The organism is Bradyrhizobium sp. HKCCYLS1011 (assembly GCF_051167795.1).
GTDB lineage: Bacteria > Pseudomonadota > Alphaproteobacteria > Rhizobiales > Xanthobacteraceae > Bradyrhizobium.
The window spans coordinates 687,759-743,525 of record NZ_JBNPTT010000002.1 but is presented as its reverse complement, the minus strand read 5'-3'; the positions used below and the strand labels follow the sequence as shown (position 1 = coordinate 743,525).

The window sequence follows — 55,767 nt, the reverse complement described above, 5'->3', positions numbered from 1 at the left end:
CCCATGATATCCGGGTTCGACACCACGACCTGACGGTCGAAGCGGCCCGGACGCATCAAGGCGGGATCGAGCACGTCGGGCCGGTTGGTGGCCGCGATCAGGATCACGCCCTCATTGGCCTCGAAGCCGTCCATCTCGACGAGCAGTTGGTTCAGCGTCTGCTCGCGCTCATCATTGCCGCCGCCCAGGCCGGCGCCGCGATGGCGGCCGACCGCGTCGATTTCGTCAATGAAGATGATGCAGGGCGCGTTCTTCTTGGCCTGCTCGAACATGTCGCGGACGCGGCTCGCGCCGACGCCGACGAACATCTCGACGAAGTCCGAACCCGAAATGGTGAAGAACGGCACGTTGGCTTCGCCTGCCACCGCACGCGCGATCAAGGTCTTGCCGGTGCCGGGAGGACCGACCAGGAGCACGCCGCGCGGAATGCGGCCGCCGAGCCGCTGGAATTTGCCGGGGTCGCGCAGGAATTCGACGATCTCCTGCAGGTCCTGCTTGGCCTCGTCGACGCCGGCAACGTCCTCGAAGGTGACGCGGCCATGCGCCTCGGTCAGCATCTTGGCGCGCGACTTGCCGAAGCCCATCGCCTTGCCGGCACCGCCCTGCATCTGCCGCGACAGGAAAATCCACACGCCGATCAGCGCGATGAACGGCAGCCACGAGACCAAGAGCGAGACGAACCACGGCACGTTGTCGCCCGGCGGCTTCGCGGTGATCTGGACCTTGGCGTCATACAGGCGCTTCACCAGGTTCGGATCGTTCGGCGCATAGGTCTGGAAAGACGTGCCATTGCTGAAGGTGCCGTGAATCTCCGGCCCCTGGATCACGACGTCGCGGACATGGCCCTGGTCGACTTCGGTCAGCAGCTGCGAGAACGAGATATCGGTCGAGGAAGTGCGTTGGCTTGGGTTCTGGAAAAGCGTGAACAGCGCCAACAGCAACAGAACAATTATGACCCAAAGGGCGAAATTACGCAGATTGGCGTTCATCGATTTTCCTTCGTGGTCGCGCGGATCGCGGCCGTCTGTCCCTGGATGGGTCCTGGACTTATCCCTAGGTAGCCACGAGGGAATCCCCCGGTCGACCGTCGTCTAATTTAGGTGCCACTCGCTACAATGCCAAGGGAACCACTCAGGACTATTTACCGCATCCGACATCGATTCCAGTGCGAAAAATGGCTCTGGAAAGCTGCGCCATTGCAGGTGGTTAAGGGGCCGCCAAGGGAGCCACCGAGGCGGCCGAATGGCAGGCTGGACCGTCAGCCGCTCCGAGCGCGACGGGCCGGCGCCGGTTCGATGCGGATCTGACCATTAGCCACGCTTACCAACGCACCGGCAAGGGTCGATTTTAACCTGTCTCGCGCGGCTTCGCCACCTCCTGCAAACTCCGCAAAAGCCCGGTCCAGCCTGGTCAACAGCGCCTCGGCCTTACCGAGTTCCACCGGCCCCTCAGTCCCGAAGCGATCGACCGTGCGGATCAGGAGACGCAGCCGAATTTCCTCCGGCAAGACCGCAAACGCGCGGAGGTCGAACACCTGCCCGCGCGCGGGCTGCTTGCGCAGGCCACGGGAGGCTCCCGAATTCATGCGGCTGGTCAGCGCCAGATAACGCTCGGCGCCATCGGCCAGCACCTCGATCGCCGCATTGGCCCGGGCGAGACGGGCCGCAAGCCGGGCCAGATTGCGCGCATCACCGCCTTCGGCGGCGAGCGCCGGCATCAGCGCCCGCAGCCGCGGCCGTGTGAAGGCGGGATCGACATTGGTCGGATCTTCGGTGAACTTGATCTCCGCCGCCTGCAATGTCGCGATGAGCTGCGCCTTGGAGATGCCGAGCAAGGGGCGCGCCAGCGCAAGCCCCTCCCGTTCGCTGATGGCCGACATTGCCGCGAGGCCAGCGATCCCGCTGCCGCGGAGCAGCCGCATCAGAAGCGTTTCGGCCTGGTCGTCCCTGGTATGTGCGGTGACGATGTGGCTTGCGCCGGCGCTCCGCGCGGCGTGCACCAGCAATCGGTAGCGCGCGGCTCTTGCGGCCTCAGGCACGCCGGAGGCGGGCTTATCGCCACGCCAGCGCAAGGTGCGATGCGGCAGATCCAGCGTGCGCGCCACCCGTTTGACCTCGCGCGCCTCGCGGGCGGCCTCCCTCCTCAGGCCGTGATCGACCGTGACGGCGATGAGGCGCGGACCTTGCGCGCGCTGATCTCGCCAGCGTGCCGCAAGCCACATCAGCGCCATCGAATCCGGGCCGCCGGAGACCGCAAGCACCAATGCGGGCGCATCGGACAGAGGCGAGAACAGGCGTTCGACCTCGGCGTCCGAGATCGGACGGTCGTCGTCTGTGGCTTTGTCCCGCTGCACCATGGCACAGGAGATTATGCGTTCACCGCTGGATCAACAAATCCGGTGTCGTCCCTGCGAACGCAGGGACCCATAACCACCAACGGAACTTGTTGAAATGTGCTGGAGCGACAGCTTGAGCCGATCACTCCAGGCTGTGTGGATGGTCCCGACTCAAGGCCGGGACGACGGCCATCATTGACGCGCCGCGCGCAACCCAATCAACGCCATCGCGCCTTACGGGTGGACAACCCTCAGCATTTCACCCGCTTCTGCTCGCGATCGACGGCGGCTTTCACGCCGGCCGAGGCGCGCGGGTATTTGCGCGTGATCTCGCCGAAGGCCGCGCAAGCGGCTTCCTTCTCCTTCAGGGCCGCCAGCGACTGGCCGAGCCGGAGCAGCGCATCCGGCGCCTTCGCCGACTTCTCGTGTTTGGTCGTCACCGCCAGGAAGACCTCGGCCGCCTCGCGATATTGCTGCCGCTGGAAGAAGCTCTCGCCGAGCCAATATTGCGAGTCGCCGACCATCGGATCGTTGGGATACTTTTGCGCGAAGTTGCGCATGGTCTGTTCGGCCAGCGCGTAGTCCTTGCGCTGCATATAGCCGATGCCGAGGTCATATTCGTCGCGCGGCGACTGCGTCGGTGGCGCCGTGTCGGTCCCGCCCGGGCCGGGAGCAGGGCTAGCTGCCGGCGCCCCGCTTTGCGGGTATCGGCCCGCCGGCGTATTGGCGAGGTTCATCGGCTGGCCGGCGGGTGCGCCGCCGCCGCTCTGCATCGGCAGCTGACCGCCACCGAGCGCCTGCGGCGCGCCCGGCGCGCTCGGATTCTGGTTCGGATCGAAGGCGTCGCCGCGCCGCCCTCCCCTGCCCGGACCAGCCGGATCCTGCGCGATCGGGGCAGGTGCGGCAACCTGCGGCTGGCCATATCCAGGCTGCTGCTGGGGATAGACCTGGGGCTGGCCGCCATATTGGGGTTGGGCAGGCTGTCCGTAGCCAGGCTGCGCCGGCTGGCCATAGGCCGGGGTCGGCTGCGGCGGTGCCGCGGCGGCATTCGGCTGTGCCGCGGGCGCTCCGGGCACCCCGCCGCCCTGGAGCTGGCGCAGCCGGTCCTCTAGCTGGCGATTGCGGTACTGCAATTCCTCGTTCTGGCCGGTGAGCTGCCGCAGCTGATTTTCCAGCCGCTCGATGCGCACCTCCGGATCCTCATCGGCCTGCGCCCAGGCCGGCGATGACAAGACCGGCAACGACAGCAGCACCAGCGCAGCTATCGTCGCAGCGGCGGTTCCTTGAAGGGTTTTGGATGACATGTTGCCCTGAACGACCGGATCGGAGCACTCGAACGCGCGCCTCTTTGCGCGAGGCACTTACTGCAAAAATCCGATTCAGACAAATGACGTTCGAGCGAAAGATGCAGGCCGCAAACGCGACAAAGCCGGCCCCCCTTCCGGACGCCGGCTTTGGATTGGTCAATCTTGTTCAGGCTTATGAACTGGCGTTCAGGACCGTGACCGCGCGGCGGTTCTGCGACCAGCAGGAGATGTCGTTGCAGACTGCGACCGGGCGCTCCTTGCCGTACGAAATCGTGCGCATGCGGCTCGGGTCGATGCCGCGCGAGGCGAGATAGTTGCGGACCGATTGGGCGCGGCGGGCGCCGAGCGCGATGTTGTATTCGCGGGTGCCGCGCTCGTCGGCATGGCCTTCGATGGTGAATTGATAGCGCGGATAGGTCTGCAGCCACTGCGCCTGCTTGTCCAAGGTCGCGGTCGCCTGCGGCGTGAGGTCGGTCTGGTCGCTTTCGAAGAACACGCGGTCACCGACATTCACCACGAAGTCCTGCTGGCTGCCCGGCGTCGCTGCGTTTGCATTGGCGTCCATACCGGTCAGATTCTTGTTGGCGCAGGCGCCCATCGACAGCGCGACCGCGAGCACGGCGGCCAGCTTCAATCCCTGGAGGATACGCATCTGATATTTCATTCCGGAGCCTCCACGCTCACGTTCTAGACTGTCATCCGGTCTACAGGGCGATGGTTAAGCGAACGTTCCGTCAACCTTGACGAGGTCTTGCTGGACTGGGTCAAAAGCTAACGAACCGCCAAAAGCGACCGCGGTGGTTAATGCGTTGTAAATGTGGCGCCAGGGTGAAGGCAAGAGTCCGGCCGGTGGAAATGCAGGACTTCCGGGCCGATTTTCCGGAACAAAAGATTTTGCGCAACAATTTCTGGCTTGACCGGTTTTGCAGCCAAAAAACAGTGCAAATGCCGCCGTTCAGCCGGCAATCACAGCCGGGCGAATCCTGAACGAACGGATGAAGCCCTGATCGCCGGGACGCTCGAACAGCATGCGCCGCTCGAATGCGCTCGAACGCATGAAGGGAAAGCGCTGGAACACCCGGTCACGGATCGAGGGATAATGCGCAGCGACCAACCCGACCGGCTTAATCAGGCCGGAATAGAGCCGCGGCTCGCCCCAAGGCTCCTGGAGAAACACTTTGCGATAGAACGCCCGATGCTCGGGCCGGACATTGGCGAGGCCGATGTCTGCGTTGAAATGCGCGCAGGCAACATAGCCGAGGCGCACCGTGACGTAGGGCGGAGCCGGAAAACGGCGCGCCTTTTCGGGATCAGCAACGAATCGCGTCGGATCGATGATCACCTTGCCCCGATCCAGCTCCGGAAGGATCAGATCCGGGAACATTCCGGCTGACAGCGATTCGCGCCACTCCGAGTTCAGGACGCTGACGCGGATCGAGCTGTAAAGGTCGCCGTCGACGAAGACGCCAAAGATGAAACTGTTCGGCAGATCATCATATTCGTCGGTGACGCGTTCGCTCTCGGACGGCAGGATTGCCCCCTCGCGCAGATAGGCGTTGTAGCGCAGGCGGTAGATCCGCTCTTTGTCTTCCGGGGTTACTGCCAGTCTGTAGTCGACATTCTCTAAAGGGTCGGCCTTCCGTTCCAGAGCAACAGCGGCGGATCCAGCCGCAGACTTCATAGGAAACCCCTTTGCACACAACTTTTACGCGAACAGTTAAAGCTTAACAGCTCGTTAACAGGGATGCAAAGATTTCAGCGGCATAGAGTTAATGACGTGTGGGACGCCCGTAATACAACGGATCGTATTGGTGTCTTTGACGGTTCAGCCGATGGAGCGGCCACGAACCGCGAACATGGGATCGTTGTCCGATTGGCGGCCATGCGAGGCATTGAGGAGCTGGCGGATGCGCACAGCCGGCACCGGCCGGCTGAACAGATAGCCCTGAGCCTCCGTCACCGTGCCATCGACGCTGATCAGTTCAAGTTGCTCGTTGGTTTCGATGCCCTCAACCACGACCGACATGCCGAGATCGGCCGAAAGACGTGCCACGCCACGCAGCAAGGTCAGCGGACGGTCGGTGTCGATGCCCTCAAGGAATGAGCGATCGATCTTCACCTTCTGCAGCGGGAAGTTATGCAGATAGCTCAGGCTGGAATAACCGGTGCCGAAATCATCGAGCGAAATCCGCACGCCGATCGCATGCAGTTGCGAGAGCACATCGTGGGTCAGCTGCGTGTTGCGCAACAGTGAGGATTCAGTGATCTCGATCTCAAGCCGATGCGGCGGCAGGCCCGAGACCTCCAGGGCATAACGCACCTCGCTCAAGACATCGCGCTGATGAAACTGCTGCGGCGAGAAGTTCACGGCAACGCTGACCGTCTCCGGCCATTTGACGCATTCCAGGCACGCCCTGCGCAGGATCCAGCGTCCGAGATCGACGATCAGCCCCATATCCTCGGCCACCGGAATGATGTCGACCGGCGACACGGTGCCCCGCACCGGATGATTCCAGCGCAACAGCGCCTCGCAGGTCGAGATCCTGCCGGATTTGAGATTGACGAGTGGCTGGTAGAACAGCTCGAATTCCTCGTTGGCCAGCGCCTTGCGCAGATCGAGCTCGAGCGTGCGTCGCGCTTCGACGGTCTGGGCCAGCTCGTCGCGGAAGAAGCAGAAGGTGCCGCGCCCGTCGGCCTTGGCGCGATAGAGCGCCATGTCGGCATTCTTCAAAAGGGTGTCGGCGCTGACGCCGGGCGCAGTCATCGCGATGCCGACGCTGGCACCGATCTCGACCAGATGATTGTCGATCTTGTAGCGCTCGCTCAAATGATCGACGATCCGCCGCGCCAAGATCGCGGCATCGTCGTTGGAACGGATGTTGCGCTGGAAGACCACGAATTCGTCGCCGCCGAAGCGGGCGACGAAATCCTCGGGCCGCAGCATGTCACGCAATCGCCGCGCCACCGCACAGAGCAGCTGATCGCCGCAAGGATGTCCGAGCGTGTCGTTGACCTGCTTGAACTGGTCGAGATCGACGAACAGCAGCGCCGAAAGCTGACCGTCCGGCTGGCGTATGTTCAGCAGACGCTCGATCTCGTCGCGGAAGCTGACGCGGTTCGGCAAGGTGGTGAGTTCGTCGTAGCGCGCCAGATGGGTGATTCTCGCTTCGGCCTGCCGGCGCTCGGTAATGTCCTCGAGCAACACCACCGCCCCGCCACCGGCCATCGGCTGGAATGTCCAGGACAGCGAGCGGTTGCGCCTCAGGTCCGGATCGGTGGTGACGATGTTGTGGGCCTTGGTATTCTCGATCTGGGCCAGGATGATGGTGCCGTTGACCGCCGAGATCGAGCCGGCGTTGACGCATGCGCCGACAATGTCGTGTGCGCTCGCACCGCTGTGAATAATGTCGTCCGGCAGACCGGCCATCTGGCAGAAGCGATAGTTCATGACGGCGAGTTTGCCGTCGGCGCCGAACATGCACAGACCATGCGGCATGTTGTTGAGCGCGGTATCGAACTGGCTGGCCAGCGCCGCCTCGCCCTCGCGCGCGACGAAAGCCGTGACGAACATCTTCTGCAGATTGGTCGAGATGTGCTTCAACGACAGGAAGAACAGGACGCAGAACGCGGCCATGCCCAAGTAATAGGGGCTGCCGTTCAGCATGAGCGCGATCGTCAGCGGTCCGCACGCCAGCACGATCTGAACGTGGAATATCCAGGGACGTCCATAGGTCCGGCCCGCCCCCGCGGACATGTAGCAAAGCGTGACGGCGATCGCGATCAGATGCACGACAGGGTCGGGGCTGTCAGCCACCGCGGCGAAGCACCACACGCCGAGGACCAGCGCGTAAACCATCGCGCCGACCTGGTAACGGAGCTCCCAGCGCGCGATCGCCGATTGCGACAGCTGATGGGTATCGCGCAGCCGTCGGTAACGGCGCATGTCGAGGGACCGAAACGCGCCGACAATGATCAGCAGAACGGCACACGGCCAAAGCTTGGGATCGCCGCTCTTGATCGCGGTCATCACGGCCGCGACGGCCGCGCAGAGCGCGCCGGCGAACATCGGACCGGGGTCCTGGAACAGAGAATCGATCAGCGCCGCGTGGATCGCGGGCGACATCCTCTGATCAGTATATCCCTTCTGACTTGCAAGCTGCATTCGACCGCGCGTGTCCCGTTCGCCGCGCAGTATTACCGATGGCAGATGAAGTCTTTCTGAGTGAATATCGTTAGCGGAAGCTTGCTGCAGCCGCGCAGGAGCGAAATCCATCCATCCATACAACGGACTAGGCAAGGCTTGCCCGGTCCCGGCATCATAACACCGGTGCGTGTATCTTATAAATGATACACGTGAGCATATTTTTGGGCCGGCGGCCCTGCCGCTCGCTTACGACAGCAGCGGCGACCAGGCCGGGTCCGACGCGTAGCCCGGGGTGGGGACCTTCAGCTCGTTGCGGCCGGAGATGTCGATCGAGTAGAGCGACGGCCCCGCGTTACCGCCGGGATCGCGGAAGAACATCAACACGCGCCCGTTCGGGGCGAAGGTCGGACCCTCATTATGGAAGCCGGCGGTGAGGATGCGCTCGCCCGAGCCGTCAGGCTTGATGACGCCGATCGAGAACTGACCGCCACCCTGCTTGGTGAAAGCGATGTAGTCGCCACGCGGCGACCACACGGGAGTCGAATAGGTGCCGTCGCCGAACGAGATGCGCTGCGCCTGCCCGCCGCCCGCCGGCATGACGTAGATCTGCGGCTTGCCGCCGCGATCGCTTTCGAAGCAGAGCTGGCTGCCGTCCGGCGAGTAGCAGGGCGAGGTATCGATCGCCGGCGTGTCGGTGAGCCGTGTGGTGGTGCGCGAGCGCAGGTCCATCACGAACAGGTTGGAATTGCCGCCCTGCTGCAGGCTCATGATGATGCGCTGGCCGTCGGGCGAGAAGCGCGGCGAGAACGACATGCCCGGGAAGTTGCCGACGATCTCGCGCTGGCCGTTCTCGATGTTGAACAGATAGACCTTCGGGTCGCCCTGCCCGAATTCCATATAAGTGATTTCCTGGCTCGACGGCGAGAAGCGTGGCGTCAGCACGAGATCGGCGCCGCGCGTGAGATAGCGCACATTGGCGCCGTCCTGGTCCATCAGCGCGAGCCGCTTGACGCGGCGCTCCGACGGACCGCTCTCATCGACGAACACGACGCGGCTGTCGAAATAGCCCTTCTCGCCGGTCATCTGCGCGTAGATCTGGTCGGAGATGATGTGGCCGATGCGGCGCCAATATTCCGGTGCGGTGACATATTGCGCCCCGGTGACCTGCTGCTGCGAGTCGATATTCCAGAGACGAAATTCGGCTTTGAGACGTCCGTCGGGCTGACGCGTTGCACGTCCGGTCACCAATCCCTGCAGATTGAGCGGCCGCCAGCTCACGAACTGCGGCGGAACGTCGAAATTCGTGATGCGCTCGGCGAACGCAGCCGGATCGATCGGAGCAAACAGCCCGCTGCGCTTCAGGTTGTTGTTGATGACCTGCGAGATGCCGTTGGCAACGTCGGCGTCGGCCGGGCCTCCCGGCACGAAGGGCGGGATCGCGATCGGAATCGGCTTGAAGTCATTGGGATCGATGCGAAGGCGTCCCTGCTGCGGCTGCTGTCCCTGCTGAGCCAATGCGGCAGACCACCCCAACGAGGCGGCCGCGACGCCGGCACCGGCAATAAAGCGGCGGCGTGACAGCCCATGACGCGAACGCATGACAAGCTTGGATTCGAAATTCGCACTCATCGCATGTCTTTCAGGGAAAACGTGGTCTCGATCTTCCTCCAGTTGTCGTACTGATTTTTCGGGAGGAAGGTGTAAGTCTGGCACTGGATGATGGCGCGCTTCGCGCTCTCGGCCATCGCCGCGGCAACCGATCGGGAGGGCCCGCGAAGGGCCACGACCACCGGCTCGGCCGCAAGCGTTCCATCGGGACGCATCGGAATGTCGATATCGGCCTCGAACAGATCGGCATCCTGTCCGTTATACGGGAAGCCGAAGCAGCGCCGCACCGCCGTCATGAACGCGCCGCGCCAGCTCGCGACATTGCTGTCCGCCGTTCCACGCGCGGTGCCAAGCGCGGCGTTGGCGTTCAGTTCGGCGCCGGTGGCCGCCTGCCGGGTCGGGTCTTTTTGATTGATCAGGCTTGAAATCTTCTCGTAGTCGAACTTGCGCTCGGTCTTGTGCTTCGGAGGCTCGGGCTGCGCGGCGTCGGCCAGTTGCTGCTTCGGCGGCTGCTTGGCCTTGTCCTTGTTCAGCATGCTCGCGATCTGGTCCGGGTTGAACGGATCGGGCTTCTTCTCTTCCGGCTTCGGCTTGTCGGCAGGCGCAGGCTGCGGCGGGTCCGGCTTCTTCTCGGCCACCGGCTTCGGCGGGTCAGGTTTCTTCTCGACCGGCTTCGGCGGATCGGGCTTCTTCTCCACCGGCTTGTCGGGCTTCGGCTGCGGCGTCGGCGCCGCATCCGTTTCGGTGACCGGCTTGGTATCGACCTTGCCGACGATGTCTTCGGCCGGCTTCTTGTCGCCGATCTTGTCGACGAGCGGCTTCGGATTGTCCTTCTTGCCGTCGAGGTGACCGGCCTTGGCCTTGGACGTATTGTCCTCCGAGATCACGTCGACCGGCACGAGGTCCTCAGGCGGCGCCACCATCGAGCGCGCGGAAAAGCTGAACAGCCCCCAGCCGAGCACGATCACGTGCAACAGCACGGAGAGCACCGTGCCTTTGCGCGTGCGCACGAACCGGGTGACATCGGACAGCGTCATGAGCCCTGTTCCGGTAGCACGACGATGCTGGCGCGGTAGCCGGCGTCGCGCGCCATGCCCAGCACCTTCATCATGTCGGCATAGCAGGCGTCGCGATCGCCGCGGATCTTGACCACGTTCTCGCCGCCCGCGCCATTGGCTTCCTTCATCGCCTTGATCTTGGGCCCGAGCTCGTTCAGCGCGATCTGCGTCTCGCCGAGATAGACGTCGACCTTGGATGCGCAGCCGCCGCCGGTTTTCTTGACGGTGACCTCGAGCGGAGGCTTAGCGTCGGCGGTCGAGGCCGAGCCACCTTGCGCCTGCGGCAGATCGACCTGGATGTTCACGGTCAGCAACGGCGCGGCGACCATGAAGATGATCAGGAGCACCAGCATCACGTCGACCATGGGCGTGACGTTGATCTCCGCCATGACAGCCTTGTTGCGCCGGCCCCGACGGCCACCGCCGCCGGACGCGCTTCCCATGCTCATGCCCATGTTCTGGTGCTCGCCATAGCCGCTACAGTATACCCGCCCTCATCCCCGCTCGTCGATCTGACGCGACAGGATTGCGGAAAATTCATCCGCAAAACCTTCGAGACGCTGGGCCTGCCGGTTCACCTCCGAGGTGAATTTATTGTAGAAAATGGTCGCAGGAATGGCCGCGATCAGGCCGATCGCGGTGGCAAACAGCGCCTCCGCGATACCGGGCGCGACCACGGCCAGCGAGGTATTCTTCGACGCCGCGATCGACTGAAAGCTCGACATAATGCCCCATACGGTGCCGAACAGGCCGACGAAAGGGCCTGCAGAGCCGACCGTGGCGAGCACCAGCAGCCGGCGTTCCAACCGTTCCACCTCGCGCGTGATCGAGACGTTCATCACTTTGTCGATGCGCATCTGCAGACCGGCGAAGGAGCGCGCGTGGCCCTCGAAGGAGCGCTTCCATTCGCGCATCGCCGCCACGAAGCAGGCTGCCATCGACTGGGTCGGCTTGGCCGACAGCGCGCGATAAAGCTCCTCGATCGATTCACCGGACCAGAACGCCTGCTCGAAGCGATCCATCGAGCGGCGGGTGCGGGAATAGAGAAAGGTCTTGTCGATCGCGATCGCCCACACCCAGACCGAGCAGGTGATCAGGCCGAGCATGACGCACTTCACCACCCAATGCGCCTGCCAGAACAGCGCGATCAGCGAGACATCGCCCGAGACGACCGGTAGGGCGGACTGACCGACGTCGGCCGGGTTCATTGGCAGTATCCTCTCAAATTTCCCAAGTCTGACTGTCTCACGTCTTGAGCGTCCCAAATCCTGTCTTGCAAGCCTCTGTTGCAGGTATTCCGGGAACGGGCAGCAGGCGGGGGTCACGGCCGCTGCCGTCGCGGCGGTAAAGCGCCTACGCGATGAACCCTGTCTTGGTCGCTTGGGAGGCCCGCCGAAGCCTTCTGGCCTCCTTCTCCCGCCAAAATGTCAAAACAAGGGCTGCTTGCGCGACTTTACTCGGAGCTCACCAAACCCCGCCGGTGGTTAAGGCTGGGTTACCGCGCGCGAGTTTCAAAGGCGAAAGCCCTGGCGGTGCAACCCGTTATGGACACGTCCCGATCACAAGCTCGGCATTTGGGAGGCCAGACCGCAGGAGGGAACCGCAGTCTCCGCCCTTCCCGTCTCAGCGAAGGGTAAGAGTACCCGGTCCAAAGGAAAAACGCCCGCCTGCGGGATGCAGACGGGCGTCTTATGGCCATCAGGTTGGGGGCTGGATCGACCTGAGGCTCAATGTCGCAGCAGCTATCAGCCCTGCTGCGGCTGATCGTTCGGCGGGGTCGGACGCTGGCGGTGCTGGGCCATGAAGGCGTCGAACTCCTCCTTATCCTTGGCGTGACGCAGCCGGCTCAGGAACTCCTTGAATTCGCGCTGTTCCTCCTCGAGCCGCTCCAGCGTCTCCATGCGGTATTCATCGAAGGCGCGGTTGCCGCTCGAGGGCGGCGCGAAGCCGAAACCAAAGCCGCGGCGCTCCATTTTGTCGCGCATCCGCTCCATCTTCCACTGCATCCGCTCCATCTTGTTCTGCCAGCGGTCGCCGCCATTCCAGCACGCCATCTTTCTGCTCCCGAGTGTGAAAAAGAGAAGGGCAAGTCCGATCGGCCACCAAATGATGAAGCCGAGGATGGTCACAGCGATCCACCCGGGGTGCCACGGCGACTCCATCATGTGGGGCCGTCGGTACTGGTCCTCGTCGGGGCCGCGCCATCGATTGACGTCTGCGCTGTAGGCCATCTGCCTCTCCATCACGGCATGCGCCGTTGTGAATGTAAATAACATTTACATAGCTAGCTCAACCATGAATTTTGTCAAGGCGACCACCTGACGCGTCGCTTGAATTATTTGTGAAAGATTATTTCGCCCGGCCCCAGGGACCGGCGGGACGCTCGTCCTCGGGCAGTGGCGGCGGCTCGGCCGCTGCGCTGGAGGTGGTGTTGCGGCGATCGGTCGGAAAGCCGAGCCCGCGCACATAGATCAGGAGCTCGGCTTCGAGCAGCTCCTCCGGGGACATCGGCAGCTTGCGGCGTGCCGCATCGCCCCGCGCAAACAGCGAGGCGATGCCATGCGCCATCGACCAGATATGCAGCGCCATCATTAGCGCCGGCGGGCGCGGCGCGCCGGGCGGGGCCAGCGCCGCGAGCCGCTCCGCAGCCGCGCGAATGACGCCGAAGGCTCGTTCGCCGGCTGCCATCAGCCCCGGCGAGGAATCCGCCGGCACGCCGGATTCGAACATCGCCGAATAGAAGGCCGGCTCCTCGCGGGCAAAAGCGAGATAGGCCTTGCCGACCCGCTCGAACGCGGTGACCGTGTCCGGCCGGCCGTCGTCCCAGGCGGCGGAGAGCTGGCTCTCGAACTGCTCGAAACCGCGCTGGGCGATGCTGGTCAGGAGCTCCTCGCGGTCGCGGAAATGCCGGTACGGCGCGGCCGGGCTAACACCCGCCATGCGGGCAGCGTCCGCGAAGGTGAAGCCGGCGGCCCCCTTCTGCGCGATCAGGTCGAGCGCGGCCTGCAGCAGCGCCTCTTTGAGGTTGCCGTGATGATAGCCGCGCTCGGCGCGGCGCTGTTCCTTGCGCCAGCTCATGTGAAGGGCTTTTACATGAGCCGGCCACGCAGAAGCCAGAGCTTTTCGGAGAGCCTACAGTGCGGGAAGTCACCCTCCCCTGCAGGGGGAGGGTCGATCGCACGCGAAGCGGGCGAGCGGGGTGGGGTGACCTCCGCAATCGGTCGTCATTGGTTCGACTATTCTCAGGGCGCCTGACCTGGCCCATGAACATGGGCACCGGGGACGCGGATGGTGGTGTCACCCCACCCCGGCTCGCTGCACGATAAGGGCTCCCACCAGCCCAAACCTGCATACTCCTCCGCAGCAGCGATGGTCCTTTCAGTCAGCAGCCACCACTAACCGCCCGGGATCGGCAGCACCGGCATGATCTCGACCCGCTCGCCCGGGAAAATCGCAAAATGCGGATGGTTCTCGAACATCCTGGCGGCATCCTCGTGCGAGGCAGCGCGGACCACCGTGAACGCGCCCATCTCGTTGCTGATGTCGGTGATGCCGCCGTTGTCGACCCGCTTGGTCTTGCCGAGCGGACCGCCCATGCTGGCGATCGCATCCTTGTGCTTATTGACCCAGGCATGCCAGGCGGCCATGCCCTGCTGCTCCCGCGCTTTCCGATCGGCTTCGGACAGTGCCTCCCACGCCTTCCATTGCGGGCTGGTCCGGCTGCCAAGAAACACGGCGAGATAGGTGTTGCTGTTATCGGTCATCGATTTTTCCTCGTTCTGCACAATGGGGTGGATCAGCGTCGGCCGGCGCGCGGTAGCGCGTCGAAACCGGCGGCGGCCTTCTGAACATCCTCGGAGAAATCCGCCATCTCCTGCACCTGGCGGATCTCGATGATCTCGTTGTCGGATGCCGGGCATTTTTTGGCCCAGGCGATCGCCTCCTCACGCGAGGCGACGTCGATCATCCAGTAGCCGCCGAGCACCTCCTTGGATTCGGTGAACGGACCGTCGGTCACGACCGGCTTGCCGCCGGCAAACGAGACCCGGGCGCCCATCGACGGCGGATGCAGGCCGTCCAGCGTGATCAGCACGCCTGCGTCCTTCAGCGCCTCGTTGTAGCGCATCATCGCCGCGACACGCTCGGGATCGAGCTGAACGTCAGGCGGCGCCGCCTCATAGCCGAGCGGAATCATCAGCATCATGAATCGCATCGTCACCTTCCTTTTTGACTTCGCGCCTCGACCGGACAATCCGGCCGTCCTCAACAAGACGAACCGGCGGTTGCCGCACCGACAGTGCCCGCAGAAAATATTTCGCAAGTCATTGTGTTTGGCAGGACAACGCATCGCCCGGCAGCTGCGCAACCACGTCCGGCAGGTGTAAATTGCTCATCGTGCCAGATGGGAGCCGTGGGTACCAGCCGGAACCCGGTCTTCCCTGCGCCTCTCTGAGTGGGAGGCGAAGATTTTCGCAAAGCTCGGCGCAAATGCTCCGCGGGGGTGCCCTGGGACGCCGTATGCTGTTCGAGACGTAAACCCGGAGACTCAGGCCGTGACGTCGCCAAGCCTTCCTCTGTCGTCCCGGCGAAGGGCGGGACCCATACCGCGGATTCTATCGGATAGAAGCAAACTATCAGTCATCGTCTAGCAAGGCCGGTGGTTACGGGTCCCGGCGTTCGCCGGGACGACATCGGAGATTGCCGAAACAACTCGCGCCCCGGAATGACGTGGGACTACCGCGCCTTCCCGGCCCGACTGAGCAAGAAGATCCCCTGCTCGCCGAACATGTTCCAGAACCACCAGGGCATATTGAAGCGCAGCGGGCGGGCGTAGGAGTCGAGCGCCACCGCGCGCTCCATCTTGACGTTGATCTCGTCGCAGAGCTGGACGAAGTCCTTGATGGTGCAGAAATGGATGTTGGGCGTGTCGTACCAGGTCGCCGGCAGGTTCTCCGTCCGCGGCATGTGGCCGCCGATCAAGAGCTGCAGGCGCATGCGCCAGAAGCCGAAATTCGGAAACGTCACGATCGCGCGCCGGCCGATGCGCAGGAGATTTTCGAGCACCGCCTTCGGCCGGCGTGTCGCCTGTAGGGTCTGCGACAGGATCACGTAGTCGAACGCGTCGTCGGGATAGTTGGAAAGGTCTGTGTCGGCATCGCCCTGCACCACCGCAAGGCCCTTCGCGACGCAATGGTTGACGCCCTCGCGCGACAGCTCGATGCCGCGTCCATCGATGCCGCGGCTCTCCAGGAGCTGCAAAAGATCGCCGTCGCCGCAGCCGACGTCGAGCACCTTCGAGCCGCGATCGACCATCTCGGCGATCAGGAGATGATCAGGACGATAGGCGAGCACCTCGCGCGCCGCCGCGCCGTTCAACGGCAGGACCTGTTGCAGCGACATCATCACTCTCCCGGCTCGTTCAGCCCGCGCGCCTTGCCCGCGGATTCGAGGAAGGCACGGGCGATGTCGAAGAATTCGGGTACATCGAGCAGGAAGGCATCATGCCCCTTGTCGGTCTCGATCTCGGCAAACGACACCCGTGCGCTGGACGCGTTGAGCGCATGCACTAGCGCGCGCGATTCCGCGGTCGGAAACAGCCAGTCGCTGGTGAAGGAGACGACACAGAAGCGCGTCTCGATGCCGCGGAAGGCTGCCGTCAGCACACCATCATGATCAGCGGCGATGTCGAAATAATCCATCGCGCGGGTCAGATAGAGATAGGCGTTGGCGTCGAAGCGCTCGACAAAGGACGAACCCTGATAGCGCAGATAGCTCTCAACCTGGAAATCGGCGTCGAAGGAGAAGGTCGGCAGCTCGCGATCCTGCATGCGGCGGCCGAACTTGCGATGCAACGCGGCGTCCGAGAGATAGGTGATGTGCGCGGCCATGCGCGCCACCGCGAGCCCGCGATGCGGATGCACTGCCTTGTCGGCGTAGCGGCCGTGATCCCAGTCCGGATCGGCCATCACGGCCTGGCGACCGAGCTCGTGGAACGCGATGTTCTGCGCCGAGTGGCGCGTCGCGCAGGCGATCGGCAGCGCCGAGAACACCCGCTCCGGATAGGCCGCCGTCCACTGCAGCACCTGCATGCCACCCATCGAGCCGCCAACAACAGCAAACAGCGTATCGATGCCGAGATAGTCGACCAGCATCGCCTGCGCGCGCACCATGTCGGGGATGGTGATGATCGGAAAGTCCAGGCCCCAGACCTTTCCGGTCGCAGGGTTAAGCGAGGCGGGGCCGGTCGAGCCCATGCAGCCGCCGATGACGTTGGAGCAGATGATGAAGTAGCGGTTGGTGTCGAGTGGACGGCCCGGGCCGACCATGGTCTCCCACCAGCCAGGCTTGCCGGTCATCGGATGACGGTTGGCGACATGCTGATCGCCGGTCAGTGCGTGGCAGACCAGGATCGCATTGGACTTGTTGGCATTGAGCTCGCCATAGGTCTGGTAGGCGATCTGGAACGGCGCGAGGTCAACGCCGCAGTCGAGCCGCAACGGCTTATCAATGCCGAACTCAGCGACCGGCGAGCTCGGATGATCGACCTCATGCGAACGCTCCTGCGGCGGGATCGCGCGCCGCGGCGTTTTCGATTTGGGCGTCAGGCCTGTCATGTCTCTGTCCCCGGCGCTTGCCGAGGCTCCCGAACCACGTGACATATCAGGCCATAAAAAACCCGGCCTGAACTTGGGTTCGGCCGGGATCGAAACTGTCCCCGGCCTGTTTAGCGAGTTTTTTAACGTGGCTGCAAGCCGGCCGGCTCAAATGACCACGGAATAGGCATTAACCTAGTCCCGCGCACGACCGACGTCAAGGCGAGCGATAGTTAACGGCATCCCGCTGACGTTGCAGCTGTAGCAATTCTGAAAGCCAAGCAGCGCGGGGTAAACTTGGTGTTGCGCGGACCTCATCGATGGGACAGAACGACAAAGGCCTGCCGCGCAGCAGGCGTTGCATGCAGCCTAGAGATTATCGCGCGATGCCCGAGACGCCTCCCGCCCCGCCCTCTCTTGCCGATCTGCGCAAGGAGATCGATGCGATCGACGAGCAGATGCATCAGCTGTTGATGAAGCGCGGCGACATCATCGATCGGCTGATCCAGGTGAAGAAGACGCAGGAGGTCGGCTCGGCCTTCCGCCCGGCGCGCGAAGCCGACATGATGAAGCGCCTGGTTCAGCGCCATCGCGGCATTCTGCCGCTCGATACGGTCGAGAGCATCTGGCGCGTGATCGTGTCCACCTTCACGTATGTGCAGGCGCCGTTTTCCGTGCATGCCGACGTCTCGGTCGGCGAAGCCGCGATGCGCGATTCTGCGCGGTTCCATTTCGGATTCCTCGTGCCTTATGTGGCGCATTTCAGCGCCCAGGCCGCGGTCGAAGCGGTGGCGAAATCCAAGGGCGATCTGGCGCTGGTCTCGGTGACATCGGGGCATACGCCGTGGTGGATCGCGCTCGAGCCGGTCGGCGCGCCGAAGATCATCGCCCGGCTGCCATTCCTGGAGCGCGCCGATCATCCGGCGGCGCTGCCAGTCTTTGCGATCTCGCGCGTAGCCGACGATGCGCTGCTGCTGGAGGTCGAGACCTGGAGCATCCGCGTCTCCGGATGGAATGCCCAGGTCGCGCGGGCGCTATCGCCTCTGGCCGACATCGTAACGGTGCCGGATACCGCCTTCGACAGCGCCGCCCTTCTGGTCTCGATCGAGGCCCCCTCGAGCCTCGAAAAGATCAGGGCAGCCCTGATCGCGGCTGGCGCCTCGGTGCGCTCGACGGCCCTCGTCGGCGGCCATGCAAAGCGCTATACGGTCCCGAGCTAGGGCCTGAGCCTCTGGCCGCCCTGTTACCTTCCGGAGTCTTGAGATGTCCCGCCCCGTGCCGAATCCCGGCATCCTCGATATTGCGCCCTACACGCCCGGCAAGAGCCCGAAGCCGGAGCCGGGCCGCAAGGTGTTCAAGCTTTCGGCCAATGAGACCCCGTTTGGGCCGTCGCCGAAGGCGATCGAGGCGTATAAGAGTGCGGCTGGTCATCTGGAGGACTATCCCGAAGGCACCTCCCGGGTGCTGCGCGAAGCGATCGGCCGCGCCTTCGGCCTCGATCCCGACCGCATCGTTTGCGGCGCCGGCTCCGATGAGATCCTCAACCTGCTCGCGCACACTTATCTCAGCCACGGCGACGAGGCGATTTCGACCACCCACGGCTTTCTGGTTTATCCGATCGCGACCATGGCCTGCGGCGCTAAGAACGTGGTCGCAGCCGAGCGCGAGTTCACCTGCGATGTCGACGCGATCTTGAATGCGGTTACACCGCGCACCAAGCTGGTGTGGCTGGCCAATCCGAACAATCCGACCGGCACCTTTATTCCGTTCGACGAGGTGAAGCGCCTGCGCGCCGGCCTGCCGTCGCATGTCGTGCTGGTGCTGGACGCGGCCTATTCCGACTACGTGTCGCGGAACGATTATGAGCTCGGCATCGAGCTCGTCGCCACCACAGAGAATACCGTGGTCACGCACACGTTCTCCAAGATCCATGGCCTTGCAGCGCTGCGCGTCGGCTGGATGTTCGGCCCGGCTCACATCATCGATGCGGTGAACCGGATTCGCGGCCCGTTCAACGTCTCCACGCCGGCGATGCTCGCAGCCGTGGCTGCAATCGAGGACACCGCGCATGTGCGGATGTCGAAGACGCATACCGAGACATGGCGCAATTGGCTGACTGAGGAGATCGGCAAGCTCGGCCTGAAGGTCACGCCGAGCGTAGCGAACTTCATCCTGATCCACTTCCCGACCGAAAAGGGCAAGACCGCCGCCGAGGCCGACGAGTTCCTGACCCGGCGAGGCCTGGTGCTGCGCGCGCTCGGCAACTACAAACTTACGCATGCGCTGCGCATGACGATCGGCACCGAGGAAGCCAATCGCCTCGTGGTGGACGCCTTGCGCGAATTCATGGGGCCGAAGTGAACGCATCGCCGAAATTCGAGCGCCTCGCCCTGATCGGCTTTGGCCTGATCGGCGGCTCGATCGCCCGCGCCGCACGTGCGCACGGTCTGGCCGGCGAGATCATCACGACGGCACGCTCGGAGACGACGCGCGCGCGCATCGCCGAACTCGGCATTGTCGATCGGGTGGTCGCGAGCAATGCGGAAGCCGCAGATGGTGCCGACCTCGTCATCCTCTGCATTCCCGTCGGCGCCTGCGGGCCTGTCGCGCAGGAGATCGCCGGCCACCTCAAGCCGGGCGCGATCGTCTCCGATGTCGGCTCGGTCAAGGGCGCCATCGTCCGCGACATGGCGCCGCATCTGCCGAAAGAGATTCATTTCGTTCCGGCGCATCCCGTGGCAGGCACCGAGAATTCCGGGCCTGATTCGGGCTTTGCGGAGCTCTTCATCAACCGCTGGTGCATCCTGACCCCGCCGGAAGGGGTCGACGCGGGTGCAGTCGACCGGCTTCGCGCATTCTGGGCTGCGCTCGGCGCCAAGGTCGAGATCATGACGCCCGATCATCATGATCTCGTGCTCGCGATCACCAGCCATCTTCCGCATCTGATCGCCTACACGATCGTCGGCACGGCCGACGAACTCGCGCAGGTCACGGAATCCGAGGTGATCAAGTTTTCCGCCGGCGGCTTCCGCGACTTCACCCGCATCGCGGCCTCTGATCCGACGATGTGGCGCGACGTGTTCTTGAACAACAAGGATGCCGTGTTGGAGATGCTCGGCACCTTCAATGAGGATCTCGCCAAGCTGACCCGCGCGATCCGTCGCGGCGACGGCCAGGCGCTGTTCGATCATTTCGCCCGAACCCGCGCGATCCGCCGCGGCATCGTCGAGATCGGTCAAGATTCCGCCGCGCCCGATTTCGGCCGACCGCATCCGCAGATCAAGCAGCCGTAAGGGCTGAGACCCGTGCAGCTCCTGCTAAAACAGTGGCGGGATCTGCGCGACCTTGAACGGGCCAAGCACGACCGCGCCGTCGGAGATGCGCAACGGGAATGTACGCGCCTTGCGCCCTTCGAGCACGGCTTCCTTGCCCAGCGCATTGATGCCGGCAGTGACGCCGGCATTGGCGTTTTGCTTGATGACTTTGCCGAGCCCTGGAATCGCGCGGTCCAGCGCGCCGAACAGATTGTTGAGATCCTGCGACTTCACGCCGGGAGCGACGCGATCGAGCGTCGACTGCGGCACGCCGCTGTCGAGCATCTTGTCGATACCCAGCGCCGGGATCACCTTCTCCATCCCCGCAACGGTCATCTGCAGCTCACCATCAATATTGCCATTGGGTGTGAGGCTGAGCGTGCCCGAGGCGACGGCAAGCAGTTCGCCCTGCTGAATCCGCGACTGCACGATCTCGACATGCCCGCCGGCAGCCTGGATCTCCCGAAACCGCTCCGGCCACGGTTTTGGCCGGAAATCCTTCAGCCCAGAGAGCCGCGTCTGAATGTCGGCATTGAACGGTTCGGCGAGCAGCGGATGGCTGCCCTGAATGCTTCCGCTCGCGATCTGCAGCGCGGTCTCGATCACCGGATGATCCGTCGGCGATCCCTCGGCAAGGCGGCCGTGCAATTCGACATGATCAGCGCGCGCAAGCGGCACCTGGTTGGCTCCATCGATCCGATCAATGGTGGGATTGTCGAACACCAGTGCTCCACGCTCCGGCGCGACAGGCAAGCCGTAGACACTGGCCTCGCCGAGCCGCCAGTTCACCGCGAAGGACGCAGGATCGCTGCCGTTCGAAATTGCCGCGGGTCCCGTGAATTCGGCGATCAGACGTTTCGGGTCATAGACCTGCGCGACGACCAGGATCTCGCCGAGCTTGGCTGTCATCAGCGGGGTGCGGGCCGCCTGCCCGAACAGCGAGACGCTGGGGTCCTCGCAGCGGACCTCGAGCCGGAACGGGAAGCCGGCGACCGAATGCCGCGCGCAATCATAGACGCGTCCGGACTTCGCCTCGCGCGCACGCCAAGCATCGGCCTGGACATCGACCTGCGAAGCGGCAAAAAACCAGAATGCGCTCCACGCCACGGCGGCGATCAGGAGCAGAACGGGAGCGATGAAAAGCCCCCACAGCGGGCGCCTGCGCGGCGCTGACCTCATATCGGACATGCGGGGACCCTTTGCGGAGCAATTTTGGCAATTCGGCGATCACGGATTGTGTATTTAAGTTAACGAATGCGCATCGGCCAGCATGGGGCTCCTAATCTTATGTCGACAATGAACCTGTCTGAGAGCGAATTCCCTCGTGGCGATCTCTGGGTGTTCGGCTATGGCTCGTTGATGTGGCGGCCCGGGTTCGATTTCGTCGAGCAGGTTCCGGCGCGGTTGATCGGTGAGCATCGCGCACTGTGTGTGTATTCCTTCGTTCATCGCGGCACACCGGAGAAACCGGGGCTGGTGCTCGGGCTTGACCGCGGTGGCGCGTGCCGGGGCATCGCGTTCCGAGTCAAGGAACAGAACCGCGAAGCGGTGATCGCCTATCTGCGCGCACGCGAGCAGGTCACGTCGGTCTATCGCGAGGTGAAGCGCTCGGTGTGGCTCGAGAACGAGGCCCGCCAGCGGGTGAGCGCCCTGACCTATGTGGTCGATCGTGGTCACGTGCAATATGCCGGCCGGCTGTCGCCAGTCGAGCAGCTGCGCCATGTGCGGCAGGGCCACGGCCAATCCGGCCCCAATCGCGAGTATGTGCTCTCGACCGTGAAGGCGATCGAAGCACAAGGCTTTCGCGACGCGCAGCTGCATCGGCTGGCGCTGATGCTGCACGACGACGGCCATGCGCGGCATCCACCGCAAGACGGAGCATAACACCTCACGCCTTGGCCGCCTGCGGCACACGGCCGAACAGCTGCGCCTGCTCCGCCTCGCCCGCGGCGACGAGACGATTGGTCGCATCCTCGATCGCGGTTTCGACACGGGAGAGAAACTCGTCGCGCGGCAGCCCGGGCGGCAGCGGATCGAGGAATTCGACGACCAGCGTGCCGGGATAACGCATGAAAGAGTTGCGCGGCCAGAACAGGCCGGAATTGAGCGCGACCGGCAGGCACGGCACGCCGCAATCGACATAGATCAGGCCAACGCCGGCCTTGTAATGCGGCGGCGCGCCGGGCGGCCGGCGCGTGCCCTCCGGAAAGATCACGAACTGGCGTCCGCGTTTCACCTCCTCGGATGCGCGGCGCACGACCTGCATCAAGGCGCGCCTGCCGGCGCTGCGGTCGATCGCAACCATGTCGGCCTTCATCAGAAACAGCCCGAAGATCGGAATGCGCCTGAGCTCGCGCTTCAGCACGAAGAATGGCTCGTCGAAGAAGTGCAACAGCGAGATGGTCTCCCACATCGATTGATGCTTGGCGGCGACGATCAAAGGACCCTTCGGGATCTTCTCGACGCCGCGATATTCGACCCTGATGTTGCAGATCACGCGCATCAACAGGATGTTGGTCTGCCCCCACCAATTGGCGACGCGCATCAAGGCATTCCGGGGCATCGCAAGGGTCGGCAGCGCCACCAGCGCCCAGAAGATGAACACCGGATAGAACAGGATGTTGAACACCAGCGAACGCAGAAAGATCGAAACCATCGCACATCCTGTTCAATTGGCCTGCGCCGTGGCCGGACGATGCGCCAGCGCTCCGCTCGGCGGTTCGCCCTCCGGCGCGAGATCGAGGCCAAGATCGGCGAGACGCACCCTGACCTCGGCGGCGACATATTTCGCATATTCGGACAACAGCAGCCGTAACGTAGGACCGCTGGTCCACCACGGCTCGTCCCGCCAGCGCTCGCCGACCACGGCGTAGGGAATGAGATCGATATCGGGCATCGCGTGCGAGAGCTCCACGATCGCGCGCGGCATGTGGTAGTTCGAGGTCACCACGATCACCGACTTGAAGCCGCGCTCATGCGCCCAGCGCCGGGTCTGGGCGGCATTGCTGCGGGTATTGATCGCCGAATAATCCAGATCGACGCAACAGGCGATGAACGACCGCGCCTCGGGCAGCGAGCGCGAAATGTCATTGGCGTCGTTGGTCGGATGCACGCCCGAGATCAACAGCCGCCTGCCATAGCCGCCGGCCAACAGTTCGACCGCGTCCGATACGCGCGACGAGCCGCCGGTGAGAACGACGATGCCGTCGGCCTGGCGCTCCGGCTTGATCTCGGCGCCACGCAATTGCGACAAGAAGCCGATAAAGCCGATCGCCGCCACCAGAAAGCCCAGCGCCAGCGCGGCCACCATTCCCGCCACACCGCGCCCAACCACCCGAAAAAAGGAGGGGCTCGGCGGCGTATCGTCGGTCTGCGAACCCATGCGACGTCCGGCGGCCCTCTCCTTGGATCATGATGCGGCATGCGCAGACGCACCTCCGGCGCAGACGATTTTAGGCTTTTTTTGGCTAAAGTGAAATCCGGCGTGGCAGCGGGCCGGTCCCTTCAGTCGATGCTCTCCAGCGTCGCGAACAGGGTCCGGCGCGCAGCCCAGCCGGTGACGGCCGCGATCACGACCGCCTGCACCGCGATCACGACATAGCCGAGCGGCCGCAGCGAGAAGGTCCCGAGCAGCGCCGCGAACTGGTCTCCCACCGGCGTGCCCGAGAACCAGTTGGCGATCGACTCGGAGAAGCCGAAGCCAAGCATCGCGATGCCGGCGCCGATCACGCCGCCCTCGAGGCCGAGCTGCAGGAAATGGCGCAGGAAATGATTGGCAATGTAGCGGTCGCCGGCACCGACGAAGTGCAAGACCTCCACAATCGGCCGATTCGCCGCCATCGCACCGCGGGTCGCGAACGAGACTGAGAGGATGGTGGCGGCGATGACCAGCACGAGAATCCCGATACCCGCCAGCAAGGTGGCTCCGGTCATGGAACGCATCCGGTCAATCCAAGCCCGGTGATCATCGACGCTGGCATTCGGCGCGATCATGGTGACGCGCTCGCGCAGGCCGGCGAGATCGAACGTGCTGCCGGGCTGAACGCGCGCAACGATCACGCGTGGCACCGGCAGGTCGTCGAAGGAGAGGCCACTGCCGAGCCAAGGCTCGAGCAGCTTGCCGGATTCCTCCTTGGTGAAGGGCTTGGTCTCGACGATCCCGGGCTGGGCCCGCATCGCGTCCACCACCGCCGCGGTGTCGCGATCGAGATCGCGCCCGGTCCTGGGGCGCACTTGCACCGTGATCTCGCTTGCGACCTCCGACTGCCACTCCGCCGCTGATTCGCTGACCAGCATCACGGTGCCGGTCGTGATCGAGGCAAGAAAGGTCATGATCGCGACCACCGCGACCAGCGCGCGGCCGGCGATCGACGCCCGCGGCACGATTGGGGATACGATGCGCGCCTGCGCCGGCAGCTGCGGGCGCTCGTCGCCAAGGTCGACCAAAAGGCCGCGATCGTCCACGCTACTCATAGATGTGCAGCCGTCCCTGATGTAGCACCAGCCGGCGGGCCTCATACTGGTCCATCAGCGTGATGTCGTGGGTTGCGATAATGACCGCGGTCCCGGAGCGGTTGAGCTCGATGAACAGGCGCAACAGGCGGCGGCCCAAGGTCGGATCGACGTTGCCGGTCGGCTCGTCCGCGAGAAGCAGCTGCGGCCGCGAGATCACCGCGCGTGCGATCGCCGCCCGCTGCTTCTCTCCACCAGACAGGATTGGCGGAAGTGCGTCCATGCGCTCGCCCAGACCCACCCATTTGAGGAGATCGATGACCTCCTTGCGATAACTGGACTCCTCGCGGCCCATCACCCGAAACGGCAGGGCGACGTTCTCATAGGTGGTCATGTGGTCGAGCAGGCGGAAGTCCTGCAGCACGATGCCGATCCGCTTGCGCAAATCGGCAATCTCGTCCTTGCCGAGCAGCGAGATGTCATAGCCGAACAGGTTGACCAATCCGCGGGTCGGCCGCAAGGACAGGAACAGCAGCTTCAAGAGCGACGTCTTGCCGGCGCCGGAGGGCCCGGTCAGGAACTGGAAGGAGTGCGCGGGAACATTGAAGCTCAGGTCGCGGAGAATCTCCGGCCCGAGCCCGTAGCGCAATCCGACATTTTCGAACCGAACCAAGCGTCAGCTCCGTCCGAAAGCTTGCTCGCGCGGCTTGGGCGCAAGCAGGCGTTTGGCTGCATCAGCCAATGTGGCTCTCGTTATGGTTTCCGGTTCGTTAACGGTCACCATGTACCATCCGCGTGCTGAGGTTCCAAAGTTCGTCATGCGGTCCTTCTAGTGTCCGACGGCGGCATTCGCATCTCTTTCGCATCCCCCCTCGGGATGCACATTTTGCGAATGTGAACGCCGTGGGAACATTAGATAACACATTGATGCCAGTGAAGCTTTGGATTTGACGTCTCGCCGCCTGCGATTCTCGGAAGGCGTACGCGAAGGTTAAATCCGCTTCACTGGTCACGAACTGTCCGGATACGACGCGGTCAAGGCCGCTGGTGGAGACAGGCTGGATGTTCATCGTTTGCCCTCATTGTACAACATCTTACGCCATCGATCTGGCAACATTGGGTGCGGACGGCCGCACTGTCCGCTGCTCCCGCTGCAAGGAGGTCTGGCTGGCGCACCCCGAAGACGCGGTCGAGGCGCCCGCACCGATGCCGGCCATGGCGGAAGCCGGGCATTCCGATGCCCTGCCGGAAGAAGCCAATTGGGAGGCACTTGCGCACGATGAGGCCGACGACCACCCTCCGGTGGTCGATAGCCCCTCGATCGCCGCAGGCTGGCCGGAGGAGAGCACGGACAACCAAGCCGAATGGTCGACGGCAGAATTTGACGAAACCGAGAACGGGGGCAGCCGTCCGCCCTGGTTTCGCAGGCTGTTGAAGCGACCCGATTTCGCAGGCAGTGCCGGTAAGTCCGTATTCAACCTGCCGGCGCTCACGGCTGCCATGGCCGCCCTCGTCCTCGCCCTCGTGGTCTGGCGCGCCGACGTGGTGCGGCTGATGCCGCAAACCGCCGGCTTCTACAGACTGGTGGGACTCGACGTGAACCTGCGCGGCGCCACCTTCAGGGACTTGAAAGTCGCGATGGAAACGGTAGACGGCAAGCCGGTGCTGGTGATCGAAGGCGCCGTCGTCGCCACCGGCCGCAAGGCGGTCGACCTGCCGCGCCTGCGCTTCAGCGTGCGCGACGCGCAGGGCGCCGAAATCTACGCCTGGAATGCCGTGCTCGATCAGACCACGCTCAAGCCGGGCGAGCGCGCCGCCTTCAAGTCGCGTCTCGCTTCGCCCCCTCCCGAAGGACGCAATATCGATATACGATTCTTCAACCGGCGCGACGTTACCGCTGGCAATGCGTAAGGTTGGATCTCGCGGGCTTCTCGCGAGGCCACGAGAGAGAAAGGCGAGACGATGTCGCGCGTGCTCATCGCCGACGACGAAGAATCCATGCGGACCTTGGTCGCACGAGCGATTGCGATGGACGGCCACGACACCGTCACGGCGCAGGACGGCGCCGAAGCGCTGGATATTCTCACGCGGGAGAACGGCGCTTTCGACCTGTTGCTGACCGACATCCAGATGCCGGTGATGGACGGCATTGCGCTGGCGCTGTCGGCGGCACGCGATTTCCCGCATTTGACCATTCTGCTGATGACCGGCTTTGCCCATCAGCGCGAACGTGCCTCCAATCTGAGCGCGATCGCGCATGACGTGATCACCAAGCCGTTCTCGGTCGCCGACATCCGCACGGCTGTCGCAGACGCGCTGGCATCGAAGCGGGCGCAGTAGTCTGGTCTCCTCCATCGCGTCTTGAGGCATTCCGATGCGTCAGTGCGAGGCGCGATGGCTTCAAAACAATCCACAACTGCTCGACCGACTCTGCGTTGCTTCGGCGCAAGCGCGCCTCGCAATGACGGAGACATGCATCCTCGATCTCGCGGAGCGATTTGCACCCGAGCTCTCCATCAGCTTCACCCTCGAAGGCAGAGGGCGCAGGGAATGCCGGGTGAAGGCCTCACCCATGGCCCGCCTGCATCAAAGAAAGCAGGCGGCAGTTACCACAGGTGCAGCCGATCATCCGGCATTCCCTGCGCGATGGTTTTAACGCTTATACGTGATCTCCCCGGGGACCGGCTCTCTTGCCCCCGTCACTTGCGCAATGCCCTCGCATCGCAAAGCGATGTCGAGAAGCATCGTCGCAAGCTTGACACCAGCACCGGGATGCCAGGACCACACGACTTCACGTCCGCAAGAGTATCGTTCGTCAGCACCTCCAAAGGACATGCTCCGACATCTCGCGGCCACCGCATCCCCGCCTCACGTGTCGTGACGATTGGCCGAAACGTCCCTCTGCTCGAGGCGGGATGGAGAGAGATAAGCACGATTTCTGAAAAAAAGAAATTGGAATATTTTTCACGACACGACTGGACAGGCCGAGCCGCTTTGAAAACGCTGGCAAACTGCGTGTTTGGGCGCAGGCGATCTGGCAGCGGTTTTTCCAGCTCGGCGCGATATCGAACCGGCGAGGCCGATCTGGCTGCCTTGCGGGATGCATTTTCATCAGCTTGTTCATAGGGACATTCGTGGGAACGACGGTCGGTATCAGCCTTTACCGCTGACACCAGATTCGGGTGGCGTACCGATCGCCGATGATTGATCTCAATCAAGATAACCTATCTGCCGCGGAGCTTTTATGTGCCGTTCCGACGAGGCTGAAATCTTGGGAACGGCATCGAGCGTCCCTCGATTTGCCTTTCCGGCTGAGCCGAGGTGCTTGGCCACGAACAACAGCCTTGCATGACGTCAATCATAGAGCAGATCAATTGATCCGGAGCGTGAACGAGATGCTGTTGTCCAAAGCGGACGAAGTTCAGATCACGAATGATCAATTCCGGGCCGCTATCGATAGTATGCCACAAGGGCTCTGCGTATTCGACTGCGAGCAACGAGTCGTCATATTCAATGAGCGGTTCCGCGAGATCTATGACTATCCAAAGGAACTCCTCAAGGTCGGGACTCCCGTCGTTTCTCTTATCGAGAATCTCGAAAGAAGAGGCATTGCGAGAGATATTACGGTGGACGAGCTCCGTAATCTCCCCGTCGGCCAGCGGCGCTACACCCTCGCAGATGTAAAGGGCCGACTCATCTCAATACAGCGTTTCAAGACGTTGGATGGCGGCTGGGTTTCTACTCACGAGGACGTCACCGAGAGGAAAGCGGCTGAGGAACAGCTTCGCCAGGCGCAAAAGATGGACGCAATGGGCCGCCTCACTGGCGGCATGGCCCACGATTTTAACAACATTCTCACGGTAATCCTCGGCAGCATAGAAGTCCTCGCACTGGGCGTGGCCGATCGCCCCGCGCTCGCCGCGATCGCGAAAATGATCGACGACGCGGCGACGCGAGGCGCAAATCTTACGCAGCAACTGCTCGCTTTCTCTCGCAACCAGCCGCTCGCACCGCGCGACGTCAACATCAACTTTTTGATCATCGAGACCGCGAAGCTATTGCGGCCGACGCTTGGTGAGCAGGTCGAGATCGAGCTGCATCTGGAACCAGACACCTGGCACGCAATGGTCGATCCCTCGCAGCTCTCGGCCGCGTTGCTCAACCTCGCGATCAACGCGCGCGATGCTATGCCGGATGGCGGCAAGCTAGTCTTCCAGACCAGCAACGTGATGCTGGACGAAGCTTACGCCGCGAGCAAATCCGAGGTGAAACCTGGATCGTATACTATGTTGGTGATCAGAGACACCGGCACTGGCATTCCCGCCAGCATTCGCCGGAGGATCTTCGAGCCGTTCTTCACGACCAAAGAAATTGGCCGGGGTACCGGCCTCGGCCTCAGCATGGTCTATGGCTTCGTCAAGCAATCGCACGGACACATCCAGGTCGATAGCGAGATCGGTCGCGGGACGACGATGAAGATCTATCTGCCCCGCAGCAATCAGCAAGAAGAGCTCGCGAGCGCCGACGCAAGGCCCTCGGCACTTCCGATCGGGAGCGAGACGATCCTCGTCGTTGAGGACGATGACCTCGTCCGCAACTACGTGCTCATGCAGTTGCAGAGCCTCGGGTATGCTACTTTGTCGGTGGGTGATGCGGCCAGCGCTCTCCACCTGGTTGAGAGGGGTGAGGAATTTGATCTCCTCTTCACAGATGTGATCATGCCCGGCGGGATGAACGGTCGGCAGCTTGCGGACGAAATCAAGAAGTTGAGACCCCACGTCAAGGTGCTCTACACCTCAGGCTACGATGAGAACGTGATCGTTCACAACGGTCGTCTTGATCCAGGCGTTGAGCTACTTCCGAAGCCCTATCGAAACACCGAATTGGCGAGAAAAATAAGAGAAGTACTTGAACGACCGGCGCAACCAGCATTCTTGAAACCGAGCTGAGAATGACAGAGAGGACGCCTCTGGGTTGAAAGCGCCCGTCTTCCATGATTGCTTACTTCCGGTCCAACCGCCAACAGCGGAGATCGCTGGAGCCGGCCGCAAAGTTCGAGATGGGCCAATAACGACAGTCGGTCTCCTTCAATTCGCCACGTGCGAGGTGCGATGCCGCCTCATCCAGGCATGCCTTCCTGGGCACGTGACAGCTCATAATTGGAGGGCGTAGTACCGTGAGTAGGTCTCGCCGCCTGGGTCCCAGGGGGCGGCAGGTTGGAAGCCCATGCTTTCGTACAGGCGATGCGAGACCGTCAGCGCGCTGTTGCTGGACAAGCGTATGCGATCATATCCGGCGCTGCGGGCAAAGCTGATGAGTCCATCTGCAATAGCCCGCGCGATCCCGCGGCCTCGGTAGATCGGCGCGACAAACATGCGAACCATTTCGCACTCTCGATCGTCGAGACGATTGATCGCACCGGTGCCGACGATTGCGGTTTCGGCCACCGCACACAAAAAGAGAGCCCGATCGACATACACGGCTTCTGCGTTGTCAACGTCCGACAGGCGAGAATAGATGAAGTCCCGCACAAAAGAGTCCGGGTGATCATGAAAATGCTCATGCCAAACCGCTTCGATCAGACGCCGAGCAGCCGGCGCGTCGTCAAGCCGGAATGGTCGAATTGCCCAATTTGGTTCGGGGCGTGTGAGGATCGCCATGGGCATCTCCTCCTTGATCAGTCCCTGACGTGGGCGCGAGATGCTGGGCAAGCTCAGACTCCGGCGATCTCGTCCTGACCCAGCACGAGGTCGGCACGCCGCAGGCTTACCTGGACGCCGACCTGTTCTATCGAATGGGCAATCGGTGGACTGGATTTCGCAACGGCGACCGTAATGCTGTCCATGATCGTGAAGCGCCGCAGCAGACCCAGGGCAATCGTCTCACCTAGAGCCTCCAGTGTCTGGAACTTGTCCGACGCCGCAATTCTCACTGCTTCATCGACGACGGCATCATATCTCACGGATGAGTCCAGATCATCACTGAGGTGGGTCCGGACCTCTCGCAGCGCGATTGTAATATCAAAACTGAATTTTTGTCCGAGCGTTCGCTCTTCCTCGAACAGGCCGTGATAGCCGTAAGTTTGAAGTCCGGTGATTTTGATCGACGTCAGCATGGGCAGCTCCAGAAGAAGCGCTTCAACAGGGGAATCCCCATTTGCCCAGGCGAACGGCAGTTATCCCGCGCTTCCCGATGGTGCTCCATCCGATGTCGCCAGTCACGCGAGGACACTACGTTAGCAGCGTTCCACGATGCCCACAATGAACATTGTCATGCCTGGTCGTTTGCCTGCGCTCCTGATCGAAGCGCTGGGCGTATTATCGGTCCAGGTCACTTTTGCTCACTGCTCAACTGACGGTGCAAGACGGATCACCATGGGGAGGCGCAGATGCAGATAGAGATAGAGAGAGCCGATCGCGCGGGCCGCGGAGACATTGATCTCGGGCCCTCCAATTCGATGGAGCACAGCCATGATGGCCGCGCCGTTCGGATTGGCGCCGAGCCCTTCGCTAAGAATCTGGATCAGACGAGAGCGCAGCCTGTTTGCAGACCGGTCCGTTCGATCCGGATCGAGGGCTACGCCTGGAGCAAGAAATGCTCAGCACATCTCCAAGCACTCCGACCTGAGGCGCGCGACGACCACATCGTCTCCCTCGTCTGCAGGCTCACCGCAATGAACTTGCCGATTCGACGCATTTCGACGTCTCCCATGCCGCGCGCGGTCGCCGCCGGTGTTCCGAGGCGAGTACCGCTTGACCTGAGCGGCGGGCGCGGGCTGCAGCGGTCTTTGGCGTAGTGCGGCTACATCGCACTGGTCCGCTATGGTTGGCGTCGCTCACTCGAGGTTTGATCTATGTCAAAGGGTTAGCGTCTCGGCTACCTAGCCTTCGACCGGCGGACAAGTATTTCGGTAGATCTGCGCGCGCGGATCGTTCCTTCTTTCCCTGCGAGCGGAGTAAGAAGATGCTGAAGCGCCTTCTGATTTCTCTGATCTGGCTGGCGTGCCTCCCGCCGCTCCATTCCGCGACCGCTGCGGAAGGCGTTAGCGCATCAGAAAAAATCCAAGAGGAAATCTGGGCGCTACCCTTTCCACTGCCCGTGCTTGCCTTCGTGGTAAGGCCAATTGGCGATGGCCCGTTTCCCCTCGTGATCATGAACCACGGAATCGCGCTGGGCGCCCAAGAACGAACAATGTTCCCGACGATCGAATACCGGGCCGCCGCACTGTGGTTCGCCAATCGGGGCTATTTCGTCATTTCCCCAGTAAGATACGGCGCGAGCAGCGTTGATGACAAGGATCAGGGGCTTTACGGCTCGGTGTTTGCGCATGTCGGCAGTTGCGATAACCCGAATTTTCGGGGGCCCGGCCTCGCCATCGCCACTCTGAATGAGTGGGTCATCGACTATATGAGTAAGAAGAAGATCATTGAGCCCGGCAAGGTCGTCGTCGTGGGGCAGTCGGGCGGCGGATGGGGATCGATTGCCCTTGCGAGCCGGAACCCATCGTCGGTTCAGGCCATCGTCACCTTCGCGGCTGGACGCGGAGGGAGGGTAGACGGCAAGCCCAACAACAATTGCGCTCCCGATAAGCTCGTCGCCGCTGCGGGCGAATTCGGTCGGACTGCGCGAGTGCCGATGCTGTGGATATACGCGGAGAACGACACCTATTTTGGGCCTGAGCTGACGAAGCGGATGAATGACGCCTTCATCGCAGCGGGAGGGAATGCGGAATATCGCCAGTTCCCGCCGTTCGGAAGCGACGGCCATTTTATGATCGATTCACCTGACGCCGTGCCGATCTGGTCTCCACTGGTAAGCCAGTTTCTCGAAAAGCATTCAGCAAATGGCAACGGCCAACCACAAGCGGATACAAAGGCTTCTGCTGAGGTGAAGTTTGAAGCCAAGCCTCCGCAAGTGCACCTCCCGGAAAAGATCCAATACTCGGACTGGCAAAAGCTTTGCTTTGACTCGTCCGATGGAACAACGATCTGTCGGACCACATCTACCGGAACCGACGACCTTGATCAGGTGGTGGCGCGTGTCGATCTGATTCAGCGCGCCGACGGTCCAGCCCGCCTGCAATTGTTCGTGCCACAAGGAGCTAACCTGCAGCGTGGAGTCAATTTAACGGTGGACCAGGGACCGCCAACCCAAATCCCGTTCACCTGGTGCCTCACCAACATCTGCATCGCAGCGGCCCCGGTGGATGCGCATCTGATAGCGGAAATGGAGTCCGGCAAGAATTTGAAGCTCGAACTGACCAATTTCAACTCTTCATCGGTTGCGTTGACACTATCGCTGGATCAATTTGCTGCTGTGCGCAGGGGAGCAGCAGCTCAAACCTTTGAATTCGGCTTGGATGAGGAATGAAAAGCCTTATTCGGCTTCGCTAACGTGGCTCGGCTACCCCGACAGCGTGAGGATGGTTCTGCGTTAACTGTCGACATAGACCGCCAGTTCATCAGGCGTCCCCGTCGGAAAGGCGTCCTTCAGAAAGTCCAGGAAGGCGGAGACGCGCGCGCTCAAGAGCCGCAGCGACGGATACAGAGTCCAGAGCGCGATCTCCGGCCCGTCGACATCGCCCAAATGCACCAGCGTGCCGGCAGCGAGATCGTGGCTGACGAGTGAGATTGGCAGTCGCCCGGCGCCGACGCCGGCTGCCTGGCCCGTCCAGCCCTGTACTGTCGAGTTGCATTGAATCGGAGCCTGCGACGGGATTGACCGCTCTTGACCTTGGCCTCCGCGGTGCGGTGGCCAGATTATTCCTGTTGGTTTGCGTCGTGCTTCTGCGGTACTGATCCTTCCTCTGATTGTTCGCACCCGCATTCATTCTTAGCGTCTCTCTTGATAGCAAGGGGACGCCGATTGGCCAATAGAAGCGGAGCTCGACGCGCGATGAGAGACTTCCTCGAAGCGATCAAACTGTTGCTGCTCGATCTGGCTTCTACCCTTTTCTTTCTCGTTGTGTTTCTCCTGACCCACAACACGATCCTCTCCGTCAGCCTAGGCTTTGCGCTCGGCATCACCCAGATCGCAATTCAATTCCTCCGGCGAAAGACGATCGACATCATGGAGTGGCTGAGCCTGTCTCTGGTCATCGCCGCAGGCACCGCGACGCTCCTGACCGACGACCCCCGCTTCGTGCTGTTCAAGCCAAGCGTGATCTATCTGATCGTCGGCGTGGCCATGCTCAAGCCGGGTTGGATGATTCGCTATCTGCCGGCCATTGCAAGTGCTGTCGCCTCTGACGTCGCCGTCGTCGTTGGCTTCGTCTGGGCCGGCCTGATGTTCGTGTCGGCAGCAGTGAATGCCTTCGGGGCGATGGCCTGGAGCCTGCCGACTTGGGCTATGATCATGCCGATCTTCGGGATCGTCAGCAAACTGGCAGTCTTCGTTGCTGGATTTCTAGCAATACGGTTCACAGTCGTCCGCCGCATAAAGGCGATGCCCGCCCCTGAACGCGAAGCTCTCCTGATCTCGACGGGACGACAGAGCCAGCTGCCCTCGGTGCCGGTCGCAAGCTCCAGCAGGCGTATGTCATAGCCGATCTCGCTTTTTCAATATCAACCGCACTTCCAGAGCGTCGGCGGGGACGGCTTCCGCTTCGGGTCAGAGACCCGCGCGAGATCGAGGCTCAGGAAAATACATGCGCTAGACTTGCACCTCTGCTTTCGTATCGGGGCCGTTTCGGCCCAGGCGCGGCTCAGTCCCCCCTAATAGCCGCTGAATATTGGCACGATGGCGAACAATCACGTAGATGCCGCCTGCGATCACCAGCAACCGATAGGGCAACGGCTGCTCGAAACCGCAGACGAGAACGATGGCTGTCAACGCCGCGAGGATCGAGGCGAGGGAAACGATCCGACCAATCGCCAGTACGATGCCAAAGACCGCTGCAGCACCCAATCCCACTGGCCACGACATCGCCAGCAACACGCCCAGCCCGGTCGCGGCGGATTTGCCGCCCGTGAAATTCAACCAAATCGAGCGGCCATGCCCAAACAACACGGCAATTCCGGCCAAGCAGACAGCCCATGGCACCCAGATTTGCAAATCAAACGCCGTCGGCGGCGTCGGAGCTAACTCGGTATAGAGCCAAGGACAGAACGACCGGACAACGATGATGGCAGCTACGCCTTTCAGCACATCGATGATGAGCACCACCAACGCAGGCCATTTGCCAAGGGTCCGCAATACATTTGTTGCCCCGGTGGATCTGGAGCCATGCTCTCGAATATCAATGCCCCTGAGGAGTTTCCCCGCCAGATAGCCTGTCGGCGTAGATCCGAAAAGATAGGCGATCACCAATCCAACCGCGCTCGCTGTCAAGAAGGCCATGTCTTTTCCATTTCGATGCTAACGGTGTTTCATCGCCGATTTTGTTTGGGCCGATGGCCGATCGGACGCTCTCATCCCCCGACATAGGCCGCGAGTTCGTCAGGCGTCCCCATCGGAAAGGCGTCCTTGAGGAAGTCCAGGAAGGCGGAGACACGCGCGCTCAGCAATCGCCGCGACGGATAGAGCGTCCAGAGCGCGATCTCTGGCCCGTCGACATCACCCAAATGCAGGAGCCTGCCGGCAGCGAGATCGTGGCTGACGAGGGATATCGGCAGTCGCCCGGCGCCGACGCCGGCGCGAACCGCGTCGCGGACCATGAGGAGCGACGACAGGCGAAGCACTGGATCAATCGCGATGCGCGACTTCCCTGACGGCGTCGTGACATTCCAGGCTGCAGCCTGGTCGGCGGCCCCGCGCACGACGGCGGGTATGGCGGAATTGTCCGCCGGTCGAATGCGGCCTGATGGAATAAGCCCTGGTCTAACAAGACTCGGACTCGCCACCGCGACCAGGCGGTCGCGCAAGAAGATGCGTCCGACCAGCGTGTCGTCCGGATCGGGATTGACCCGGATCACCAGGTCATACCCCTCCTCCACCATGTCGACGGTGCGGTCTTCCGTCGTGACCTCAAGCCGGACTTGCGGATATTTCACCGCGAACGCGGCTGCCAGCTTCCCCATGGCGGTCTGCGAAAACAACAGCGGCGCGCTGATCCGCAACCGTCCTCGCGGCTTGTCCCCGCCGGAGGCGATCGCAGCCGCCGTCTCGTCGAGTTCGGCGAGCAATGCCCCCGTGCGCTCGAACAGCACCCGCCCCTCCTGGGTGAGCTTCAATGCGCGCCCGCCACGCTCGAACAGCCGCAGATCGAGGCTGGTCTCCAGCTCCGCGACCCGTCGGGAGAGGGTCGCTTTCGGCCGCCCGGACGCGCGCGCAGCCCGGCCGAATCCTTCGTGCCGGGCGACCAGGTTGAAATCAGCGAGGGCCAGCAAATCCATCTGTTCCACCAGTGAGACGGTCTGTCCAAATATACCGTCTATCGGATCAAATGTGGATCGCTAATTTCCGGGGTGTCTTCTCACCAAACCCGGAGTGACCCCCATGACCATCCTCGTTACCGGCGCAACCGGCACCGTCGGCCGCCAAGTCGTCGAGCAGCTCGCCAAGCGCGGCGCCGATGTGCGCGCCCTCGTCCGCGATCCCGCCAAGGCCCATTTCCCGGCTGGCGTCACCGTCGTGCAGGGCGACCTGCTCGATGTCGACTCGCTGCGCGGCGCGTTTTTCGGCGTTTCCACCTTGTTCCTGCTCAACGCCGTGGTTGCAGATGAATTCACGCAAGGACTGATCGCACTCAACGTGGCGCGACAGGCCGGCATCGAGCGGATCGTCTATCTCTCGGTGATCCACAGCGACCTCTACGTGAACGTGCCGCACTTCGCGGGCAAGTTCGGCGTCGAGCGGATGATCGAGCAGATGGGCTTCAACGCCACCATCCTGCGGCCCGCGTATTTCATGAGCAACGACCTTGCGATCAAGGACGTCGTGTTCAACTACAGCGTCTACCCGATGCCGATCGGCGCCAAGGGCCTCGCCATGATCGACGCCCGCGACATCGGCGAGATCGCGGCGATCGAGCTCATTCGCCGCGAGCAGGCTTCCGGCCCGCTGCCGCTCGAGCGGATCAATCTGGTCGGTCCGGATACGCTGCGAGGTGCTGATGTCGCGGCCATCTGGTCCGAGGTGCTGGGCCGCGGAATCGCCTATGGCGGCGACGACACCGCCGCGTTCGAGCAGAATCTGCGGACGTTCATGCCGAGCTGGATGGCCTTCGACATGCGGCTGATGAGCGAGCGTTTCCTCACCGAGGGAATGATCCCAGACCGCGGCGACCTCGAGCGCCTCACCGCGCTGCTGGGCCGCCCGCACCGCTCCTATCGCGACTTCGCCGCCGAAATCGCGGCCTCGGCCTGACGGCACGGGCCAACCTCAACCACGACAACAAGGAATTCCATCATGATCTATTCCACCGCCACCATTCCGGTGAATCCGGAAGGCGCAACGCCGCTGAGCCGAGCCCAAGTATGGCAAGGCCTGGTCCTCAAGGCCCGCGACGCCCGGCTGTTTCTTCCGCCCGGCCTGTGCACCCGCTGCGAGGTCGTCGAGGACAGCGCATCTCATATCGTGCGCGACGCGACGATCGGAGGCACCGACCTGCGCGAGATCATCAGCTTCGAGCCCGAGCGCAAGGTGACCTTCTTCCAGGCCACCGGCCCGCGCGAAGGCGCCATCATCAACGAGCTGTTCGAGGACGAAGCCGGCGCGCTGCAATTGCGGTTCTATTGCTATCTCGGCCTGCGCGGCAAGGAGCCGAACGGCCCCGAAGAGCGGGCCGAGCAGGCGCAGTTCGACGGCGACAAGGGCTACAAGAGCGCGCTGCTGTCGACGCTGAAGCGGACCCGCGAGCTGCTCGCGGAAGGCAAGCTCTAACCCCACCAGACATTCAACGAACGGGACGGCCTCGCAGGAGGCGTCCCGCTTTCAAAAGGAGACAATCATGAGCGACTCGCAAACCGACACCATCCGGACTGCCCAACCGAAAATCCTGGTCCTTGGAGCGACCGGCGGCACCGGCCGACTGATCGTCGCCCAGGCGCTCGCACGCGGCTACGAGGTCACCGTGCTGGTGCGCTCGCCTAAGAAGGCGAGCGGCCTGAAAGGCGCCAAGCTTGTCGTCGGCGACGCCCGCGACGAACGCGCGTTGCGTGAGGCCCTGAAAGGACAGGATGCCGTCATCAGCGCGTTGGGCACGCCGGCAAGCCCATTCCGCGAGGTCACGGCTCTCTCGCAGATGACGCGAACGCTCGTCAATGCCATGAAGGCCGAGCATGTCTCGCGCCTTGTCAGCATCACCGGCATTGGCGCAGGTGACAGCGTCGGGCACGGTGGCTTCCTGTTCGACAACGTGATCTTCCCGCTGCTCCTGCGCAACGTCTACGCCGACAAGAACCGGCAGGAAGCGATTGTCGGAGACAGCGGCCTCGACTGGGTGCTCGTTCGCCCCTCGGTTCTGAACGACAAACCCGGCGGCCATACGGTCCGCGCGCTGACCGATCTGTCCGGCTTCCATGGCGGAACGATCTCGCGGGCGGACGTCGCCACCTTCGTCTTGGACCAGGTGCGTGACGATACCTGGCTGAAGCGTTCGCCCCTGATCACATGGTGAACGCTGGAGCCGCACCGGCGGCGGTCCCAACATTTAGGGGCCAACGCTCCCGCCAACCGCCGCCGGAGACTTGCATCGCGAGCCTCCGCGGCGGTATGGAGGTCCCAGCGGTCACGGATGATTGAGCCGGATCAACGACTCGGTGCCGCAATTGATGTGATAGTTGGCTGGTTGCGGCCCGCCGGGCCCGAAACATGGCAGGTCCCTGAACTCCGATGCGGCTCGTCCGTACCATTCTGGCGTTTGCGATTGCCGCCTCACTGGCGTTGCTGCCCGTGGGAGCGTCGGCGACCGCTGCTGCTATGGGATCAGCCGGTATGGGAGCAGCGATGGGGTCAGGCGATCCGCAGCCCGGCATGCACATGCAGATGGGCGCCTCCGGCGACATGTCGATGGAGGATTGCTGTCCGGATGACATGACGGGCGCACCGGCGCCGACCGCCCCCCATAAATGCGACATGGGTTTCTGCTGCATCGGCGGAGCCCTGGCGCTCGGCGAACTTCGCATGGTCGTGTTCGAGTTCAGGTCGGCCGGGGCCACCTCGGTCGCAATCCCGGCGGACCAGATCGTCCCCACCTCAGGCAGCAGCCCTCCCTTCCGTCCTCCTCGCGTCTGATCTCGCGCAACCGAACGCGTGCAGCACCGGCTGCTCGCGCGAATCGCGACTGCCGTGCGCTCACTCGGAGCCACGGCCGAGACAGACCTATGAGGACGAAACCATGATTGCCAAATTCAGCAGCGCGGCGCTGGCCGCCACCCTTGCGCTCGCCGCTTCCTCTGCCTTCGCAGGCGCGGCCGACTACACGTTCGAGCCGGTCACTCCGGAGATGAAGAAGGGCGACGACGTCACGCTCGCCATTCGTTTGACCAACAAGCAGACCGGCAAGCCGGTGCCGGATGCGGTGATCTTCAAGACCCGCATCGACATGGCCCCCGACGGGATGGCCGAGATGGAATCGCCGGTCACGCCGCTCCCGCCCCAGGGGCCGGGCGTCTACGCCTTCAAGACCGATCTGCCGATGGCGGGCCGCTATCAGGTCACGCTGTCCGCGAAGGTGCAGGGCGAACCCGAGAGCGTCACCGGCAAGGTGATCGTCAAGGCAACCAAGTGACCGCTCACAAGTGAGCTCTTGCAAGTGAGCCTTCGGGCGCCGCGCGAGCGGGCGCCCGGTCTCTCTCCTCCTGACAGATGCGCGCGCTCCGGAGTGCGCAGGAACACGCCATGAAAACGCTGCGCGTATTGACGACACTTGCGCTGGGCGGCGGCCTCGCTGCAGGCGCCTACTGGTCCTTGGATGGCGGGCGCTGGCCTGTTCACGCCGAGACGACCCCGGCTGCGGCCACGGCAGACCGAGCTCCGCTCTACTATCGCGATCCGAGCGGCGCGCCGTTCTGGTCCGCCGGCCCCAAGAAAGACGACCGCGGACGCGACTACTTGCCAGTCTACGACGACGACCAGGCCGCCTCCGAGCCGGTCAAACCGACGCAGCAGGCGGATTCGTCGCGCAAGATCCTCTACTACCGGAATCCGATGGGACTGCCGGACACCTCACCGGTCCCGAAGAAGGACCCGATGGGGATGAACTACGTCCCGGTCTATGAAGGTGACGACGTTGATGACGGCACCGTCAAGCTGTCACCGGGCAAGATGCAGCGGAGCGGCGTGACCTCCGAGCCTGCCGGGCGGCGCCCGATCCGGGTGATCGTGAAGGCACCCGGCACGATCCAGCTCGACGAACGTCTGATCTCGGTGATCGCAATGCGTTCCGAGAGCTTCGTTCAGTCCGTGGCCGACGTCACGACTGGCACGCGCGTGAAGGCCGGCCAGCCATTGATGCAGATCTACAGTTCTGCCATCGCGGCCGCCGCTGCGGAATATCTCTCCACCATCAGTTCGAAGATCATCGGCAGCGTCGAGGCCTACGGACGCGGCTCGCGCCAGCGCCTGGTCAATCTCGACGTTCCGGAGCCGATCATCACCGAGATGGAAAAATCCCATATCGCGCCGGTCACCGTGCAATGGACGGCGCCGCGCGACGGCATCGTCCTCGAGCGCAATGCTATCCCGGGCATGCGGGCCAATCCCGGCGACGTCCTGTTCCGGATCGCCGATATCTCGACGGTGTGGGCCGTCGTCGATGTCGCCGAACGCGATCTCGGCACCATCGCGGTCGGGCAGTCCGTCACGATCCACGCCCGCAGCTTCGCCGGCCGGAGCTTTTCCGGAAAGATCGCCGTGATTTATCCCCAGGTGAACCGCGACACGCGCACCGCGCGTATCAGGATCGAGCTTGCCAATCCGGATACGGCGCTGCTCCCGGACATGTATGTCGATGCCGAGATCGACACGGCAGATCCTTCGCCGGTCCTGGCGGTGCCGGAGAGTTCGGTGCTCGATACCGGCGGCCACCAGGCCGTTCTCGTCGACAAGGGGAACGGGCGCTACGAGCCGCGCGACGTCAAGCTCGGACGACGTGGCGGCGGCTACATCGAGGTGCGCGACGGCCTTGCCGATGGCGAGGCGGTGGTGACGTCGGCGAACTTCCTGATCGATGCCGAAAGCAATCTGAAGGCGGCGCTCAAGGGATTTGCCGAGGCCTCGCAGCCGGACCAATCAGCCCACGCAGGGATGGGAGAACACCAATGATCGCCCGCATCATCGCATGGTCGGCGCGCAACCTGCTGCTGGTGCTGTTCGGCACCGGTTTCGCGGCTGCGGCCGGATTCTACGCCCTCGTCCACCTTCCGCTCGACGCGATCCCGGATCTCTCCGACACCCAGGTGATCGTCTACACCGAATATCCAGGCCAAGCGCCGCAGGTGATCGAGGATCAGGTCACCTATCCCCTGACGACGGCGATGCTGACGGTGCCAAGATCCAAGGTGGTGCGCGGCTTCTCGTTCTTCGGCGTGTCGTTCGTCTATGTGATCTTTGAGGACGGCACCGACATCTACTGGGCGCGCTCGCGCGTGATGGAGTTCTTGAACAGCGCCGCCTCCCGTCTCCCGGCCGGCGTCACGCCCACGATCGGCCCCGACGCCACCGGCGTCGGCTGGGTCTACCAATATGCCGTGATGTCCAAGGAGCTGAACCTCGCCGACACCAGGACGATCCAGGACTGGAATCTGAAATTCGCGCTGGCCAAGGCCGAAGGCGTCGCCGAGGCCGCGAGCATCGGCGGCTTCGTCAAGCAATACAACGTCGTCCTCGATCCGCAGCGGATGCGCGACCGCGGCATCAGCATGCAGAAGATCCGGGATGCGATCCGCGCCAGCAACGCCGATGTCGGCGGCCGCACGGTCGAGCTCTCCGAGTTCGAATACGTGATTCGCGGCAAGGGCTATTTGAAGAGCATCAACGATCTCGGCGACATCGTCCTGAAGGCTTCCGGCGGCACGCCGGTGCTGCTGCGCGACGTCGCCCGGGTCGAGCTCGGTCCCGACGAACGCCGCGGCATTGCAGAGCTGAATGGCGAAGGCGAGGTCGCGAGCGGAATCGTGCTGCAACGGTTCGGCGTCAACGCGCTCGACGTGATCGAGAACGTCAAGAAGCGCTTCAAGGACATCGCAAGCAGCCTGCCGAAGTCGGTGGAGATCGTCCCGGTCTACGACCGGTCGAACCTGATCTACGCCGCGATCGACACGCTCAAGCACACGCTCGTCGAGGAGAGCATCGTCGTCGCGCTGGTCTGCGTCGTGTTCCTGCTGCACGTTCGCAGCGCGCTGGTCGCGATCCTGATGCTCCCCGTGGGCGTGCTGATGGCGTTCGGCGCCATGAAGCTGTTGGGCCTCGGCTCCAACATCATGAGCCTCGGGGGAATCGCGATCGCGATCGGCGCCATGGTGGACGCCGCCATCGTGATGATCGAGAACGCGCACAAGCATCTGGAGCGCGCCAAGCCCGATCAGTCGCGCGTGCAGGTCCTGATCGATGCGGCCTCCGAAGTCGGGCCGGCGCTGTTCTTCAGCCTGCTGATCATCACGGTGTCGTTCATGCCGATCTTCACCCTGGAATCCCAGGAAGGCCGGCTGTTCAGCCCGCTTGCCTTCACCAAGACGTTCTCCATGGCCGCTGCGGCGCTGCTGTCGGTGACGCTGGTGCCGGCGCTGATGGTGATCTTCGTCCGCGGCAGGATCGTCCCCGAGAGCCGCAATGTCATCAACCGCTTCCTGATCTGGATCTACCGTCCGGTGATCAAGGGCGTGCTGCGGGCGAAGACGCTGGTGATACTTCTGGCACTCGTCGTGCTGGCCGTCTCGATCTGGCCGGCGCGCCAGCTCGGCACCGAGTTCATGCCCAATCTGAACGAGGGGACGTTGCTCTATATGCCGACCACGCTGCCCGGCATCTCCGTGACCAAAGCGGCCGAGCTGATGCAGATGCAGGACCGGATCATCAAGTCGTTCCCCGAGGTCGCCTCGGTCTACGGCAAGGCCGGACGCGCGGCCACCGCGACCGACCCGGCGCCGACCGAGATGTTTGAGACTGTCGTCAATCTGAAACCGAAGGAGCAGTGGCGGCCCGGTGTCACCGTCGACAGCCTGATTGCCGAGATGGACAAGGCGCTGCAGTTTCCTGGCGTATCGAACGCCTGGACCATGCCGATCAAGGCGCGGATCGACATGCTCTCGACCGGTATCCGCACGCCTGTTGGCGTCAAGGTGATGGGCACGGATCTGGTCGAGATCGATCGGCTGGCCAGGCAGATCGAGCGCGTGCTCAAGGCCGTTCCGGGCACCTCGTCGGCCTATGCGGAGCGAGGGATTGGCGGCTACTACCTGGAGATCACGCCCGACCGCGACGCGCTCGCCCGTTACGGCATCCTGATCCAGGACGTCCAAGACACCATCGCAGCCGCACTCGGCGGCCAGACCGTCACCACCACGGTTGAGGGCCGGCAGCGCTTCACGGTCAACATGCGCTACCCGCGCGACCTCCGGGACAATCCGAAGGCCATTGCCAGCGACATCCTGGTGCCGATGCCCGCGGGCGGCGCGGTGCCGCTCGGCGAGGTCGCGAAGGTCGAGCCGGCGCGCGGTCCGACCTCGATCCGCACCGAGAACGGCCAGCTTGCCACCTACATCTACGTCGATATCCGGGATCGCGACATCGGCAGCTACGTGGCCGACGCGCAGCGTGCTGTGACCGAGAGCATCCAGTTTCCGGCCGGCACCTATGTGGTCTGGAGCGGACAGTACGAATATCTGCAGCGGGCCGCCGCACGCCTAAAGGTCGTGGTGCCAGTGACGCTGACGATCATCTTCCTGCTCTTGTACCTGAACTTCAGGTCGATCACGGAAACGCTGATCGTGATGCTCTCGCTGCCCTTCGCGCTGGTGGGCGGCATTTGGATGATGTGGTGGCTCGGCTTCAATCTCTCGGTCGCAGTCGCGGTCGGCTTCATCGCGCTTGCGGGCGTTGCCGCCGAGACCGGCGTGGTGATGCTGATCTATCTGGATCACGCGTTGGCCGAGATGAAGGCGACGGTGAGCGCTGCCGGCGGAGCTCTGACCCGGAAGGACCTCCACGAAGCGATCATGGAGGGCGCGGTCGAACGGGTTCGTCCCAAGATGATGACGGTGGTCGCGATCATGGCGGGGCTGCTGCCGATCATGTGGAGCAGCGGGACCGGCTCGGAGATCATGCAGCGGATCGCGGTGCCGATGATCGGCGGCATGATTTCCTCAACGCTGCTGACGCTAATTGTCATCCCCGCGATCTTCGGTCTGGTCAATGGGCGCGGCCTTCTCCGCGACGAGGCCACCGGCCGACCATCGCGCGGGGAGTCAACCGACGTGCCGAAGGCGGCGTGAGGGGGTCGTCAACCTGGAGGCACGCACGCCTATCGATAGGTGATCAGCCCGGCAAAACCTTCGTCCATGTGATCCTGGTGATGGCAATGGAAGAAGGTCGCGCCCGGATCATCGGCCACGAAATCGATCTCGGCGGTCGAGAAGCGCGGCAGGCTGATGGTGTCCTTGATGACGCCGGATGTCGGCTTGTCGCCGACCTTGGTGATCTCGAAGGAATGCCGATGCAGATGCACCGGATGTTCGTCGCCGCTGTTGTTGTTGAGCAGCAGGCGGTAACGCTTGCCCTCGGTGACCGTGAACAACGGATTGGTATCAGGCCAGGACTTGCCATTGATGGTCCAGCGGTTGTAGCCGCCCCGACCGCCCGGAATCTTCTCGAATTTGAGGCCGATCGTCTCGTCGGGTGCAGCGGCCGCCGCGCCGGGGCGACCGAAGACGGTATAGTCCCATTTGGAATTGGCGGGCGCCAACCAGGAAGGCTCGCCGCTCCGATTGGCATATTCCACGACCACGCCCATGCCCATGTTGCGATCCTCGTCATCGGTCGAGCCGAACACCCAGATGCCGGGATTGTTCATCTCGACGATCACGTCGGCCCGCTCGGCAACGTCCAGCTTCAGCACATCGACCGTCGCGGAGGTCGGAACCGGGTTGCCGTCGAGCGCGAGGACCTTGAACCGGTGTCCCGGCAGCGCGAGCGAGATGCCCATGTTGCCGCTCGCATTCAGCAGCCGAAACAGCACGCGCTCGCCTTCACGGACCCGGATCGGCTCGCCGTGACCGAGCATGCGGTCGCCCAAGGTGGCAGCGTGATACATGACCTCGAGACCGTTGTCCGGCGGCGGACCTTTCTTGATGTCCTGCAGACTGACCCAATGGCCATCCCAATGGTGGGCCGCAAGCAGCACCTCGCGATCGTAGCTCCCGGGATCGCCGGCCGCGGGCTCCACGATCAGAAAGCCGAATTCGCCGGTATAGGTGCTCTTGTTGAGATCGGTCATCGCCATCGCATGGCTGTGATACCAGCGCGTCCCTGACGGCTTCGGCGTGTACGAATAGGTCAGCGTCTTGCCCGGCGCGATGATCGGCGAACCTTCTTCCGTTGCACCGTCCTCAGCCGCGGGAATCATCAGGCCATGCCAGTGGATCAGATTGGGGTAGCCGGACTCATTGCTGACATCGATCCGGACTGCCCTGCCTTCCTTGAGCCGCAGCGCCGGACCGGGAACAGTCCCATTGTAGGCGGTGGTCTTGATCACCTTGCCCGGCGCGATCTCGATCGAGGTCGGCGCGATGCTGATCTTGTAGTCGGCAGCTTCATTCTGCGTCGTCTGAGCGCGGACGAGAGGCACGGTCCGGGCCGCCAGCAGCGAGGCCGTGCCGGCCTTCGCGCCGCGAAGTAATGTCCTGCGGCTGAGGAGCGGCTGCGCCTGGCGTATTTCTTCGTCTCGATCTTGCGTGGTCATCGCCTGCTCCGCTCAAAACGCGACGCGTCGCGAGCCCGCAATGTCCGACGGGTACCGCAGCCAAACAAGGGAGCGTCGGCAACAAAACAAGTTGATGCTTGACTTGAGCCGTCATCGGGAACCGATATGGAGGGGCGCGCAAGGGAAAATGGAGACCGTATGAAAGAAGGAGCTATCGCCGATACTGAGCCGGTCTCCGACGGGGAGCGAACTGGTCGCACATCGCCGGCGCAAGTGCTCCTGATCTTTCTCAGGCTCGGGCTGACCTGCTTCGGTGGGCCGATCGCCCATATCGGCTACTTCCGCGACGAGTTCGTTGTGCGCCGGAAATGGATCGACGAACATGCCTTCGCCGACCTCGTCGGGCTCTGCCAATTCCTTCCCGGGCCGGCCAGTAGCCAGGTCGGGTTTTCGATCGGGCTGATGCGCGCCGGCTATCTCGGCGCGCTCGCCGCGTGGACCGGCTTCACCCTGCCCTCCGCCATCGCACTGATCCTGTTTGCCTATGGCGCCAGTGCGCTGAGCGGACCACTCGGCAACGGACTGCTGCACGGCCTCAAGCTGACTGCGGTCGCGATCGTAGCGCAGGCCGTGTGGGGCATGGCGCGCACGCTCTGCCCGGATCGCGAGCGCGCGTCGATTGCGGTCGCAGCCGCGCTGCTCATATTGTTCAGTACACAGTCGCTGGTGCAGATCGGCGCGATCCTGCTCGGCGGGCTTGCCGGGCTCCTGCTCTGCCGCAGCGAGGCCACCGTGCCATCCGGACATGTCGAGATGCCGGTCTCGCGCACCGCGGGCCTGGTCGCACTCGCGGCGTTCTTCCTGTTGCTGGTCAGCCTTCCGCTCTTGCGCGCTGCGACTGGATCGTCCGGCGTCGCGCTGTTCGACGCCTTCTACCGCTCGGGCGCGCTCGTCTTCGGCGGCGGCCACGTCGTGCTGCCGCTGCTGCGCGAGGCCTTCGTCACGCCGGGCTGGCTGAGCGACGATGCGTTCCTCGCCGGCTACGGCGCGGCCCAGGCCGTGCCGGGGCCGCTGTTCACTTTCGCAGCCTATCTGGGAGCGGTGGTCACGCCAGAGCCGCACGGGCTGGCGGGGGCAGTGCTGGGTCTCGTCGGCATCTTTCTGCCGGGAATTTTGATCCTGCTCGGCGCCCTGCCGTTCTGGGACTCGTTCCGGAGACGCGCCGGTGCGCAGGCGATGATGCGCGGCGTCAACGCCGCGGTGGTCGGCCTTCTTGGCGCGGCGCTGTACAACCCGGTCTGGACCAGCAGCGTGCACAACGGGCGGGATTTCGGCCTGGCGCTGGTCGGCTTCGTGCTGCTGACCGCCTGGCGCGCGCCGCCGCTCGTCGTCGTGGCGATCAGCGCGATCGGAGGCGTCCTGCTCGCGATGACCGGTTCGTAGATCGAGGGTCGCTCGCTCCCGAGGCTGGAAGATCTGCGCATTCGTCAGGATGCTGACGTCTCGTGGCAGGTCACATCGGGCGCCGCGACATCGAACCGCGCATAGCGCAATGCAAGCGGCGGCAGCACGAGAAGGTTCAGTGCCATCGAGGTCACGAGGCCGCCGACAATCACGATGGCCATCGGCCCTTCGATTTCACGGCCCGGCTCGCCGGCGCCGAGCGCCAGCGGCAGCAAGCCGAGGCCCGTCACAAGCGAAGTCATCAAGATCGGAACGAGGCGATCGGCCGCGCCCTCAATTGCTGTGTCAGCGCCCCAGACACGACGTTCGACGGTGACCAGATGCTCATAATGCGAGATCATCAGGATGGAGTTGCGAAGTGTGATTCCAAACAGGGTGACAAACCCGACCATCGAGCCGAGGGACAGCAATCTGCCCGTGAATGCGACCGCGAACACGCCGCCCACAAACGCAAACGGCAGGTTGATAAGGACGAGCACCAAATTGCGCCAGTGGCCAGTGACGAACGACAGCAGAAGGACGATACCCGTCGCCGCCAGCAGTGAATTCACCAGGAGATCGCGCCGCGACCGGGCCTGCGCCTCGGCCGCTCCCGCGAACTCGACATGGGCACCGGACGGAAGCTTGACTTCGCTGGCGATCTTCCGTCTGGCATCGGCAACGAAGGATTCGAGGTCACGCCCGCTGACGCCGGCGGTAACCGTCTGAGCGCGTTGCCCGTCTCGATGGAGGACCTGATAGCGACCGGAGGCACCGTAGACGTCCGCGATCTGCCTCAGCAGAACATAAGCGCCGCTCGGTGTCCGCAGAGGCATGTCGCCAATCTGAGAAAGACGGGCGTTGGCACGCGTATCCATCCTGACGATCACGTTGAAGACCGTGTTGCCTTCGTAGGCCTGACCGACCACGTCCCCCTGATACGCCGTCCGGATCAGTTCCAGCACATCGACCGCGTCCAATCCCCATCGCTGCAGATCGGTCGGGCGAAGCGTCACATCGACCTGCGGCATCCCCGGCGGAGCTTGTTGCTGGACCTCGATCGCGCCCCGAACCTCCCCGAGTTCACGGGCAATGTCGCGTGCCGCGCGCTGCAATGAGTCGAGATCGGGACCGAAGACGTTCACGACCACCGCCGCGGTGAAGCCGGACACCGTCTCCTCGATGCGCTCGGTCAAATAGGTCTTGATCGAAAAGACGATGCCGGGGAAGCCCGCCAAGGCAGATCGAATGCGCGTCTCCGTCGTTTCCTGGTCCGCCCCGGACAGCCCTGACTGGAAGTCGATCTCGAACTCGCTGGAGTGGGGACCGACCGTGTCGATGCCCGCCTCGGCGCGTCCCACATGCTGGGCCACGCTGCGCACGCCCGGCACGGTTCGAAGGGCATCGGTGATCAGCTTGCCGATGCGCAGTGATTCACCGAGCGACGTCCCGGGAATCGCGGACACGTGCAGGATCAGATGACCCTCCTTCAGATCGGGCAGGAAGGTGCCACCGAAGAACGGCAACATGCCGGCCCCCAGCATGGTGAGAAGCATCGCGGTCGCGACCACCAGCCGAGGAAACCTCCCGATCCCTCGCAGCAAGCTTTCATAGTGACGACGTGACCAGCGCACCAGGGGCGGCGGTCTGTGCTTGCGGCCCGCAGCCGTCTTTCCCGCCAGCAGAACCATGGAGAGCGCCGGCGTGACCGTGAGCGCGACAACGAGCGAGGCCGCCACAGCGAGGATATAGGCGATCCCGAGAGGCCCAAACAGGCGGCCGGCGACTCCCGGAAGGACAAGAATCGGCACGAAGACCATGAGCGCTGCAAAGGTCGCGTAGACCACGGAGGTGCGGACCTCGAGCATGGCGCCAAGCACGACCTGCGCCTCGGCGCGAGGTGTCGGGGAATGGCGATTCTCGCGCAAGCGGCGCACGACATTCTCGACCCCGATCACGGCGTCATCGACGACTTCGCCGATGGCGATCGCAAGTCCGCCGAGGGTCATCGTATTGAGGCTTTCGCCCATCCATTCCAGGGCAAGCACGGCCGCGAGCAGCGACAGCGGAATTGCGGTGCAGCTGATGACGGAGGTGCGCCAATCAAACAAGAACAGCAGCAGGACGATGATCACCAGCGCGCCGCCGATCAGCAGCGCGTACAGCACGTTGCTGGTCGCCGTATCGATGAAACTTGCCGGGCGAAACAGGTCGGCGTGGAGCTGGACCGCTTCGGCCTCCAGCGCCGGCCGCAAGTCCCTCAGCGCCGCTTCGACCCGCGTCGCGACCTCGCGGGTGTTCGCGCCGTATTGCTGACTGATCATCAGCATGATTCCGGGCCGTCCGTTGATCAGCGCAGCACCGATCGGCGGCTCGGGCGCGGTCTCGACCGTGGCAACATCGCCGAGCACGACGCTTGCGCCATCATGGTGGAAGAGAACCGTGCGAGCGAGCTGCTCGGCCGTCAACGATTGGCCCTGCGTCTGCAAGACGACGCGCTGATTGGCCGTGTCGACGAACCCGGCTCCCCGGACCCCCGTGGCTTTCCGCGCTGCGGTCAGAACGTCATTCATGCCGACGTTGAACCGGACCAGATCGTCGGGGCGGACCTGCACTTGCAGCGATCTCGTGTCGCCGCCGTAGGTCGATATTTGCGCCACCCCGGGCACAGCCAAGAGCCGCCTGCCCACCGTCCAGTCCGCAAGGGTGCGCAAATCCATCAGCGAGCGCCGATCGGAGGTCAGGCCGATCACCAGCACGGTGCCGGCTGAGGACGTCAGCGGCGTCATGGAAGGAGGCTGCACGCCTTGCGGAAGGCGGCTGGCAAGGACCCCGAGGCGCTCGGCGACCAGTTGCCGTGCCCGGTAGATGTCGCTGCCCGGCTGAAAGATCACCGTCAGGACCGACAAGCCCTGAATCGAGGACGAGCGCATGCTCTCGATCCCAGGCAAGCCACTAATCGATGTTTCGACCGGCTGGGTGACGAGGACCTCGACCTGCTCGGGGCCGAGGCCCGGCGCTTCGGTCTGGACCGAGACCTGGGGCGGGGCGAATTCGGGAAACACGCCATAGCTCGCATTGCCGAGGGCAAACAGGCCGTAGCCGGCGATGGCGCATGCGAGCGCGAGCACGATCCCGCGGAAGCGGATGGCAAAGGAAACCAACGCCGCCTGCGGCCCCGCCGGTGTCGGGCCGACGCCGTCAATCATTGTCGTCGTCGCCCCGAAGCTCGCTCCTGGCCTCTTCGGACAGCAGAACCTGCGCGCCCCGTATCACGATCTCGGAGCCCGGCGGGATATCCTGCACGACGTAGTCGTCGTCGGACACAGGCTGATCCGTGCTGATCGGATGCCGCTTGAAGGCGGTGGGTCCGGCGCGGAGATACACCCACGACCGGCCCTGCCATTGGACGATGGCAGTGTCTTCGACGAAGACGCCCTCATAGGTCTTGCCCGAGGGGACATAGACCGTGGTGTTCATCCCTGGCAGCAGGCCGCTGTCGCCGGACGCCACAAAGAAGTAGCTGAGGCCCTGGATCCGCGCGTCCGTTCGCGTGGCCGGGGAGATGTAGGAGAGATCGATGTTGGCGCTCTGCGTCGGCGCTTGCGCCAGCGCGGCCCGCGGCTCCCCGGTGAGGACCACGCCCGGCGGCAAGGTGACCTGAACAAGAAACTGGTCGCGTTCGATCAATCGCAGGACATGCGGTGAGCGTTCGACGATCCACTTTCCGATCACGAGGCCCCATTCCTGCCGCGCGGTCGCCGCGAGCGTCTTCACCTGCGATTCCGCGGCAGCGAGGGAGGCCTGATCGGTTCGGAGCGTTCCTTCGGCGGTCTCGACGTCCTTCTTCGGCATCGCAGCAGATTGGACGAGGTTCTGGACCCGGTCGAATGCGCTCTTGGCCACGTCGAACTTGGCCTGCGCCGTCTGCAGCTGCGCCTGGGCATTGGTGTAGCTGTTGGTGAGCTCTGTCACCCGGGCGACATCGAGTACGGCGCCATAGGCCCGGAATTGCTCAGGATGAGGCGCCGCCTCCAGGACTGCGGTCTGCAGCCCGATCTGCCGCTGCTGCGCGGCGGAAAGGCTGACGGTACCAGGCGGCGCATGTCCGGCGGAAGACGACGCCGCACTGTCCGGGCCATCGTCGTTTGCCTGCAAAGGCGCGGCGCCGGTTCGGGCGGCGGCCCAGATCAGGGAGCCCGCCGTCAGGATACAAACGGCAACGGCGAACCTGCGCACGAATCCGCCATTTCTGGGCAAGAGGACACCTGGAGCTTGTCGGTCTGCAACGATTATCGCCCTGAAGACCGGGCTTCAAGGGGCGACATTGGCGCCCTACCACCCGATGGCACCACCAGGCGATGGGGACGGCATCGCGCGGGTCGATGCCGCCGGCCGAGCACACCGAAGCAACCTGCGCGCTGGCGCGAGCTCGGAACCTTGGATCGGCTCTGGAATTGAGCTGCGGCAAGGAGGGATGGGCGTGCGCTTTCTACGTTTGGCGATCGTCTGGCTTTTGCTGCTCGCAACTGCCTGGGTGGCGGAGCCCTATCTTGCAGGGTTGTGGTTTTCGGCCTCGGTGCCGCGCACCGTCACGCCCCGCGGCGATCTCGCGGCCAGCGAGCAGGCGACCATCGCGCTGTTCAAGAACGTCTCGCCCTCGGTCGTGCACGTGTTCGCGCGTGCCACACCGAGCGCGTCGCTGTTTTCCGACGAGCAGGAAAGCGTCGTCCAGTCGGGCTCCGGCGTGATATGGGACACCGCAGGTCATGTGATTACCAACAATCACGTCATCAATGGCACCGCCCAGATCGGCGTTCGTCTCACCTCCGGCGAATTCGTGACGGCGCGTGTCGTCGGCGCTGCCCCCAACTACGATCTCGCGGTCCTGCAACTGGAGCGGCCGACGTCCGCGTGGCGACCGATCGCGATCGGCCGTTCGGCGGATCTGCAGGTCGGGCAGAGCACGTTCGCGATCGGCAACCCTTACGGGCTCGACCAGACCCTGACGTCGGGGATCGTGAGCGCGCTGGGCCGGAGGCTGCCGAGCGGCGCTGCGCACGAGCCGACCGGCATGATCCAGACCGATGCGCCGATCAATCCCGGCAATTCCGGCGGCCCGCTGCTCGACAGCGCCGGGCGGCTGATCGGCGTCAACAGCGCCATCATCTCCGGCTCGGGCGCGTCGGCGGGGATCGGCTTCGCCATTCCCGTCGACATCGTCAACCATGTCGCGACCGAGCTGATCCGCAACGGTCACGTGCCCGAACCGGGGATCGGGATCGTGGCGGCGAAGCAGGGCGAAGCCACCCGTCTCGGACTTGACGGCGTCATCATCGTGCGAACGTTGCCCGATTCTCCGGCCGCCAAGGCCGGGATCGAAGGCGCCGATGCCGATGGGGTGGTTCGCGACGTCATCACTGAAGTCAACGGCAAGCCCATCCACAGCATCGAGGAGCTGACCTCGATCTTCGAGAATGCGGGAATCGGCAACCAGATCACCTTGACCGTGGAACGCGATGGGCAACGACGCAAGGTGACGGTCGCGATCGCAGACGTCTCACAACTGAGCCAAGGATGATTGAGTCAAGGATGTTCCAAGCGGGACTGAGCCCCCCGCGACAAACGCGGAACGCGTTTGCGCGAAAACAATGCTCAACTAGGAACACCGAGCACGATAGCATTCAGCTTGGTCGCTTGCGCTTTAGCCGCTAGGTGCAGCCTTGGCGAGCGTCTTGCGATAGTCGGCGACCGGTAGCCCGCCCCAGCCCCAATTCTCCATCTCGACCTCTTCGATGACGACGAAGGTCGCCTCGAGCGGCTTGTTGAGGACATCGAGAAGCAGCTGGCTCGCGCCCTTGATCAGGGCCGCCTTCTGCTCCGTCGTGACGGAAGCGGCGCCGGGTGTCGTTCCTTCGCGCGTGACCTGGATCGTGACGATCGGCATCGCAACCTCTCTCTCAGTGCCCGGCGCTCTGGCCACCGTCGACATGCAGGATTTCTCCGGTCACGAAAGACGCGCCTTCGAGATAGAGCACGGCATCGACGATATCGCGCATCTCGCCCATCCGTCCGACTGGATGCAGCTTCGCCAGGAATTCGTGGGTTTCCGGGCCATGCATCGGCGTCTTGATGATGCCGGGCGACACGGCGTTGACGCGAACACCCTTGCCTGCAAATTCGATCGCCAGCGACTTCGTTGCCGCGTTCAATCCGCCCTTGGTCAGAGAGGCCAGCACGGACGGCACACTGCTGTTCGCATGATCGACCAGGCTCGTCGTGATCTGCACGATGTGCCCGGAACCCTGCTTCAGCATCTCCTTGGCGGCGCGCCTCGTGATGTGGAAGAAGCCGTTGAGATTGATCGCCAGCATATTGGCGTAGTCTTCGTCGGTGTAATCGGTGAACGGCTTTGCGACGAAGATGCCGGCATTGTTGACCAGCGTGTCGATGCGGCCAAAGCGCTCGAGCGCCTGCGAGACGATGCGCTCTGCCGTCTTGGGATCAGCAATGTCGCCCGCGACGGTGAGGATATCCGGATCGGACGACGGCTTGATCGACCGCGAGCTCGCGACCACGCGGAAGTTGCGATCGCGATATCCCTTGACCAGGGCTTCCCCGATGCCCTGCGACGCGCCGGTAACAATGGCGACTTTCTGCTCTGCACCCATGATGGGCTCCATGATCTCCGTGAAGGCGGCGACCACCGCCGCCCGTGATCCGATGGAAGCTAGACAGGTCGGGTACTGAAGCGAATACGTTCTAATCGGCAGACACTCTTCCGCGCCGCGAACGAATGGAATCGGCACCGCCCTTGGTATCGTGCGAAAGACGCTCGAAATAGCGCTTGAGCCGCGGCACCGCGTAATCGACGAAGGCGCGCACCTTTGGCACCGATAGACGTCCCTGTGGCGCAAGGAGATGCACTGGCAAAGGCGGATGCTCGTCTTTATCGAGCAGGATCTGCAATCGTCCGCCGCGGATCTCTTCGGCGATGTGATAGGAGAACAGCCGGGTCACGCCGCTGCCCTCCGCGGCCGACGCCACCGCGGCGCGAACGGTATTGACGATGAGCCGCGGCGTGAACCGCACCGTCCTCGGCACCGAAGAATTTTTCAGCGGCGGAAAGCTCCAGGAGTCCTGGCCGAAATGCGTCATCGAAACGATCTGTTGCTTTGCCAGATCGGCCGGCTCGTTGATGGTGGGATGCCGTGCGAGATAGGCGGGCGATGCTGCGATCACACGACGGACTTCGCCGAGCCGGATGGCAACGAAATTCGAATCCGCCAGATGGGCGATCCGCAGCGCGACGTCGATGCCTTCGTCGATCAAATTCACCTGGCGATCGAAAAGCAGCAGCCGGACGGAGACGGCCGGATAGTCGTTCATGAAGTTGTCGACCACCGGGCGTAACAGATCCTCCCCGGTGATGATCGGCGCCGTCAGCGTCAAAGTTCCGCGCGGCGCAGCCCGCTCGCCAGCCGCGGCGATGTCGGCCTCCTCCAGGTCGACCAGCACGCGACGGCAGGCCGCCACGTAGCGCTCACCCGCCTCGCTCAGCTTCAAGGCACGAGTGGTCCGGTGCAGGAGTTCGGTCCCGACATGGGCTTCGAGAAAGGCGATGGCCCGGCTCACCGCCGGCGGCGACCGTCCCAAGCGCCGGCCCGCGCCGGCCAGACTGCCCTCGTCGACGGCCGAGACAAAGACTTTCATCGCCTCAATGCGGTCCACGGCACGCTTCCGGGGTGAGCCAACGTCATCGACAGGTTAGAAGCCCATTTGTCGCGCGGCAAGACAAGGGGGCGCGTCGGGCCATGCCGCGAGGGGACCAGACCCGAAAGTCTAACGGCTTGCCTTGAAGGCCTCCCAGCGAGCCTCGCGCTCGCTCTGATATTTCGGGGCGCGCTCGGCGATCAGGTCCTCGCGACGCAAGGGCTTGCCGCAGGACTCGCAAACCGGCCCCAGTCCAGCCGGCTTGCCGCAAGTACTATGGGTGTAGTTCACGGCGCGCCCCTCCTTCGGGGATTTGCACCAAGTCTCGCCCCAGGCGCGCAGCGCCAGGATCACGGGATGAAACGCCTCGCCCTTCTCCGTGAGGTGGTACTCATAGCGCAGCGGCCGCTTGCTGTAGGCGCGACGCCGGACGAGACCGTCCGCTTCCAGCTTCTTCAGCCGCGTCGCGATCATTTGCGGCGTCCCGCCGGTCTGCGCCTGGATCTCCTCGAACCGGTGCATGCGCATGAACAACTCGCGCAGAATCAGAATCGTCCAGGATCGCCTACGATAGGCTCGGCGCAGGCCGCAGGACACAAGGTTCGTTCGGTCAGCCCCACTGTCCTTCATTTTCGCCATCACGTTTTTTCATCGATCTTGTCATTATGATTTCCATAGTAGGGAAGAGCGCGACAAATTCGAATGCAACGGGCCGCCATTCGCGTCCAAAACTCGTGACGTCAATCAGACGAAGGAGCGCACCATGACCACCGCGAACAAGAGCCCGAAGCCGGGCACAGTCGATCTGAAGCTGGAGGTCGTCGTCATCCCTGTTTCCGACGTCGACCGCGCCAAGCGCTTCTACGAAGACCTGGGTTGGCGGCTCGATGCCGATTTCGTCAGGGTCGACGGCTCACGCGCCGTGCAATTGACGCCGCCGGGGTCACCGACTTCGATCCATCTCGGAACCGGATCGAAATTGCCGATCTTCCTCATCGTG

54 protein-coding genes, 1 pseudogene and 2 riboswitches (2 of these 57 running past the window's edge) are annotated in these 55,767 nt (G+C 63.5%); of the genes and pseudogenes, 20 read left to right on the top strand and 35 right to left on the bottom strand.

All coding sequences use genetic code 11. From position 1 onward, the window contains the following. From ftsH to ACQR1W_RS07920, 14 genes are all read right to left on the bottom strand, one after another. On the bottom strand, nucleotides 1-989 hold the 5' portion of the coding sequence (ftsH, locus tag ACQR1W_RS07985; RefSeq protein WP_008974149.1) for an ATP-dependent zinc metalloprotease FtsH. It extends 934 nt beyond the left edge of the window; 989 of the gene's 1,923 nt are visible here — the first part of the coding sequence; it begins with the start codon at nucleotides 987-989; its stop codon lies beyond the left edge, outside the window. Between the two features lie 269 nt (nucleotides 990-1,258). Further along, a complete protein-coding gene (gene tilS, locus ACQR1W_RS07980; RefSeq protein ID WP_434850257.1) occupies nucleotides 1,259-2,356 on the bottom strand; it encodes a tRNA lysidine(34) synthetase TilS in 1,098 nt (365 codons plus the stop codon). A 230-nt stretch (nucleotides 2,357-2,586) separates the two neighbouring features. Continuing rightward, nucleotides 2,587-3,639, bottom strand: a complete 1,053-nt coding sequence (gene ybgF / locus ACQR1W_RS07975; RefSeq protein ID WP_434850256.1) for a tol-pal system protein YbgF — start codon at nucleotides 3,637-3,639, stop codon at nucleotides 2,587-2,589. A gap of 175 nt (nucleotides 3,640-3,814) precedes the next feature. Next, nucleotides 3,815-4,306 (bottom strand): peptidoglycan-associated lipoprotein Pal, encoded by a 492-nt coding sequence (gene pal / locus ACQR1W_RS07970; RefSeq protein ID WP_035983915.1) that lies wholly within the window; start codon nucleotides 4,304-4,306, stop codon nucleotides 3,815-3,817. A gap of 291 nt (nucleotides 4,307-4,597) precedes the next feature. Beyond that, the gene (locus ACQR1W_RS07965) at nucleotides 4,598-5,323 is read right to left on the bottom strand and encodes an N-acyl amino acid synthase FeeM domain-containing protein (RefSeq protein ID WP_434850255.1); all 726 of its coding nucleotides are present in this window, start codon (nucleotides 5,321-5,323) and stop codon (nucleotides 4,598-4,600) included. 144 nt (nucleotides 5,324-5,467) lie between these two features. Continuing rightward, on the bottom strand, nucleotides 5,468-7,804 hold the full coding sequence (locus ACQR1W_RS07960; RefSeq protein ID WP_035983914.1) for a putative bifunctional diguanylate cyclase/phosphodiesterase: 2,337 nt from the start codon (nucleotides 7,802-7,804) through the stop codon (nucleotides 5,468-5,470). A gap of 228 nt (nucleotides 7,805-8,032) precedes the next feature. Continuing rightward, nucleotides 8,033-9,385, bottom strand: a complete 1,353-nt coding sequence (tolB, locus tag ACQR1W_RS07955) for a Tol-Pal system beta propeller repeat protein TolB (RefSeq protein ID WP_434850254.1) — start codon at nucleotides 9,383-9,385, stop codon at nucleotides 8,033-8,035. Between the two features lie 26 nt (nucleotides 9,386-9,411). Then, entirely contained in the window at nucleotides 9,412-10,431 is a 1,020-nt protein-coding gene (locus tag ACQR1W_RS07950) for a protein TolA (protein WP_434850253.1), read from the bottom strand. Further along, nucleotides 10,428-10,907 (bottom strand): biopolymer transporter ExbD, encoded by a 480-nt coding sequence (locus tag ACQR1W_RS07945; RefSeq protein WP_035983913.1) that lies wholly within the window; start codon nucleotides 10,905-10,907, stop codon nucleotides 10,428-10,430. Before ACQR1W_RS07945 ends, ACQR1W_RS07950 begins: the two co-directional genes overlap by 4 nt. Before the next feature lie 39 nt (nucleotides 10,908-10,946). Then, the gene (gene tolQ, locus ACQR1W_RS07940; protein WP_434850252.1) at nucleotides 10,947-11,660 is read right to left on the bottom strand and encodes a protein TolQ; all 714 of its coding nucleotides are present in this window, start codon (nucleotides 11,658-11,660) and stop codon (nucleotides 10,947-10,949) included. A gap of 537 nt (nucleotides 11,661-12,197) precedes the next feature. Next, a complete protein-coding gene (locus tag ACQR1W_RS07935) occupies nucleotides 12,198-12,683 on the bottom strand; it encodes a DUF2852 domain-containing protein (RefSeq protein WP_434850251.1) in 486 nt (161 codons plus the stop codon). Between the two features lie 118 nt (nucleotides 12,684-12,801). Then, entirely contained in the window at nucleotides 12,802-13,530 is a 729-nt protein-coding gene (locus ACQR1W_RS07930) for a TetR/AcrR family transcriptional regulator (RefSeq protein WP_434850250.1), read from the bottom strand. 317 nt (nucleotides 13,531-13,847) lie between these two features. Then, nucleotides 13,848-14,216, bottom strand: a complete 369-nt coding sequence (locus ACQR1W_RS07925) for a hypothetical protein (protein ID WP_434850249.1) — start codon at nucleotides 14,214-14,216, stop codon at nucleotides 13,848-13,850. Nucleotides 14,217-14,248: 32 nt separating this feature from the next. Further along, nucleotides 14,249-14,665: a YciI family protein gene (locus ACQR1W_RS07920; RefSeq protein ID WP_434850248.1), complete on the bottom strand. Its 417-nt coding sequence runs from the start codon at nucleotides 14,663-14,665 to the stop codon at nucleotides 14,249-14,251. Between ACQR1W_RS07920 and ACQR1W_RS07915 the strand changes: the two genes are divergently transcribed. Then, entirely contained in the window at nucleotides 14,655-14,837 is a 183-nt protein-coding gene (locus ACQR1W_RS07915; protein ID WP_434850247.1) for a hypothetical protein, read from the top strand. The two genes, ACQR1W_RS07920 and ACQR1W_RS07915, sit on opposite strands and share 11 nt — an antisense overlap. Nucleotides 14,838-15,186: 349 nt before the next feature. Here the strand turns inward: ACQR1W_RS07915 and metW are convergent, their stop codons facing one another. Together metW and metX are read right to left on the bottom strand one after the other, a co-directional pair. Beyond that, nucleotides 15,187-15,852 (bottom strand): methionine biosynthesis protein MetW, encoded by a 666-nt coding sequence (gene metW, locus ACQR1W_RS07910; protein WP_434850246.1) that lies wholly within the window; start codon nucleotides 15,850-15,852, stop codon nucleotides 15,187-15,189. Between the two features lie 2 nt (nucleotides 15,853-15,854). After that, nucleotides 15,855-17,066: a homoserine O-acetyltransferase MetX gene (metX, locus tag ACQR1W_RS07905; protein WP_434850245.1), complete on the bottom strand. Its 1,212-nt coding sequence runs from the start codon at nucleotides 17,064-17,066 to the stop codon at nucleotides 15,855-15,857. Between the two features lie 89 nt (nucleotides 17,067-17,155). Next, nucleotides 17,156-17,235, bottom strand: a riboswitch (SAM riboswitch). Nucleotides 17,236-17,431: 196 nt separating this feature from the next. On the opposite strand from metX, the gene ACQR1W_RS07900 reads away from it, so the two are divergent. The 3 genes from ACQR1W_RS07900 to ACQR1W_RS07890 are packed head-to-tail and all read left to right on the top strand — an operon-like array spanning nucleotide 17,432 to nucleotide 20,338. Next, complete coding sequence (locus tag ACQR1W_RS07900) at nucleotides 17,432-18,265, top strand: chorismate mutase (protein WP_434850461.1); 834 nt, start codon at nucleotides 17,432-17,434, stop codon at nucleotides 18,263-18,265. A gap of 43 nt (nucleotides 18,266-18,308) precedes the next feature. Beyond that, nucleotides 18,309-19,406 carry a histidinol-phosphate transaminase gene (hisC, locus tag ACQR1W_RS07895; protein ID WP_434850244.1) on the top strand — a complete coding sequence of 366 codons (1,098 nt, stop codon included), beginning with the start codon at nucleotides 18,309-18,311 and terminating at the stop codon, nucleotides 19,404-19,406. Beyond that, the gene (locus ACQR1W_RS07890) at nucleotides 19,403-20,338 is read left to right on the top strand and encodes a prephenate/arogenate dehydrogenase family protein (RefSeq protein ID WP_434850243.1); all 936 of its coding nucleotides are present in this window, start codon (nucleotides 19,403-19,405) and stop codon (nucleotides 20,336-20,338) included. Before hisC ends, ACQR1W_RS07890 begins: the two co-directional genes overlap by 4 nt. A gap of 24 nt (nucleotides 20,339-20,362) precedes the next feature. Here the strand turns inward: ACQR1W_RS07890 and ACQR1W_RS07885 are convergent, their stop codons facing one another. Beyond that, a complete protein-coding gene (locus ACQR1W_RS07885; RefSeq protein ID WP_434850242.1) occupies nucleotides 20,363-21,547 on the bottom strand; it encodes a DUF2125 domain-containing protein in 1,185 nt (394 codons plus the stop codon). Nucleotides 21,548-21,646: 99 nt separating this feature from the next. Here ACQR1W_RS07885 and ACQR1W_RS07880 point away from each other — a divergent pair, with 99 nt between their 5' ends. Then, nucleotides 21,647-22,243 (top strand): gamma-glutamylcyclotransferase, encoded by a 597-nt coding sequence (locus ACQR1W_RS07880; RefSeq protein WP_434850241.1) that lies wholly within the window; start codon nucleotides 21,647-21,649, stop codon nucleotides 22,241-22,243. A gap of 4 nt (nucleotides 22,244-22,247) precedes the next feature. On the opposite strand, the gene ACQR1W_RS07875 is transcribed toward ACQR1W_RS07880, so the two are convergent. From ACQR1W_RS07875 to ftsE, 4 genes are all read right to left on the bottom strand, one after another. After that, nucleotides 22,248-23,015 (bottom strand): lysophospholipid acyltransferase family protein, encoded by a 768-nt coding sequence (locus tag ACQR1W_RS07875; protein ID WP_434850240.1) that lies wholly within the window; start codon nucleotides 23,013-23,015, stop codon nucleotides 22,248-22,250. A 12-nt stretch (nucleotides 23,016-23,027) separates the two neighbouring features. Continuing rightward, nucleotides 23,028-23,741, bottom strand: a complete 714-nt coding sequence (locus tag ACQR1W_RS07870) for a YdcF family protein (RefSeq protein ID WP_434850239.1) — start codon at nucleotides 23,739-23,741, stop codon at nucleotides 23,028-23,030. 122 nt (nucleotides 23,742-23,863) lie between these two features. After that, nucleotides 23,864-24,832 (bottom strand): cell division protein FtsX, encoded by a 969-nt coding sequence (locus tag ACQR1W_RS07865; protein ID WP_434850238.1) that lies wholly within the window; start codon nucleotides 24,830-24,832, stop codon nucleotides 23,864-23,866. After that, nucleotides 24,825-25,484, bottom strand: coding sequence for a cell division ATP-binding protein FtsE (gene ftsE, locus ACQR1W_RS07860; RefSeq protein ID WP_008974123.1), 660 nt, complete (start codon nucleotides 25,482-25,484; stop codon nucleotides 24,825-24,827). Before ftsE ends, ACQR1W_RS07865 begins: the two co-directional genes overlap by 8 nt. Before the next feature lie 389 nt (nucleotides 25,485-25,873). Between ftsE and ACQR1W_RS07855 the strand changes: the two genes are divergently transcribed. After that, a complete protein-coding gene (locus ACQR1W_RS07855) occupies nucleotides 25,874-26,722 on the top strand; it encodes an MJ0042-type zinc finger domain-containing protein (RefSeq protein ID WP_434850237.1) in 849 nt (282 codons plus the stop codon). A gap of 51 nt (nucleotides 26,723-26,773) precedes the next feature. Beyond that, nucleotides 26,774-27,151 carry a response regulator gene (locus ACQR1W_RS07850; protein WP_008974120.1) on the top strand — a complete coding sequence of 126 codons (378 nt, stop codon included), beginning with the start codon at nucleotides 26,774-26,776 and terminating at the stop codon, nucleotides 27,149-27,151. Nucleotides 27,152-27,510: 359 nt separating this feature from the next. Here the strand turns inward: ACQR1W_RS07850 and ACQR1W_RS07845 are convergent, their stop codons facing one another. Then, nucleotides 27,511-28,029 (bottom strand): hypothetical protein, encoded by a 519-nt coding sequence (locus ACQR1W_RS07845; protein ID WP_434850236.1) that lies wholly within the window; start codon nucleotides 28,027-28,029, stop codon nucleotides 27,511-27,513. On the opposite strand from ACQR1W_RS07845, the gene ACQR1W_RS07840 reads away from it, so the two are divergent. Further along, the gene (locus ACQR1W_RS07840; RefSeq protein ID WP_434850235.1) at nucleotides 28,012-29,760 is read left to right on the top strand and encodes a PAS-domain containing protein; all 1,749 of its coding nucleotides are present in this window, start codon (nucleotides 28,012-28,014) and stop codon (nucleotides 29,758-29,760) included. The genes ACQR1W_RS07845 and ACQR1W_RS07840 overlap by 18 nt on opposite strands. A gap of 204 nt (nucleotides 29,761-29,964) precedes the next feature. Here the strand turns inward: ACQR1W_RS07840 and ACQR1W_RS07835 are convergent, their stop codons facing one another. The 3 genes from ACQR1W_RS07835 to ACQR1W_RS07825 form a co-directional block, all read right to left on the bottom strand. Then, nucleotides 29,965-30,471, bottom strand: a complete 507-nt coding sequence (locus tag ACQR1W_RS07835; RefSeq protein WP_434850234.1) for a GNAT family N-acetyltransferase — start codon at nucleotides 30,469-30,471, stop codon at nucleotides 29,965-29,967. 53 nt (nucleotides 30,472-30,524) lie between these two features. Further along, nucleotides 30,525-30,926 (bottom strand): dihydroneopterin aldolase, encoded by a 402-nt coding sequence (gene folB / locus ACQR1W_RS07830; protein WP_434850233.1) that lies wholly within the window; start codon nucleotides 30,924-30,926, stop codon nucleotides 30,525-30,527. Between the two features lie 36 nt (nucleotides 30,927-30,962). After that, a riboswitch (ZMP/ZTP riboswitch) is annotated at nucleotides 30,963-31,042 on the bottom strand. 109 nt (nucleotides 31,043-31,151) lie between these two features. Beyond that, entirely contained in the window at nucleotides 31,152-31,283 is a 132-nt protein-coding gene (locus ACQR1W_RS07825; RefSeq protein ID WP_434850232.1) for a hypothetical protein, read from the bottom strand. 491 nt (nucleotides 31,284-31,774) lie between these two features. Here ACQR1W_RS07825 and ACQR1W_RS07820 point away from each other — a divergent pair, with 491 nt between their 5' ends. Beyond that, nucleotides 31,775-33,181, top strand: coding sequence for an invasion associated locus B family protein (locus tag ACQR1W_RS07820; protein WP_434850231.1), 1,407 nt, complete (start codon nucleotides 31,775-31,777; stop codon nucleotides 33,179-33,181). A 63-nt stretch (nucleotides 33,182-33,244) separates the two neighbouring features. Here ACQR1W_RS07820 and ACQR1W_RS07815 read toward each other — a convergent pair. Further along, nucleotides 33,245-33,544, bottom strand: a pseudogene (locus ACQR1W_RS07815) (LysR substrate-binding domain-containing protein); the annotation flags it as partial. Nucleotides 33,545-33,706: 162 nt separating this feature from the next. Here ACQR1W_RS07815 and ACQR1W_RS07810 point away from each other — a divergent pair. Further along, the gene (locus ACQR1W_RS07810; RefSeq protein WP_434850230.1) at nucleotides 33,707-34,354 is read left to right on the top strand and encodes a septation protein IspZ; all 648 of its coding nucleotides are present in this window, start codon (nucleotides 33,707-33,709) and stop codon (nucleotides 34,352-34,354) included. A gap of 108 nt (nucleotides 34,355-34,462) precedes the next feature. On the opposite strand, the gene plsY is transcribed toward ACQR1W_RS07810, so the two are convergent. Both plsY and ACQR1W_RS07800 read right to left on the bottom strand, forming a co-directional pair. After that, a complete protein-coding gene (gene plsY / locus ACQR1W_RS07805; RefSeq protein WP_434850229.1) occupies nucleotides 34,463-35,149 on the bottom strand; it encodes a glycerol-3-phosphate 1-O-acyltransferase PlsY in 687 nt (228 codons plus the stop codon). A gap of 71 nt (nucleotides 35,150-35,220) precedes the next feature. Beyond that, nucleotides 35,221-36,144, bottom strand: a complete 924-nt coding sequence (locus tag ACQR1W_RS07800) for a LysR family transcriptional regulator (RefSeq protein WP_434850228.1) — start codon at nucleotides 36,142-36,144, stop codon at nucleotides 35,221-35,223. A gap of 103 nt (nucleotides 36,145-36,247) precedes the next feature. Here ACQR1W_RS07800 and ACQR1W_RS07795 point away from each other — a divergent pair, with 103 nt between their 5' ends. The 7 genes from ACQR1W_RS07795 (at nucleotide 36,248) to ACQR1W_RS07765 (ending at nucleotide 44,184) form a co-directional block, all read left to right on the top strand. Next, nucleotides 36,248-37,117 (top strand): NmrA/HSCARG family protein, encoded by an 870-nt coding sequence (locus ACQR1W_RS07795; protein ID WP_434850227.1) that lies wholly within the window; start codon nucleotides 36,248-36,250, stop codon nucleotides 37,115-37,117. Nucleotides 37,118-37,159: 42 nt separating this feature from the next. Then, complete coding sequence (locus tag ACQR1W_RS07790) at nucleotides 37,160-37,633, top strand: SRPBCC family protein (RefSeq protein WP_434850226.1); 474 nt, start codon at nucleotides 37,160-37,162, stop codon at nucleotides 37,631-37,633. Between the two features lie 67 nt (nucleotides 37,634-37,700). Continuing rightward, a complete protein-coding gene (locus ACQR1W_RS07785; protein ID WP_434850225.1) occupies nucleotides 37,701-38,369 on the top strand; it encodes an NAD(P)-dependent oxidoreductase in 669 nt (222 codons plus the stop codon). Nucleotides 38,370-38,584: 215 nt separating this feature from the next. Continuing rightward, on the top strand, nucleotides 38,585-38,986 hold the full coding sequence (locus ACQR1W_RS07780) for a hypothetical protein (protein ID WP_434850224.1): 402 nt from the start codon (nucleotides 38,585-38,587) through the stop codon (nucleotides 38,984-38,986). Between the two features lie 103 nt (nucleotides 38,987-39,089). Continuing rightward, on the top strand, nucleotides 39,090-39,482 hold the full coding sequence (locus ACQR1W_RS07775; RefSeq protein ID WP_434850223.1) for a FixH family protein: 393 nt from the start codon (nucleotides 39,090-39,092) through the stop codon (nucleotides 39,480-39,482). A gap of 110 nt (nucleotides 39,483-39,592) precedes the next feature. Continuing rightward, entirely contained in the window at nucleotides 39,593-41,017 is a 1,425-nt protein-coding gene (locus ACQR1W_RS07770; protein WP_434850222.1) for an efflux RND transporter periplasmic adaptor subunit, read from the top strand. Further along, on the top strand, nucleotides 41,014-44,184 hold the full coding sequence (locus tag ACQR1W_RS07765) for an efflux RND transporter permease subunit (protein WP_434850221.1): 3,171 nt from the start codon (nucleotides 41,014-41,016) through the stop codon (nucleotides 44,182-44,184). Before ACQR1W_RS07770 ends, ACQR1W_RS07765 begins: the two co-directional genes overlap by 4 nt. A 29-nt stretch (nucleotides 44,185-44,213) precedes the next feature. Here ACQR1W_RS07765 and ACQR1W_RS07760 read toward each other — a convergent pair whose 3' ends face one another. Beyond that, nucleotides 44,214-45,650, bottom strand: coding sequence for a multicopper oxidase family protein (locus tag ACQR1W_RS07760; protein ID WP_434850220.1), 1,437 nt, complete (start codon nucleotides 45,648-45,650; stop codon nucleotides 44,214-44,216). Between the two features lie 159 nt (nucleotides 45,651-45,809). On the opposite strand from ACQR1W_RS07760, the gene chrA reads away from it, so the two are divergent. After that, on the top strand, nucleotides 45,810-47,054 hold the full coding sequence (gene chrA / locus ACQR1W_RS07755) for a chromate efflux transporter (RefSeq protein WP_434850219.1): 1,245 nt from the start codon (nucleotides 45,810-45,812) through the stop codon (nucleotides 47,052-47,054). A gap of 44 nt (nucleotides 47,055-47,098) precedes the next feature. Here the strand turns inward: chrA and ACQR1W_RS07750 are convergent, their stop codons facing one another. Both ACQR1W_RS07750 and ACQR1W_RS07745 read right to left on the bottom strand, forming a co-directional pair. Next, entirely contained in the window at nucleotides 47,099-50,263 is a 3,165-nt protein-coding gene (locus ACQR1W_RS07750) for an efflux RND transporter permease subunit (RefSeq protein ID WP_434850218.1), read from the bottom strand. Beyond that, nucleotides 50,256-51,293, bottom strand: coding sequence for an efflux RND transporter periplasmic adaptor subunit (locus ACQR1W_RS07745; RefSeq protein ID WP_434850217.1), 1,038 nt, complete (start codon nucleotides 51,291-51,293; stop codon nucleotides 50,256-50,258). The genes ACQR1W_RS07750 and ACQR1W_RS07745 overlap by 8 nt, the downstream gene beginning before the upstream one ends. 238 nt (nucleotides 51,294-51,531) lie before the next feature. Between ACQR1W_RS07745 and ACQR1W_RS07740 the strand changes: the two genes are divergently transcribed. Then, a complete protein-coding gene (locus ACQR1W_RS07740) occupies nucleotides 51,532-52,635 on the top strand; it encodes a S1C family serine protease (RefSeq protein ID WP_434850216.1) in 1,104 nt (367 codons plus the stop codon). Between the two features lie 123 nt (nucleotides 52,636-52,758). Here ACQR1W_RS07740 and ACQR1W_RS07735 read toward each other — a convergent pair whose 3' ends face one another. From ACQR1W_RS07735 to ACQR1W_RS07720, 4 genes are all read right to left on the bottom strand, one after another. After that, complete coding sequence (locus ACQR1W_RS07735; RefSeq protein WP_434850215.1) at nucleotides 52,759-53,001, bottom strand: tautomerase family protein; 243 nt, start codon at nucleotides 52,999-53,001, stop codon at nucleotides 52,759-52,761. 13 nt (nucleotides 53,002-53,014) lie between these two features. Further along, entirely contained in the window at nucleotides 53,015-53,725 is a 711-nt protein-coding gene (locus tag ACQR1W_RS07730) for an SDR family NAD(P)-dependent oxidoreductase (protein WP_434850214.1), read from the bottom strand. Nucleotides 53,726-53,816: 91 nt separating this feature from the next. After that, nucleotides 53,817-54,785: a LysR family transcriptional regulator gene (locus ACQR1W_RS07725; protein WP_434850213.1), complete on the bottom strand. Its 969-nt coding sequence runs from the start codon at nucleotides 54,783-54,785 to the stop codon at nucleotides 53,817-53,819. Nucleotides 54,786-54,896: 111 nt separating this feature from the next. Further along, nucleotides 54,897-55,295 carry a winged helix-turn-helix transcriptional regulator gene (locus ACQR1W_RS07720; protein ID WP_434850212.1) on the bottom strand — a complete coding sequence of 133 codons (399 nt, stop codon included), beginning with the start codon at nucleotides 55,293-55,295 and terminating at the stop codon, nucleotides 54,897-54,899. Between the two features lie 235 nt (nucleotides 55,296-55,530). On the opposite strand from ACQR1W_RS07720, the gene ACQR1W_RS07715 reads away from it, so the two are divergent. Then, a protein-coding gene (locus ACQR1W_RS07715; protein ID WP_434850211.1) for a VOC family protein crosses the window boundary here: on the top strand, nucleotides 55,531-55,767 show its beginning. It continues 372 nt past the right edge of the window; the window shows 237 of its 609 coding nt (coding positions 1-237); the start codon lies at nucleotides 55,531-55,533; the stop codon falls past the right edge of the window.

Bases quoted from the DNA above. Each gene is read 5' to 3' on its own strand.
- ACQR1W_RS07735 (WP_434850215.1), bottom strand. From the start codon at position 53,001: ATGCCGATCGTCACGATCCAGGTCACGCGCGAAGGAACGACACCCGGC.
- ACQR1W_RS07875 (WP_434850240.1), bottom strand. From the start codon at position 23,015: ATGGTTTCGATCTTTCTGCGTTCGCTGGTGTTCAACATCCTGTTCTAT.
- ACQR1W_RS07790 (WP_434850226.1), top strand. From the start codon at position 37,160: ATGATCTATTCCACCGCCACCATTCCGGTGAATCCGGAAGGCGCAACG.
- ACQR1W_RS07945 (WP_035983913.1), bottom strand. From the start codon at position 10,907: ATGGGCATGAGCATGGGAAGCGCGTCCGGCGGCGGTGGCCGTCGGGGC.
- ACQR1W_RS07835 (WP_434850234.1), bottom strand. From the start codon at position 30,471: ATGGCGATCCTCACACGCCCCGAACCAAATTGGGCAATTCGACCATTC.
- ACQR1W_RS07960 (WP_035983914.1), bottom strand. From the start codon at position 7,804: ATGCAGCTTGCAAGTCAGAAGGGATATACTGATCAGAGGATGTCGCCC.
- plsY (WP_434850229.1), bottom strand. From the start codon at position 35,149: ATGGCCTTCTTGACAGCGAGCGCGGTTGGATTGGTGATCGCCTATCTT.
- ACQR1W_RS07965 (WP_434850255.1), bottom strand. From the start codon at position 5,323: ATGAAGTCTGCGGCTGGATCCGCCGCTGTTGCTCTGGAACGGAAGGCC.
- ACQR1W_RS07865 (WP_434850238.1), bottom strand. From the start codon at position 24,832: ATGAGTAGCGTGGACGATCGCGGCCTTTTGGTCGACCTTGGCGACGAG.
- ACQR1W_RS07915 (WP_434850247.1), top strand. From the start codon at position 14,655: ATGAATCGCATCGTCACCTTCCTTTTTGACTTCGCGCCTCGACCGGAC.
- ACQR1W_RS07885 (WP_434850242.1), bottom strand. From the start codon at position 21,547: ATGTCCGATATGAGGTCAGCGCCGCGCAGGCGCCCGCTGTGGGGGCTT.
- ACQR1W_RS07825 (WP_434850232.1), bottom strand. From the start codon at position 31,283: ATGGCTGTGCTCCATCGAATTGGAGGGCCCGAGATCAATGTCTCCGCG.
- ACQR1W_RS07950 (WP_434850253.1), bottom strand. From the start codon at position 10,431: ATGACGCTGTCCGATGTCACCCGGTTCGTGCGCACGCGCAAAGGCACG.
- folB (WP_434850233.1), bottom strand. From the start codon at position 30,926: ATGCTGACGTCGATCAAAATCACCGGACTTCAAACTTACGGCTATCAC.
- ACQR1W_RS07855 (WP_434850237.1), top strand. From the start codon at position 25,874: ATGTTCATCGTTTGCCCTCATTGTACAACATCTTACGCCATCGATCTG.
- pal (WP_035983915.1), bottom strand. From the start codon at position 4,306: ATGAAATATCAGATGCGTATCCTCCAGGGATTGAAGCTGGCCGCCGTG.
- ACQR1W_RS07840 (WP_434850235.1), top strand. From the start codon at position 28,012: ATGATTGATCTCAATCAAGATAACCTATCTGCCGCGGAGCTTTTATGT.
- ACQR1W_RS07740 (WP_434850216.1), top strand. From the start codon at position 51,532: ATGGGCGTGCGCTTTCTACGTTTGGCGATCGTCTGGCTTTTGCTGCTC.
- ACQR1W_RS07930 (WP_434850250.1), bottom strand. From the start codon at position 13,530: ATGAGCTGGCGCAAGGAACAGCGCCGCGCCGAGCGCGGCTATCATCAC.
- ACQR1W_RS07780 (WP_434850224.1), top strand. From the start codon at position 38,585: ATGCGGCTCGTCCGTACCATTCTGGCGTTTGCGATTGCCGCCTCACTG.
- ACQR1W_RS07770 (WP_434850222.1), top strand. From the start codon at position 39,593: ATGAAAACGCTGCGCGTATTGACGACACTTGCGCTGGGCGGCGGCCTC.
- tolQ (WP_434850252.1), bottom strand. From the start codon at position 11,660: ATGAACCCGGCCGACGTCGGTCAGTCCGCCCTACCGGTCGTCTCGGGC.
- ACQR1W_RS07800 (WP_434850228.1), bottom strand. From the start codon at position 36,144: ATGGATTTGCTGGCCCTCGCTGATTTCAACCTGGTCGCCCGGCACGAA.
- ACQR1W_RS07925 (WP_434850249.1), bottom strand. From the start codon at position 14,216: ATGACCGATAACAGCAACACCTATCTCGCCGTGTTTCTTGGCAGCCGG.
- ACQR1W_RS07795 (WP_434850227.1), top strand. From the start codon at position 36,248: ATGACCATCCTCGTTACCGGCGCAACCGGCACCGTCGGCCGCCAAGTC.
- ACQR1W_RS07870 (WP_434850239.1), bottom strand. From the start codon at position 23,741: ATGGGTTCGCAGACCGACGATACGCCGCCGAGCCCCTCCTTTTTTCGG.
- metW (WP_434850246.1), bottom strand. From the start codon at position 15,852: ATGTCGCTGCAACAGGTCCTGCCGTTGAACGGCGCGGCGGCGCGCGAG.
- ACQR1W_RS07785 (WP_434850225.1), top strand. From the start codon at position 37,701: ATGAGCGACTCGCAAACCGACACCATCCGGACTGCCCAACCGAAAATC.
- ACQR1W_RS07810 (WP_434850230.1), top strand. From the start codon at position 33,707: ATGAGAGACTTCCTCGAAGCGATCAAACTGTTGCTGCTCGATCTGGCT.
- ACQR1W_RS07765 (WP_434850221.1), top strand. From the start codon at position 41,014: ATGATCGCCCGCATCATCGCATGGTCGGCGCGCAACCTGCTGCTGGTG.
- ybgF (WP_434850256.1), bottom strand. From the start codon at position 3,639: ATGTCATCCAAAACCCTTCAAGGAACCGCCGCTGCGACGATAGCTGCG.
- chrA (WP_434850219.1), top strand. From the start codon at position 45,810: ATGAAAGAAGGAGCTATCGCCGATACTGAGCCGGTCTCCGACGGGGAG.
- ACQR1W_RS07760 (WP_434850220.1), bottom strand. From the start codon at position 45,650: ATGACCACGCAAGATCGAGACGAAGAAATACGCCAGGCGCAGCCGCTC.
- ACQR1W_RS07730 (WP_434850214.1), bottom strand. From the start codon at position 53,725: ATGGGTGCAGAGCAGAAAGTCGCCATTGTTACCGGCGCGTCGCAGGGC.
- metX (WP_434850245.1), bottom strand. From the start codon at position 17,066: ATGACAGGCCTGACGCCCAAATCGAAAACGCCGCGGCGCGCGATCCCG.
- ACQR1W_RS07900 (WP_434850461.1), top strand. From the start codon at position 17,432: ATGCCCGAGACGCCTCCCGCCCCGCCCTCTCTTGCCGATCTGCGCAAG.
- hisC (WP_434850244.1), top strand. From the start codon at position 18,309: ATGTCCCGCCCCGTGCCGAATCCCGGCATCCTCGATATTGCGCCCTAC.
- ACQR1W_RS07935 (WP_434850251.1), bottom strand. From the start codon at position 12,683: ATGGCCTACAGCGCAGACGTCAATCGATGGCGCGGCCCCGACGAGGAC.
- ACQR1W_RS07750 (WP_434850218.1), bottom strand. From the start codon at position 50,263: ATGATTGACGGCGTCGGCCCGACACCGGCGGGGCCGCAGGCGGCGTTG.
- ACQR1W_RS07850 (WP_008974120.1), top strand. From the start codon at position 26,774: ATGTCGCGCGTGCTCATCGCCGACGACGAAGAATCCATGCGGACCTTG.
- ACQR1W_RS07880 (WP_434850241.1), top strand. From the start codon at position 21,647: ATGTCGACAATGAACCTGTCTGAGAGCGAATTCCCTCGTGGCGATCTC.
- ACQR1W_RS07820 (WP_434850231.1), top strand. From the start codon at position 31,775: ATGCTGAAGCGCCTTCTGATTTCTCTGATCTGGCTGGCGTGCCTCCCG.
- tilS (WP_434850257.1), bottom strand. From the start codon at position 2,356: ATGGTGCAGCGGGACAAAGCCACAGACGACGACCGTCCGATCTCGGAC.
- ACQR1W_RS07775 (WP_434850223.1), top strand. From the start codon at position 39,090: ATGATTGCCAAATTCAGCAGCGCGGCGCTGGCCGCCACCCTTGCGCTC.
- tolB (WP_434850254.1), bottom strand. From the start codon at position 9,385: ATGCGTTCGCGTCATGGGCTGTCACGCCGCCGCTTTATTGCCGGTGCC.
- ACQR1W_RS07920 (WP_434850248.1), bottom strand. From the start codon at position 14,665: ATGCGATTCATGATGCTGATGATTCCGCTCGGCTATGAGGCGGCGCCG.
- ACQR1W_RS07720 (WP_434850212.1), bottom strand. From the start codon at position 55,295: ATGCGCATGCACCGGTTCGAGGAGATCCAGGCGCAGACCGGCGGGACG.